The 56,316-nt window shown below is 66.0% G+C and carries 52 protein-coding genes (2 of these 52 cut by a window edge); 38 read left to right on the plus strand and 14 right to left on the minus strand.

The genetic code is table 11. From position 1 onward, the window contains the following. Both ABE459_RS01645 and ABE459_RS01650 read left to right on the plus strand, forming a co-directional pair. A protein-coding gene (locus ABE459_RS01645) for a VOC family protein (protein ID WP_258642151.1) crosses the window boundary here: on the plus strand, window positions 1-286 show its 3' portion. 161 nt of this gene lie to the left of the window's left edge; only the last 286 of its 447 coding nucleotides appear in the window; the start codon falls outside the window, past its left edge; its stop codon occupies window positions 284-286. A gap of 200 nt (window positions 287-486) precedes the next feature. Next, window positions 487-888: a hypothetical protein gene (locus ABE459_RS01650; RefSeq protein WP_125859008.1), complete on the plus strand. Its 402-nt coding sequence runs from the start codon at window positions 487-489 to the stop codon at window positions 886-888. Here ABE459_RS01650 and ABE459_RS01655 read toward each other — a convergent pair. Continuing rightward, window positions 885-1,502 (minus strand): LysE family transporter, encoded by a 618-nt coding sequence (locus ABE459_RS01655; protein ID WP_110994761.1) that lies wholly within the window; start codon window positions 1,500-1,502, stop codon window positions 885-887. The two genes, ABE459_RS01650 and ABE459_RS01655, sit on opposite strands and share 4 nt — an antisense overlap. A 95-nt stretch (window positions 1,503-1,597) precedes the next feature. Here ABE459_RS01655 and ABE459_RS01660 point away from each other — a divergent pair, with 95 nt between their 5' ends. From ABE459_RS01660 to ABE459_RS01780, 25 genes are all read left to right on the plus strand, one after another. After that, complete coding sequence (locus tag ABE459_RS01660) at window positions 1,598-1,846, plus strand: helix-hairpin-helix domain-containing protein (protein WP_125464469.1); 249 nt, start codon at window positions 1,598-1,600, stop codon at window positions 1,844-1,846. Window positions 1,847-1,927: 81 nt separating this feature from the next. Beyond that, window positions 1,928-2,149, plus strand: coding sequence for an MbtH family protein (locus tag ABE459_RS01665; RefSeq protein WP_110994763.1), 222 nt, complete (start codon window positions 1,928-1,930; stop codon window positions 2,147-2,149). Next, window positions 2,146-2,865, plus strand: a complete 720-nt coding sequence (locus ABE459_RS01670) for an alpha/beta fold hydrolase (RefSeq protein WP_125464467.1) — start codon at window positions 2,146-2,148, stop codon at window positions 2,863-2,865. Before ABE459_RS01665 ends, ABE459_RS01670 begins: the two co-directional genes overlap by 4 nt. A 79-nt stretch (window positions 2,866-2,944) precedes the next feature. After that, a complete protein-coding gene (locus ABE459_RS01675) occupies window positions 2,945-3,496 on the plus strand; it encodes a hydrolase (protein ID WP_323831720.1) in 552 nt (183 codons plus the stop codon). 79 nt (window positions 3,497-3,575) lie between these two features. Next, the gene (locus tag ABE459_RS01680) at window positions 3,576-4,241 is read left to right on the plus strand and encodes a hypothetical protein (protein ID WP_323831718.1); all 666 of its coding nucleotides are present in this window, start codon (window positions 3,576-3,578) and stop codon (window positions 4,239-4,241) included. 59 nt (window positions 4,242-4,300) lie between these two features. Then, a complete protein-coding gene (locus tag ABE459_RS01685; protein ID WP_323831716.1) occupies window positions 4,301-5,383 on the plus strand; it encodes a DUF1615 domain-containing protein in 1,083 nt (360 codons plus the stop codon). 146 nt (window positions 5,384-5,529) lie between these two features. Then, complete coding sequence (gene mnxG, locus ABE459_RS01690) at window positions 5,530-11,379, plus strand: manganese-oxidizing multicopper oxidase MnxG (RefSeq protein WP_323831714.1); 5,850 nt, start codon at window positions 5,530-5,532, stop codon at window positions 11,377-11,379. 879 nt (window positions 11,380-12,258) lie between these two features. Then, window positions 12,259-14,238, plus strand: coding sequence for a cytochrome D1 domain-containing protein (locus ABE459_RS01695; protein WP_125464459.1), 1,980 nt, complete (start codon window positions 12,259-12,261; stop codon window positions 14,236-14,238). Further along, a complete protein-coding gene (locus ABE459_RS01700) occupies window positions 14,235-14,888 on the plus strand; it encodes an SCO family protein (protein WP_323831712.1) in 654 nt (217 codons plus the stop codon). Before ABE459_RS01695 ends, ABE459_RS01700 begins: the two co-directional genes overlap by 4 nt. After that, a complete protein-coding gene (locus ABE459_RS01705) occupies window positions 14,885-15,553 on the plus strand; it encodes an SCO family protein (protein WP_323831710.1) in 669 nt (222 codons plus the stop codon). The genes ABE459_RS01700 and ABE459_RS01705 overlap by 4 nt, the downstream gene beginning before the upstream one ends. Window positions 15,554-15,711: 158 nt before the next feature. Continuing rightward, window positions 15,712-17,211 (plus strand): ABC transporter substrate-binding protein, encoded by a 1,500-nt coding sequence (locus tag ABE459_RS01710; RefSeq protein WP_323831708.1) that lies wholly within the window; start codon window positions 15,712-15,714, stop codon window positions 17,209-17,211. A 12-nt stretch (window positions 17,212-17,223) separates the two neighbouring features. Beyond that, entirely contained in the window at window positions 17,224-17,865 is a 642-nt protein-coding gene (locus ABE459_RS01715) for a SurA N-terminal domain-containing protein (protein WP_323831706.1), read from the plus strand. Window positions 17,866-18,103: 238 nt separating this feature from the next. Next, entirely contained in the window at window positions 18,104-18,637 is a 534-nt protein-coding gene (locus ABE459_RS01720) for a response regulator (protein ID WP_189654477.1), read from the plus strand. Window positions 18,638-18,796: 159 nt separating this feature from the next. After that, window positions 18,797-20,473 (plus strand): GspE/PulE family protein, encoded by a 1,677-nt coding sequence (locus ABE459_RS01725; protein ID WP_323831704.1) that lies wholly within the window; start codon window positions 18,797-18,799, stop codon window positions 20,471-20,473. Beyond that, window positions 20,454-21,236, plus strand: a complete 783-nt coding sequence (locus ABE459_RS01730; protein WP_125464452.1) for a hypothetical protein — start codon at window positions 20,454-20,456, stop codon at window positions 21,234-21,236. The genes ABE459_RS01725 and ABE459_RS01730 overlap by 20 nt, the downstream gene beginning before the upstream one ends. A 1-nt stretch (window position 21,237) precedes the next feature. Beyond that, window positions 21,238-21,780, plus strand: coding sequence for a PilN domain-containing protein (locus ABE459_RS01735; protein WP_323831701.1), 543 nt, complete (start codon window positions 21,238-21,240; stop codon window positions 21,778-21,780). Further along, on the plus strand, window positions 21,767-22,318 hold the full coding sequence (gene pilO, locus ABE459_RS01740; RefSeq protein WP_125464450.1) for a type 4a pilus biogenesis protein PilO: 552 nt from the start codon (window positions 21,767-21,769) through the stop codon (window positions 22,316-22,318). Before ABE459_RS01735 ends, pilO begins: the two co-directional genes overlap by 14 nt. Next, entirely contained in the window at window positions 22,318-22,824 is a 507-nt protein-coding gene (locus tag ABE459_RS01745) for a hypothetical protein (protein WP_323831698.1), read from the plus strand. The genes pilO and ABE459_RS01745 overlap by 1 nt, the downstream gene beginning before the upstream one ends. Continuing rightward, entirely contained in the window at window positions 22,821-24,683 is a 1,863-nt protein-coding gene (locus ABE459_RS01750) for a secretin N-terminal domain-containing protein (protein WP_125464448.1), read from the plus strand. The genes ABE459_RS01745 and ABE459_RS01750 overlap by 4 nt, the downstream gene beginning before the upstream one ends. Beyond that, window positions 24,680-25,153 carry a type II secretion system protein gene (locus ABE459_RS01755; protein WP_125464447.1) on the plus strand — a complete coding sequence of 158 codons (474 nt, stop codon included), beginning with the start codon at window positions 24,680-24,682 and terminating at the stop codon, window positions 25,151-25,153. The genes ABE459_RS01750 and ABE459_RS01755 overlap by 4 nt, the downstream gene beginning before the upstream one ends. Before the next feature lie 5 nt (window positions 25,154-25,158). Beyond that, window positions 25,159-25,533, plus strand: coding sequence for a type II secretion system protein (locus ABE459_RS01760; protein ID WP_110996319.1), 375 nt, complete (start codon window positions 25,159-25,161; stop codon window positions 25,531-25,533). After that, complete coding sequence (locus ABE459_RS01765) at window positions 25,508-26,029, plus strand: type II secretion system protein (RefSeq protein WP_125464446.1); 522 nt, start codon at window positions 25,508-25,510, stop codon at window positions 26,027-26,029. Before ABE459_RS01760 ends, ABE459_RS01765 begins: the two co-directional genes overlap by 26 nt. After that, window positions 26,026-26,421 carry a curli production assembly/transport protein CsgE gene (gene csgE / locus ABE459_RS01770; protein WP_125464445.1) on the plus strand — a complete coding sequence of 132 codons (396 nt, stop codon included), beginning with the start codon at window positions 26,026-26,028 and terminating at the stop codon, window positions 26,419-26,421. The genes ABE459_RS01765 and csgE overlap by 4 nt, the downstream gene beginning before the upstream one ends. Further along, entirely contained in the window at window positions 26,418-26,837 is a 420-nt protein-coding gene (locus ABE459_RS01775; protein WP_125464444.1) for a curli assembly protein CsgF, read from the plus strand. Before csgE ends, ABE459_RS01775 begins: the two co-directional genes overlap by 4 nt. A 35-nt stretch (window positions 26,838-26,872) precedes the next feature. After that, complete coding sequence (locus tag ABE459_RS01780; RefSeq protein WP_125464443.1) at window positions 26,873-27,718, plus strand: CsgG/HfaB family protein; 846 nt, start codon at window positions 26,873-26,875, stop codon at window positions 27,716-27,718. Window positions 27,719-28,781: 1,063 nt separating this feature from the next. On the opposite strand, the gene ABE459_RS01785 is transcribed toward ABE459_RS01780, so the two are convergent. Then, window positions 28,782-29,411, minus strand: coding sequence for a TetR/AcrR family transcriptional regulator (locus ABE459_RS01785; RefSeq protein ID WP_110992449.1), 630 nt, complete (start codon window positions 29,409-29,411; stop codon window positions 28,782-28,784). A 185-nt stretch (window positions 29,412-29,596) separates the two neighbouring features. On the opposite strand from ABE459_RS01785, the gene ABE459_RS01790 reads away from it, so the two are divergent. Next, window positions 29,597-30,694 (plus strand): efflux RND transporter periplasmic adaptor subunit, encoded by a 1,098-nt coding sequence (locus ABE459_RS01790; protein ID WP_258704964.1) that lies wholly within the window; start codon window positions 29,597-29,599, stop codon window positions 30,692-30,694. Between the two features lie 6 nt (window positions 30,695-30,700). Further along, entirely contained in the window at window positions 30,701-33,766 is a 3,066-nt protein-coding gene (locus ABE459_RS01795) for an efflux RND transporter permease subunit (RefSeq protein ID WP_323830241.1), read from the plus strand. A gap of 173 nt (window positions 33,767-33,939) precedes the next feature. On the opposite strand, the gene ABE459_RS01800 is transcribed toward ABE459_RS01795, so the two are convergent. From ABE459_RS01800 to plsB, 3 genes are all read right to left on the minus strand, one after another. Further along, window positions 33,940-34,626 (minus strand): DUF4197 domain-containing protein, encoded by a 687-nt coding sequence (locus tag ABE459_RS01800; RefSeq protein WP_323830240.1) that lies wholly within the window; start codon window positions 34,624-34,626, stop codon window positions 33,940-33,942. A gap of 34 nt (window positions 34,627-34,660) precedes the next feature. Further along, window positions 34,661-35,059, minus strand: a complete 399-nt coding sequence (locus ABE459_RS01805) for a YbaY family lipoprotein (RefSeq protein WP_323830239.1) — start codon at window positions 35,057-35,059, stop codon at window positions 34,661-34,663. A gap of 202 nt (window positions 35,060-35,261) precedes the next feature. Continuing rightward, window positions 35,262-37,751 carry a glycerol-3-phosphate 1-O-acyltransferase PlsB gene (gene plsB, locus ABE459_RS01810; protein ID WP_323830238.1) on the minus strand — a complete coding sequence of 830 codons (2,490 nt, stop codon included), beginning with the start codon at window positions 37,749-37,751 and terminating at the stop codon, window positions 35,262-35,264. Between the two features lie 230 nt (window positions 37,752-37,981). Here plsB and ABE459_RS01815 point away from each other — a divergent pair, with 230 nt between their 5' ends. Continuing rightward, a complete protein-coding gene (locus tag ABE459_RS01815; RefSeq protein WP_110992443.1) occupies window positions 37,982-38,191 on the plus strand; it encodes a cold-shock protein in 210 nt (69 codons plus the stop codon). 98 nt (window positions 38,192-38,289) lie between these two features. On the opposite strand, the gene ABE459_RS01820 is transcribed toward ABE459_RS01815, so the two are convergent. Genes ABE459_RS01820 through dapE form a run of 3 tightly spaced genes read right to left on the minus strand, consistent with a single transcriptional unit; the run spans window position 38,290 to window position 40,650 of the window. Continuing rightward, window positions 38,290-38,667 (minus strand): hypothetical protein, encoded by a 378-nt coding sequence (locus ABE459_RS01820; protein ID WP_125465232.1) that lies wholly within the window; start codon window positions 38,665-38,667, stop codon window positions 38,290-38,292. A gap of 19 nt (window positions 38,668-38,686) precedes the next feature. Further along, window positions 38,687-39,499: a putative RNA methyltransferase gene (locus tag ABE459_RS01825; RefSeq protein WP_125465231.1), complete on the minus strand. Its 813-nt coding sequence runs from the start codon at window positions 39,497-39,499 to the stop codon at window positions 38,687-38,689. Continuing rightward, window positions 39,499-40,650, minus strand: coding sequence for a succinyl-diaminopimelate desuccinylase (gene dapE / locus ABE459_RS01830; protein ID WP_323830237.1), 1,152 nt, complete (start codon window positions 40,648-40,650; stop codon window positions 39,499-39,501). The genes ABE459_RS01825 and dapE overlap by 1 nt, the downstream gene beginning before the upstream one ends. Before the next feature lie 229 nt (window positions 40,651-40,879). On the opposite strand from dapE, the gene ABE459_RS01835 reads away from it, so the two are divergent. The 6 genes from ABE459_RS01835 to ABE459_RS01860 all read left to right on the plus strand — a co-directional run bounded on the left by ABE459_RS01835 (window position 40,880) and on the right by ABE459_RS01860 (window position 47,295). After that, on the plus strand, window positions 40,880-41,533 hold the full coding sequence (locus tag ABE459_RS01835; RefSeq protein WP_323830236.1) for a DUF1120 domain-containing protein: 654 nt from the start codon (window positions 40,880-40,882) through the stop codon (window positions 41,531-41,533). A gap of 70 nt (window positions 41,534-41,603) precedes the next feature. Then, on the plus strand, window positions 41,604-42,251 hold the full coding sequence (locus ABE459_RS01840) for a DUF1120 domain-containing protein (protein ID WP_323830235.1): 648 nt from the start codon (window positions 41,604-41,606) through the stop codon (window positions 42,249-42,251). Window positions 42,252-42,362: 111 nt separating this feature from the next. Beyond that, window positions 42,363-43,091 (plus strand): fimbria/pilus chaperone family protein, encoded by a 729-nt coding sequence (locus tag ABE459_RS01845; RefSeq protein WP_258642904.1) that lies wholly within the window; start codon window positions 42,363-42,365, stop codon window positions 43,089-43,091. Between the two features lie 31 nt (window positions 43,092-43,122). Next, a complete protein-coding gene (locus ABE459_RS01850) occupies window positions 43,123-45,480 on the plus strand; it encodes a fimbria/pilus outer membrane usher protein (protein WP_323830234.1) in 2,358 nt (785 codons plus the stop codon). A gap of 11 nt (window positions 45,481-45,491) precedes the next feature. Beyond that, on the plus strand, window positions 45,492-46,622 hold the full coding sequence (locus ABE459_RS01855; RefSeq protein ID WP_323830233.1) for a DUF1120 domain-containing protein: 1,131 nt from the start codon (window positions 45,492-45,494) through the stop codon (window positions 46,620-46,622). A gap of 28 nt (window positions 46,623-46,650) precedes the next feature. After that, window positions 46,651-47,295: a DUF1120 domain-containing protein gene (locus tag ABE459_RS01860; RefSeq protein ID WP_323830232.1), complete on the plus strand. Its 645-nt coding sequence runs from the start codon at window positions 46,651-46,653 to the stop codon at window positions 47,293-47,295. Between the two features lie 42 nt (window positions 47,296-47,337). Here the strand turns inward: ABE459_RS01860 and ABE459_RS01865 are convergent, their stop codons facing one another. Beyond that, a complete protein-coding gene (locus tag ABE459_RS01865; protein WP_125465226.1) occupies window positions 47,338-49,935 on the minus strand; it encodes a glycosyltransferase in 2,598 nt (865 codons plus the stop codon). A gap of 254 nt (window positions 49,936-50,189) precedes the next feature. On the opposite strand from ABE459_RS01865, the gene tcdA reads away from it, so the two are divergent. After that, window positions 50,190-50,999 carry a tRNA cyclic N6-threonylcarbamoyladenosine(37) synthase TcdA gene (gene tcdA / locus ABE459_RS01870; RefSeq protein ID WP_323830231.1) on the plus strand — a complete coding sequence of 270 codons (810 nt, stop codon included), beginning with the start codon at window positions 50,190-50,192 and terminating at the stop codon, window positions 50,997-50,999. Window positions 51,000-51,109: 110 nt separating this feature from the next. Here the strand turns inward: tcdA and ABE459_RS01875 are convergent, their stop codons facing one another. The 4 genes from ABE459_RS01875 to ABE459_RS01890 form a co-directional block, all read right to left on the minus strand. After that, window positions 51,110-51,520 (minus strand): SufE family protein, encoded by a 411-nt coding sequence (locus ABE459_RS01875; RefSeq protein WP_323830230.1) that lies wholly within the window; start codon window positions 51,518-51,520, stop codon window positions 51,110-51,112. Continuing rightward, on the minus strand, window positions 51,517-52,722 hold the full coding sequence (locus ABE459_RS01880; protein WP_323830229.1) for a cysteine desulfurase: 1,206 nt from the start codon (window positions 52,720-52,722) through the stop codon (window positions 51,517-51,519). Before ABE459_RS01880 ends, ABE459_RS01875 begins: the two co-directional genes overlap by 4 nt. 78 nt (window positions 52,723-52,800) lie before the next feature. Further along, entirely contained in the window at window positions 52,801-53,835 is a 1,035-nt protein-coding gene (gene dapD / locus ABE459_RS01885; protein WP_125465222.1) for a 2,3,4,5-tetrahydropyridine-2,6-dicarboxylate N-succinyltransferase, read from the minus strand. A 31-nt stretch (window positions 53,836-53,866) separates the two neighbouring features. After that, a complete protein-coding gene (locus tag ABE459_RS01890) occupies window positions 53,867-54,214 on the minus strand; it encodes an ArsC family reductase (protein ID WP_125465221.1) in 348 nt (115 codons plus the stop codon). 283 nt (window positions 54,215-54,497) lie between these two features. Here ABE459_RS01890 and ABE459_RS01895 point away from each other — a divergent pair, with 283 nt between their 5' ends. Continuing rightward, window positions 54,498-56,144: a Na+/H+ antiporter gene (locus ABE459_RS01895; RefSeq protein WP_125465220.1), complete on the plus strand. Its 1,647-nt coding sequence runs from the start codon at window positions 54,498-54,500 to the stop codon at window positions 56,142-56,144. Between the two features lie 132 nt (window positions 56,145-56,276). Here the strand turns inward: ABE459_RS01895 and ABE459_RS01900 are convergent, their stop codons facing one another. Next, window positions 56,277-56,316: the final stretch of a peptidase M12 gene (locus ABE459_RS01900; RefSeq protein WP_346647905.1), read on the minus strand. Its footprint extends 719 nt past the window's final position; only the last 40 of its 759 coding nucleotides appear in the window; its start codon lies off the right edge, out of view; the stop codon is at window positions 56,277-56,279.

Genomic DNA, 56,316 nt, shown 5'->3' on the forward strand with positions numbered 1-56,316 from the left:
GCTCGATCCCGATGACAACTGGCTTACCGGCCCGATGGAAAAACCCCTGGGGCGGGGCATGCACCTGCAGATCGACGTGGTGGCGGTCGAGCCACTGATCGAACGTCTTGAGCAGCAACGCTGGCCGCTGTTCAGGCCCTGCGAGGAGGTGTGGTACCGGGTGGCAGAGGCTGAAGTGGGGCTGCTCCAGTTCCTGGTGCAGGACCCCGACGGCTACCTGATCAGGCTGGCACAGTGGCTGGGTGAAAGGCCCGTTCAAGTGACGTCGTGCTGTTCCCATGAGTGACTGGGGCCGCCTTGCGGCCCTTCGCGGGCAAGCCCGCTCCCACAGGATGTGCGCATTGCTTGAGTCACGCGCTGTACCTGTGGGAGCGGGCTTGCCCGCGAAGGGCTGCAACGCAGCCCCAGTTGACGCGATGCCAGTGCCTGGCTTGCCGAGGTTATGAGGCCTGCGGCCAACCTCATGAAAGGCGCTATCCTTGCCCCATGACCAACCAACCTCCACTACGCCACCCATGCCCCCCGGGCGCCTGTGACTGCGGCCGCGAGCAGCTGCTCGACGGCCCGGCCGAAGGGCGGCGCATCCTGCTGCTTACCCGCGAGGAAGAAAAGCGCCTGGTCGAACGCCTGGAAAACCTCAAGGACCTCGACGACCTCCACCATCTACAAGGGCGCCTGTACCAGAACCTCGGCATCCGCGTGCACATCGCCCCCGGCTACAACGAGGTACGCACCATGCGCGGCATCGTCATCGAGCTGGAGGCGCTGCCCGGCCTGTGCCGCAAGACCCGCCAGGCGATCCCCGCCGCCATCCGCCGTGGCTTGGAGCGCAATCCGCAGGTGGCGTATCGCCTGCTGGATGCCCATGACTTGTTAGGTGGTGCCTAGCGCATCGCCGCCAGCTTGATCCCGAACCCTACCAGGCAGGCCCCCGCCAACCGCTCCAGCAGGTTGCTGACCCGTGGGCTGGCACGCATGCGCTCGGCCAGGTGGTGGGTGAGCAGCACGGCCACCAGCCCGTAGAGCAGGGTCAGCGCTGCCACGGTCACTGCCATGAAGCCGAAGGTCAACATGCCCTGGTGTTTTACCGGGTCAATGAACAGTGGGAAGAACGCCATGTAGAACATGATCGCCTTGGGGTTGAGCAGGGTGATCATCATGGTCTGGCGCAGGTAGCGCCCGCCGGCCATGCCGCTGTCGCGCGGCGCCGCGCCGGGCTTGCTCAGTACCATGCGCAAACCGAGCCAGGCCAGGTAGGCGGCGCCGGCCCACTGCACCACGTGGAAGGCTGCCGGGTACGCGGCCAGCAGGGTGGCCACGCCGGCCACCGCCAGCCACATCAGCACCTGGTCACCGAGGATCACCCCGAAAGTGGCGGCCAGCCCGCCCTTGATGCCGCCCTTGCCGGTGGCGGTGATCAGGGCGAAGTTGCCGGGGCCGGGGATCGCCAGCAGGATCAGGAACGCAATCACGAAAGCGCCGTAGTCGGTCACGCCGAGCATGGGGGAGTTCTCCAAGTGCGGGGTTGGCGGGCAGAAGACGATATATGCCATCATCCGCGGCGCTTGCAAAGCCGCAACATCACAAGGAGGTGAGGATGGCGTTTTCAACCGATGAACGTGAGCAACTGCTGGCGGTCAAGGGCGTTGGCCCGACCGTGCTGCAGCGCCTGGAACAGCTCGGCTACAGCTCGCTGGCACAGCTGGCCCAGGCCGACGCCCGGCAGATTGTCGAAGCCGCCGCCAGCCTGGTCGGCTCCAGTTGCTGGAAGAACAGCCCCCAGGCCCGCAGCGCGATCCAGGCCGCCATTGCCCAGGCCAGGTCATCGACCGGCGTACCCGGCTAATTTTCCCCAGGCGCTTTTCGTTTCCTTGAGAGCCACGCTGCGCCCCGCGCATTCGGCCCTCATCATTCAAGGAGACAGGCAATGACTTCCGTTTTCGACCGCGACGACATCGTGTTCCAGGTAGTGATCAACCACGAAGAGCAATATTCCATCTGGCCCGACTACAAGGCCATCCCCAATGGCTGGCGCGCGGCCGGCAAAAGCGGCCTGAAGCAGGACTGCCTGGCCTGGATCGACGAAGTCTGGACCGACATGCGCCCGCTGAGCCTGCGCCAGCAGATGGCTGCAGCCGCCGCGCAGTGAGCACCGTGAACCTGCTGTGCCTGCCGTACTCCGGGGCCAGCGCCATGGTCTACAGCCGCTGGCGGCGCAAGCTGCCGGCCTGGCTGCAGGTGCGCCCGGTGGAGCTGCCGGGCCGCGGCGCGCGGCTGGGCGAGGCGCTGCACACCGACATGCAGGCCCTGGCCCGGCAACTGGCCAGCGAGCAACGCCTGGCGGCCAACGCCCCTTACGCCTTGCTCGGGCACAGCCTAGGGGCGCTGGTGGCCTTCGAGCTGGCCCACGAGCTGCAGGCATTGGGCTGCCCGCCACCCTTGGCGCTGTTCGCCTGCGGCACGGCGGCCCCGACCCGGCGCGAGGACTACGACGGCGCGAACTGGCGCGAGCCGAAGAGCGACGAAGCGCTGCTGGCCGAGCTGCGCAAGCTGGGCGGCACGCCCGAGGAAGTGCTGGCCAACCAGGAGCTGATGAGCCTGACACTGCCGGTGGTGCGCGCCGACTTCCTGCTGTGCGGCCGCTATGCCTACCGTCAGCGGGCGCCGTTGCACTGCCCGCTGCATGTGCTTGGCGGCGACACCGACCGCGCCAACGCCGAACAGCTGCAGGCCTGGCGCCGCGAGTCCCAGGGCGAGTTCAGCCTCGAGATGTTCCCCGGCGGGCACTTCTTCATCCACGAACATGAAGACCGTGTGCTGGGTGCGCTCACCGGCGCACTCGAACCGTTGCGGCTCACCGCCTGATTGACGTCACCCCTTGCCTGGGCGAGGCTTGTCGCCTGCGTGGCGTCACGGCCACGGTTTTCCAGGCAAGGGGCTGACAATGCTGATCGATTCAACACGCGCCACGCTGCTGGTGGTCGACATCCAGGAAAAACTCATCGGCGCCATGAGCGACCCCGCAGGCACCGAGGCCCGGGCGCGCTGGTTGTTGGCAGCCACCGCCGATCTGGAGCTGCCTACGGTGATTTCCGAGCAGTACCCAAAAGGCCTTGGCCACACCCTCGAATCCCTCAAGGCGGCTGCGCCAAGCGCCGTCATCGTCGAGAAGACCCACTTTTCCTGCGTCGCCGCCGACTGCCTGCCGGCCAGCCTGCTGGGCCGTGAGCAGGTGATCGTGTGCGGCATGGAAACCCACGTCTGCGTGCTGCAGACCGTGCTCGGCCTGCTCGCCCTGGGCAAGCAGGTGTTCGTGGTCGAGGACGCCTGCGACAGCCGTACCGCCGCCAGCAAGGCCGCAGGCCTGGCGCGCATGCGCGCCGCCGGGGCACAGATCGTCACCCGCGAGATGGTGCTGTTCGAACTGATGGGCAGCGCCAGCCACCCGCTGTTTCGCCATATCAGCAAGACCTACCTGGTGGGTGAACAACCGTGACAGGCAATTGGTGATGGCTTTAGGCCATTTGGTGGTCTAGAGTGCCCGCGGTTTCCACAATCGCCTACAGGATGTTGCAATGAAAACCCGCGCCTCGCTGTTCGTCTCCCTGGCCCTCTGTGGCCTGGCTTCCCAGGCCTCTGCCGCGCCCGCCAAACTGGCCGACGTGTTCAATGGGGAAATGCTCGGTACCAATCTGCGCTACTTCGAATCGGTCGCCGGCATCGCCCGCACCAGCAATGGCGACAGCCACAACTACAAGGTGCAAGGCTGTGACATCACCGCCAATGCCGCAGGCGGCACCATCAACGAATTGCGCCTGGAGTTGTCGCCCACCTGCAAGGCCGACCTGCACAGCTTCATCGGCGATTTCGCCCCGGCCGCCAACCAGGCCCTTACCTTCGGCGCATTCAACGAGTCCAGCGGCGGTGGCCTGGAGTTCTATGCCGACTGCCTGCAACTGTGCGGCAATGCCTACGACCCCTCGGTTTACGCCTTGTGGGAGGGGCCGCGAGCCGTTGGCTTCATGCAGGTGCTGGTCGAAGCCAAGCTGGTCGATGACGCGCCAATCGAGGCCTCCGGTAAATGGGCCGCAGCGATGACCCAGGCCAAGGGCGATGACTTCGTCGTGGACACCCGCTTCAACTGCGAGCGCACCTTCGACCCACAGGCCATGCAGGCGTTTGCCAAGGTGCAGGCCAGCGCGGTCACCCTCGGTACCGGGCTGACCAAGCCCGGTTGCTGATTGAAACCCATCACCTTCTGCCGCTAGGCTTGCCAGGAAAACGATGAGAGGCGAGCACGATGACAGGGCGGTTGTGGGTGATGGGGGTAACGCTGCTGGTATTGCTCCAGGGCTGCGCCGGGCGCCCGGAGCAGGCCGCTGAAAACGACCCGGCCAAGGTCCGTGCCCAGCTGCTGCGCCTGCTGCCGGCACAGCTCAAGGACCGTCAGGGCTGGGCCGAGGACATCCAGGTGGCGTTCCAGGCCCAGGCTATCGCGCCGAGCAAGGGCAACCTGTGCGCCGTGCTGGCGGTGACCGAGCAGGAGTCGACCTTCAACGCCGACCCACAGGTGCCCAACCTGGGCCGTATCGCCCGTGAGGAAATCGACCGCCGCGCCGCGCGCCTGCATATCCCCAAGCTACTGGTCGACGGTGCGCTGCAAACGCCCTCCAGCAACGGCAAGACCTACCAGCAGCGGCTGCTCGCCGTGCGCAGCGAAAAACAGCTCAGCGCCCTGTATGACGAAGTGATCGGCCGCCTGCCCCTCGGGCGGACCCTGCTCGACGGCCTCAACCCCGTGCATACCGGTGGGCCGATGCAGGTCAGCATCGACTTTGCCGAGCAGCATGCCAAAGGCTACCCCTACGCCTATCAAGGCACGATTCGCCAGGAAGTGTTCAGCAGGCGCGGTGGCATGTACTTCGGCATCGCCCACTTGCTGGGTTATCCCACCCACTACGAGCGCCCGCTGTACCGCTTCGCCGACTTCAACGCCGGCTGGTACGCCAGCCGCAACGCGGCGTTCCAGGCGGCGTTGGGCCGCGCCAGCGTGACCACCCTGGCACTGGACGGCGACCTGATCGCCCCCGGTGCGATCCTGCCCGGCAAGACCGAGCAGGCGGCGCGCAAGCTGGGGCCGAAACTCGGGCTGCGCAACCCGCAGATCCGTGCGCAGCTGGAGCAGGAGGGGAGCCTGGAGCTTGAAGAAACCGAGCTGTACCAGGGCGTGTTCCGGCTGGCCGAAGCCAAGGCAGGCAAGCCGTTGCCGCGTGCGGTGCTGCCGGGGATCGAGCTGAAAAGCCCGAAGATCACCCGCAAGCTGACCACGGCCTGGTTCGCTGGCCGAGTGGACGAGCGCTACCAGCGCTGCATGCAGCGCTGATGCCCCCGATTAAGGGCCTCAATTGGGGGATCTTCCCCGATTGCTAATCAGTGCTAACTATAAGCTATTGAAATAAAAAGATAATTTTAGTGGCATGAGCCTTGCTCACCTCCCCGCAGAGTCCTTGCGCCCCACGGAGGTGACCCATGACGACCCCTCGCAAAGGCCCCGCCCTGACCACCTTGATACTGGCCCTGCTGGGCTGGCAGGAAAGCGGCGAAGCGGCCGTGCAATGCCAACGCACCCTGACCGCCAACGTGGTGGCCCTCGACCAGCCGCTGATGTACAACCGCCTCGGCGCGCAGAATGCCAACGGCATGCTGTTCGCCCTGCGCCAGGATGTGGTGGACGAGCACCTGGTGCCGCTGAGCAAAGGCGGCGCGGCCGTCCCCGGCAAGGTCACCCTGCGCCCGGACAAACGCCCGCGGCCGATCGTGCTGCGGGTGGCCGCAGGTGACTGCCTGACGGTCAACCTGACCAACCTGCTGGCCTACCAGGCCAACCCCAACAAGCACGGCATCGAACCCGAAGAGCCCGAAGGCGAGGAGGGTGAAGAAGTCGAGTTGCCGGACGCTGAAGGCGGCGAGCACTTCATCGCCGACGAGCAGGTCAGCGACCGTCACGTCGGCTTCCAGGTCAACGGCATGCAGGCGGTCACCAGCATCGCCGACATCGCCGCCAACACCGGGCGCAACGGCAACTTCCTGGTCGCCCCCGGTGGCACCCGCAGCTACACCCTGTACGCCGAGCGCGAAGGCGCCTTCGCCGTCACCAGCCAGGGCGCCACCTTCGGCGGCCAGGGCGGTGCCGGCAACGTCGCCAACGGTCTGTTTGGCCAAGTGGCGGTAGTGCCCAAAGGCGGGCGCACCTACCGCAACACCCTCACCGAAGAAGAAATGCGCCTGGCTACCACTGGCCGCACCGCCACCGGCCAGCCGGTGATCAACTACGAAGCACGCTACCCGCAGCTGGAACCCTGGATCGCCGAAGGCAAGGCCGGCAAGCCGATCATCGCCATGGTCGACGGCAACGAGATCCTCAACAGCGAGACCGACGCCATCGTCATGGGCCCCAACCCCGACGGCAGCTTCCCCAAGAACACCTACCCGCTGGAAAGCGTCGGCAAGCGCAACCCGGCGCTGCCCAACCGCCTGGAAGCGTTCCGCGACTTCGCCGCGCAGTTCGCCGACGAAGTGGCCGGCACCCAGGCCTTCCCCGGCTACTGGGCAGACCCGGTGATGGGCCATGTGCTGGAGCCGACCCGCGACTCGTTCATGATCAACTACGGCTCCGGCGGCATGGGCGCCGAGGTGGTGGCCAACCGGCTCGGCGTAGGGCCGATGCACGACTGCCTGTCGTGCGCCTACGAGGAGTTCTTCCTCAGTGCCCATACGGTCGGCGATATCGGCACCCTGGTGGACATCCCGGCCAACGTCGGCCTGGAGCGCATCCGCCCGGGCGAAGTACCGCCGGCCAGCGCCACCGGGGTCAAGGCCACCATGGCCCTGTACCCGGCGGAGCCGGCCAACGTGCACCACAGCTACATCGGTGACTTCACCAAGTTCCGCAACACCCACAATGGCCACGAGCAGCACATCTTCCACCTGCACGGCCACCAGTGGCTGTTCAACCCCAACGACGACAACTCTGACTACATCGACGCCCAGGGCATCGGCCCGGGCGTGGGCTACACCTACGAAATCGCCAACGGCGGTTCGGGCAACCGCAACCGGGTCGCGGGCGATGCCATCTACCACTGCCACTTCTACCCGCACTTCGCCCAGGGCATGTGGGCCATGTGGCGGGTGCACGATGTGTTCGAGCCAGGCACCCGGCTCGAGGTCAGCGGCGAGGGCGAGAACGGCTTCCACAGCACCCCGTTCGCCCTGCGCAGCGGCAAGCCGGCCAATGGCGCGCGGGCCTTGCCCGACGGCGAGATCATCGCCGGCACGCCGATCCCGGCCATCGTGCCGCTGCCGGGCAAGGCCATGGCGCCGATGCCGGGCAAGGTCACCGTGGTGCCCAAGCTCGGCGAGACGCAGGTAGCCCAGCATGACGACGATGACCAGGAGGAGGGCGACGACGATCATTCGAATCAGCCAGCTACCCCCCGCGCCGTGGGCTCCCTGGCCCTGGTCGATCGCAGCGAAAGCAACCGCAATGCCGACGGCAGCCTGAAAAACCCCGGCTATCCGTTCTGGATCGGCGGCATGGAAAGCAGCGTCGGCCAGCGCCCGCCAACTCCGCCGCTGGACATGCTCGACCCGGCCCTGGCGCGCCAGCTCAAGGACAGCGGCAAGGCACTGTGGGCCAACCTCGACGCCAACCAGGTCGATGGCTGGGACGGTGGCCTCGGTCGCCATGCCCTGGACGGCGTGTCCGCCGGTGGCGAGGCGGTCACCACCACCACCCGGCTGGACTTCTCCAAGGTGCTGCACAAGGCCAAGCCGATCTACCTGCCCGAAGAGGGCACCGAGGTGGAACAGGCGGCCATGCAGTTCCATGCCAAGGCCGAACACCCAAGCTTCGCCCTGGTCCCCGGCGGCGCGCCGGTGGCCAAGGCGTTCCGCACCAACGGCGCCTTGCCCACCGCCGGCGCGCCGTTCTACGAGCCCTGCATGGATGACCGTGGCAAGCGCCTGACCCAGTCGTCCGGGGTGGGCGAGTTCAACAGCGGCGAGACCCTGACCGGCATGAGCTTCCGCGGCTCGTCCGCCTTTACCGCCGACCGCCCACGCATCTACAAGGCCGCCAACATCCAGTTCGACGCGGTGTACAACAAGGTCGGCTACCACTTCCCGCAGGCGCGCATCCTCGCCCTGTGGGAGGACGCCTGGCCGGTGATCACCAAGCAGCGCCCGCCGGAGCCGCTGGTGATGCGCATGAACACCTTCGACTGCACCCAGTACGTGCACACCAACCTGATCCCGTCGTTCTATGAAATGGACGACTACCAGGTGCGCACTCCCACGGACGTGATCGGCCAGCACATCCACCTGCCCAAGTGGGACCTGACCGCTGCCGACGGCTCGGCCAACGGCTGGAACTACGAGGACGGCATCCTCTCGCCCGGTAGCGTGGTCGAGCGCGTACAGGCCATCCGCAGCTTCAACAACTGCACCGAGGGCGATACCCGCGAAGGCACCGCCGCCTGCCCGAAAGCCAAGCAGCACCCGTTCTTCGGCCGCTTCGGCCGGGCCGACTGGCTGGGTGCGCGCACCGCCATGCAACGCTGGTTCGCCGACCCTCTGGTCAACGTGCATAACGTCGACCGTGGCCTGGGCACCATCTTCACCCACGACCACCTTGGCCCATCGACCCACCAGCAGCTTGGGCTGTACGCCACCGTGCTGGCGGAGCCTGCCGGGTCTACCTGGTACCACGCCGAAACCGGCGAGCAGCTGTACAACCCGGCGACCCGCCAGGACGGCGGGCCGACCTCGTGGCAGGCGGTGATCCAGACCGGCGACCACGACGGCGACGGCAAGAACGACAGCTACCGCGAGTTCTTCCTCGAATACAGCGACTTCCAGCACGCCTATGAAGCCGGTGTGTACGTGGGCGCCGGCCCCAACGGCATCCCCGACGGGCAGAGCTACCCGGCCACCGCCGACAGCTTCCGCTACGCCATCAACCCACCGGTGCGCCAGGCCGCCTCCAACCTGCTGGAGTCGGTGGTCGAGTCCCGTGGCGGGCTGAACCCCGGTTGCCCGAGCCGGCCATGCCCGCAGGCGATCTCGGTGGATGACCCCGGCATGTTCGTCGTCAACTACCGCAACGAGCCCCTGGCCCTGCGCGTGTTCGACCCGAACAAGGTCGGCCCGGACGGCAAGCGCGGCATGCAGGCCGACGGCCTCGGCGGCGACCTGGCCTACGCCCTGCAGTCACGCACCGACCGCGCCATCCCGGCGATGAACCTGGCGCCCTCGGCGATCACCCAGGCGGTCGGCCCCACCGGCGGCACCACGCAGTTCCCGCCGCACATCAACAAGGCCGGCAGCGAGCCGGGCGACCCGTTCACGCCGATGCTGCGCACCTACAGCGGCGACAACGTGCGCCTGCGCCTGCATGCCGGCGGCCATGAAGAGGAGCACAACGTCACCCTGCACGGCGTGAAGTGGCTGCAGAACGGCTCAGGCTTCGGCAACAGTTCCAACTCCGGGTGGAAGTCGTCGCAGATGATCGGCATCTCCGAGCAGATGGGCTTCATGGCGCCGGTGTCGATGATCTCCAGCTCCGCCGCCACCAACGGCGATTACCTGTACTCCATGGATGCCGCCCTGGAAGGCTACTGGAACGGTATCTGGGGCGTGATGCGCAACTACACCGCCCAGCGCGCCGACCTGTTCGCGCTGCCCAACAACCCGCAGCCGGTGGCCATGCGCAATACCGTCAACTTCGACGGCGTCTGCCCGAAAACCACGGCCAACGCCAATGGCGTGGGGACCCGGCCGACGGTCAAGCGCAGCTACGAGATCGTCGCGGCCCTGGCCAACGACATCCTCGAGAACCGTCACGGCGTGAGCATCAACGACCCGGCCGGCATCGGCCAGCATGTCGGCGGCGCGCTCAAGGCCAACGGCGGCACCCTGGTGTTCAACAGCCGCCGTGTCAGCATCCCGCTGGTCAGCGGGGTCGACCCTGAGGATGGCGAACCCTTCACCATCGGTGGCCACAGCGCGCCGCTGCACGACCCGACCGCGGTGCTGTACGTGCGCAAGGCCGACCTCGACCCAGGCACCGGCAAGCTCAAGGCCGGGGTGCCGGTGGAGCCGCTGGTGTTGCGGGCCAACGCCGGCGACTGCATCAGCATCACCCTGGAGAACCGCCTTCCGCTGGTGATGCCCGACCTGCCGAGCACCGCCGTGATGCAGAACGTGGTCAAGCGCGACCGCTTCGACGGTGAAGGCTCCACCGCCTTCAACAACAACCTGATGCGCCCCTCCAGCCACGTGGGCCTGCACGCCCAACTGCTGGCCTACGACATTACCAAGTCCGACGGCGCCAACGTCGGCGCCAACCCGGTGCAGACCGTACCGCCCCGGGCCGGCAACAGTGGTGCCTACCCGAGCCGGGTGTACCAGTACTACGCCGGGCACCTGGAGCGCGAAGGCAAACCCACCCTGCAACTGGGGCGCACGGTGGACAACATCAACACCACCGCCATCGAGTTTGGCGGCCTCAACCTGGCCCCGGCGGACTTCATCAAGCAGCCGCAGAAGGGCCTGGTCGGTGCCATGAGCATCCTGCCGCAGACCGCCACCTGGACCGAGGACGCGGCCAGCCGCGCCCAGGCCACGGTCAAGGTCAGCGGCCAGCCCGACTACCGCGACTTCGTCACGGTGTGGCAGCGCTCGCTGAACATGCGCTGGGCCGATGGCCGCCCGGTGGAGGGCATCGCCACCGAAGGCAACGGTGTGCCGGGGGATCCGAAGGACAACGGCAACATGGCCATGAACTACAAGACCGAGCCGCTGTGGTTGCGCTTCGGCCTGGCGCCGGACGCGCCGTTCGGTCATGCCGACGGCCTGGGCTTCGCCGACGTGCCCAACGCGCACATGGCCTACAGCAATGCCCTGGTTGGCGGCGACCCACAGACCCCGGTGCTGTACGCCAAGCCTGGGCAGCCGCTGCGCAAGCACGTGCTGATGCCCAGCGGTGGCAGCCGCGGTATTACCTACCAGCTCGATGGGCACCTGTGGCCGCTGCACAACTACCAGGCCGAGAAGAGCGATATCGACGGTTACCCCATGGGCTTGCCGGGTATTGGTTCGGTGCGCTTCGGCTACAACCCCATGGCGATGTATATCGGCGCGCAGGAGAGCGTGCTGCCGGCGGCGCACTTCAGCTTCATGCTGTCCAGCGCCGGGGGCGGGAATGCGGTGCCGGGGGATTACTTGTTCCGCGACTATGCGGCGTACGGGAACATGTCGGGGTTGTGGGGGATCTTGCGGGTGACCAATGAGCCGCCGCCGGCGACGGCACCGGCGCAGTAAAGGGGGAGAGGTGTTGGAGGGCCGCCGCGGGGGATCGCGGCGGCCTTTTTGTTTTTTGGGGGGCTGGGTGCATGGCGGGAGATTGGGTGAGGGCCACCAGGTGCCTGCCGGTGTTTTTGCAGCGCCTATGAGATCGAGCGCCGCCCGCGCGGCGCATCGCTGGCAAGCCAGCTCCCACAGTTTGTTTCGGGCCAGTTATTCCTGTGAAAGTACCGGCGCCTGCCTTGGTGCATGCCTTGAGTCAGGTGGGGCGGCGGCAACGCCCACTCTGAAACCGCGTCGTACCAACAAGGCGGACCAGGTGATGGCCCAGGAAAGACTGGCCCGAAACAAACTGTGGGAGCGGGTTTACCCGCGAAGCGCCGCGCGGGCGGCGCTCGATCTTGAGGACGCTGCACCTCTATCGCCATGCACCTGGTAGCCCTCATGCGATTTCAAGACAGGCCCTTGGGCGTCACACCGCCGGCCCTGAGTATTCAGGATTGGGTAATGGCCACCAGGTGCCTGCCGGTATTTTTGCAGCGCCTATGAGATCGAGCGCCGCCCGCGCGGCGCTTCGCGGGTAAACCCGCTCCCACAGTTTGTTTCGGGCCAATTACTCCTGTGAAAGTACCGGCGCCTGCCTTGGTGCATGCCACAAGATCGATGGGGGGGGCGGAACCCGGCCCCGGCTTCGGGGAATCGTCTTGGGGGAACCTCCCCAACCCTCTCGGGTTGTCATCCCAACTAACTGATAAATAACAATATTATTCCTGGCATAGCGCTTGCTACAGCCTCCGCAGACCCTTGTCTTCCCTGGAGGTGCAGCATGGTTATCCCGCTTTTTGTCATAGCCCCGTGCGTGCACGCCTGCCTCTTGGTCGACAAGGGTACCTGCCCATGAACCGCAAACTGCGCCCCGCCTACATGGGGCTTGTGCTGGGCTGGGCGCTGATCGGCCTGGGCGTCGCCTACGAAAAACTCTGGTGCGACCCGCGCGAGCTGCTGCAGGAGCCCGCCGACCCGCAAGCCCAGCATCGCCTCAGCCGCGACGGGGTGACGGTGGAGTTCGAGGCGCGGCCATTGGCCGGCGCCCAGTTGCGCGAAGGCGACTTCGCCAACATCCGCTTCAAGGTCAGCGACCAGGCCAGCGGCCAACCGCTGTCGGGGATGGCCCCGGGGGCCTGGCTGGACCCGGCGCAGTCGGCGCCGGTGGGCGACCGTGACAGCAGCTGCAAGGCGCGGGTGGCGCTGTTCCTGAAAAGCAGCATCGGCGCCCGGCCATTGCTGGACCTGAACAGCTATTTCCTGCTGGTGCTGAACAAGGACGCCAGCCTCACGGTGATCGACCCGACGGTTTCGGTCGGCGGGGTGACCAGCACCCTGGCGCGCATCGACCTGCCGGGCCGGCCCATGGACTGGGTCGCCACCCGCGACGACCGCCATGTGTTCGTGTCCATGCCCGAACGCAACCAGGTGGCCTTGATCGACACCGAAACCTTCCGCCGTGTGGCCACCCTCGATGCCGGGGAACAGCCCCTGCGCGTGGCCCTGCAGCCGGACCAGCGCCTGCTGTGGGTGGGCAACAACAGCAGCGACCCGGGCAAGGGCGGGGTGACGGTGATCGACGTGCCCAGCCGCACCATGCTCAAGACCTTCATCACCGGCTCCGGCCACCACGAGATCGCCTTCAGCGCCGACTCGCGCTACGCCTTCGTCAGCAACCGTGACGGCGGCACCCTGAGCGTGATCGATACCGCCGCCATGCGCCTGGTGCAAACCCTCAAGGTGGGCCCGCACCCGCTGTCGGTGGCCTACTCGGCGCTGTCCCAGGCGGTGTACGTGGTCGATGGCCAGGAGGGCACGGTGCGGGTGATCGACGCCCGCAGCCACCATGTGCGCCACACGGTCCAGGCCGAACCGGGTTTGGGGCCGATGCGTTTCAGCAGCGACGGCCGTTTTGGCGTAGTGCTCAACACCCTGGAGAACCAGGCGCTGGTGATCGACGCCAGCAACGACCAACTGATCCACCGCATCCCGGTGGCCGCCGAGCCCTACCAACTGACCTTCACCAAGGGCTATGCCTACGTGCGCGGCCTGGCCTCGCCGAAAGTCAGCATGATCAACCTGGCCAGCCTCGGCCAGGGCCGCACGCCGATCGTCCAGGGCTTCGAGGCCGGCCCCGCCGCGCCGCGCCAGGCCGGCGACCTGCCGCTGGCCCAGGGAGTAAGCGTGTCGCGCGACGACAATTCGGTGTTCGTGGTCAACCCGGTGGACAACACCACCTACTTCTATGCCGAAGGCATGAACGCGCCGATGTCGGGCTACAACAACCGCGGCCACCAGGCCCGCGCGGCCATCGTCATCGACCGCAGCCTGCGCGAGGTGGCGCCGGGGGTGTACGGCTCCACGGTCAAGCTGCCGGCGGCCGGCACCTTCGATGTGGCCTTCCTGCTCAACCAGCCGCAGATCATCCACTGCTTCAGCACCGACGTGGCGGCCTTGCCGGACGCCGGCTTGCGCAAGGTGGTGCACGCCGAGTTCCTCGGCACCGAACAGCCCTTGCTGCAGCACAGCCCGTTCGTGGCCCAGGTGCGCATCCTCGGCGAGGACGGCAAGCCACGCCCGGGCCTGCGCGACCTGAGCCTGCGCTACTTCCTTGCACCGTCGTCGCTGCCGCGCAGCCTGCCGCTGACCGAAGTGGGCGAAGGCGTCTACCAGGCCTCGCTGGAGCTGGCCGAAGCCGGCGCCTGGTACCTGCATGTGCAGTCGCCCAGCCTGGGGCGCAAGTTTGCCGAAGACAACTACACCAGCCTGCGCGTGCTGCCGGCCGCCACGGCGCCTACCGCTTCCCAAGGGGAACCCAGGAGTCTGCGATGAACCCTGTCGATGCCGGAAAACTGCTTGCCCTGAGCCTGCTGCTGGCCAGCGACCTGGCCCTGGCCCACGCCGGCCATGATCACGGCGGCGCGCCCCAGGCACCGCCCGCCGCCCACCAGGAAAAAGCCAGCGTGCGCTTTGCCGATGTCGCGCTGCTGGACCAGAACGGTATGCCGGTGCGCCTGGAAAAGGACCTGGTGGGTGACCACCTGGTGGTGATGGGTTTCATCTACACCAGTTGCACCACGGTGTGCCCGGTGGTCTCGTCGATCATGGGCAAGGTCCAGCAACAGCTGGGCGGGCGGGTGGGCGAGGAGATCCGCCTGGTGTCGATCAGCGTCGACCCCCAGCGCGACGACGCCAAACGCCTGGCCGACTACGCCAAGGCGTTCCAGCGCGGCCCGGGCTGGAGCTGGCTGACCGGGTCACCCTACGCCATCACCGAGACGCTCAAAGGGCTGGGCAGTTTCAGCGCCAACCTCAGCGAGCACCCGCCACTGATCCTGGTGGGTGACGGGCGCAGTGGGCACTGGACGCGTTTCTACGGTTTCACCGACCCCAACGTGCTGATCACCGAGGTCAACCGCCTGAGCGCACGGCGGGTACATGCCAAGAGCACGGCAATCGCCGGCAAAGAGGTGCAGCCATGAGCAGCCTGAGCACACGCCGCGCCAGCATGCGCGGCTTCGACTGGGTGGTGCTGGGGGCCTGCCTGTGGATCCTCGCTTCGGTGGCGTTCGCCCATGAGGGCCATGCGCCAGCGCCGGCGCCGCAGCCGCAGCCGGCACCGCAGGCCATGGAGAGCGGTGGCGGCACCCGTGATGCGCAGACCTGGTTCACCGACACCGTGCTCAAGGACCAGAACGGCCGCGAGCTGCGCTTCTACAGCGATGTGTTGAAGGACAAGGTGGTGATGCTCAACGTGATCTTCACCCACTGCAACGACGCCTGCCCGCTGATCACCCGCAAGCTACGGGAAGTGCGCGAGGCCATGGGGCCCGAGCTGGCGGGGCAGGTGACCTTCGTTTCGGTCAGCAGCGACCCGCTCAACGACACCCCGCAAGTGCTCAAGGCCTTTGCCGAGAAGCAGGGGGTGGACGGGTCGAACTGGCTGTTTCTCACCGGTGACAAGGCCAACGTCGACCTGGTACTGGGGCGTCTGGGACAGTTTTTGCCCAGCCCCGAGCAGCACTCCACGCAGCTGATCGCCGGTGACGTGGCCGGCAAGCGCTGGAGCAAGATCCGCCCCGACGCACCGCCCGCCGCCATCGCCCAGCGCATGCAACTGCTGGCCCAACCGCTGGCGGGGCGGTGACTACCATGTACTTGCCTAACCCTGTAGGAGCGGCCTTGTGTCGCGATCAGGCGCGAAGCGGCCGTAAATCAGGCGACGCCAATCTGCCTGATATACCCCATGGCCTGTCATTGCGGCCGCTGCGCGCCCGATCGCGACACAAGGCCGCTCCTACAGGGGTGTTGTGGCTTTTGCTGTGGCTGTTATGCACCCCAGCCCTGGCCCTGGACCTCAGCGAACACGAACAAGCCGGCAAACGCCTGTACCGCGAAGGCGTCTCCAGCAGCGACGCCCAGCTGCAGGCCCGAGTCGGCGCCAGCGACATCAGCGTGCCGGCCAGCGTGCTGCCCTGCGCCAGTTGCCACGGCAACGATGGCCGTGGCCGCGCCGAGGGCGGCGTGCGCCCGCCCAGCCTGGACTGGCAGCGCCTGGCCCTGGCGCAGGGCGAGCGCGAAACCAACAGCCGGCGCTACCCGGCCTACAGCGACGCCAGCCTGGCGCGGGTGATCCGCACCGGCATCGACCCGGCCGGCAATCGCCTGGACCCGGCCATGCCGCGCTTCGAGCTGAGCCTGGCCGACCAGCGCAACCTCACCGCGTACCTCAAGCGCCTGGCCGATGAACGCGACCCGGGCGTGGAGGAGGGCGTGCTGCGCCTGGGCACCCTGCTGCCGGAAAGCGGGCCCCTGGCCGAGGCCGGGCGGGTAGTGCGGGCGGTGCTGGAGGATGGCATCGCGCAGCTCAACCAGCAGGGCGGCCTGCATGGCCGGCGCCTGCAATTGATAACGGCCGACCCCGGCTTTGACCCACCCGGCACTGCCCGGGCGCTGGACACACTGCTGGTTCAAGAGCGGGTGTTCGCCCTGATCGCACCGCTGGCGCCCTGGCTCGACAGCCGCGCGCTGGCGCAGGCCGGCGTGCCGCTGATCGGCGCCACGCCACGCGATGGCGGCAGCGTGCAGGTATTCGACCCGTTGCCCGGCCTGCCCGAGCAGTTGCTCAGTGTGGCGTTGCATGCCCGCGAGGCCCTTGGCCTGGCGCCCGATGCGCTGCAGGTGGTGTATGCCGGCGACGATCAGGCCGCTGCCGCCGCGGCCCTGCATCAACGCCTGAGCCAGCTGGGCATGCAGACACCGCCGGTACAGGCCTTCGATGGCCAGGCGGTGACGGGCGAGGGCATCCTCTACCTTGGCCGCGCCCAGGGCTTCAGTGAATTGGCCGCCGCGCTGCAGGCCCAAGGCCGCCAACCCTATCTGCTGGCCGCCTCGGCCCAGGTCGCCGGCAGCCTGCCGGGCCTGCCGGAGCAATGGTCGCAACGGCTGTTGCTGGCCTATCCCTTCGTCCCCGGCGACTGGACCGCCGAGGGCCGAGCGGCCTTGGCGGGTGTGCAGCAACGCCAGGGCCTGGATGCGCGCCAGGCCGCGTTGCAGGTCAACACGCTGTGCGCCTGGCGGCTGCTGGTCGAAGCCCTCAGGCAGGTGGGCCGCGATGCCAGCCGCGAGCAACTGGTCAACGCCCTGGAGCAACTGCATGGCGTGAACACCGGCCTGACCCCGGCATTGGGCTTCGGCCCGGGGCGGCGCCAGGGCCTGGCCGGTGCCCATGTGGTGGCGGTAAGCCTGCCGGGCCCAGGCTTCAAAGAAGTGGCGGCTTACCGCGCCGTACCCGACACCCCTTGAACGGAGGTTGCCATGCGCGTGCTGATGATGTGGCTACTGTTGCTGCTGGCCTCGACCAGCCAGGCCGATGCGCCGGCGGCGCGGGTCAATGGCGTGGAGATCGGTGTGTTGCGCCTGGAGCGTTATTTCAGCGAATACCTGGTCGCCCAGGGCCGGGCGGTGACCAGCATCCGCAACCCCAACCTGTACCAGCGCCTGCGCGAGCAGGCGCTGGACGAGCTGATCGACAAGGAACTGCTGTGGCAGGAAGCGGGGCGCCTGGGTATCGTCATCGACGACCAGCAGGTCGACGCGCACATTGCCGGGCTGCAGGCGGCGTTCGGCAGCCCGGCGCTGTTCGAGCGGCGCCTGCAGGAGGCCGGCTTCGATCGCCCAGGCTTCGCTGACTACACTCGACATGAACTGGCCGCCCAGCTGGCGTTCGCCCAGCTGACCGCGGTCGAGGAACCCACAGCTGCCGAAGTCGCGGCCTTCCACCAGGCCAATCGGCACTTGCTGCAAGGAATGCAGAACCAAAGTGATAATACGTCTGTCTTACCCGAACAAGACCAACGCCTGGCCAGGGACGCGCTCGTCGCGCAATTGCAGGCCCAGGCGCGGCAATCGGTGCGCCAACGTTTGCGCGAATCCGCTACAGTGGAGCGCCCCGACTGAGGCCGTGACGGGCAATTCCCCACTAGTGGGGGAACCCCGCAAGGCAAAGTGCCATCAGCGTCCCCGGTTGTGGGGAAGCGCCTGCACGCACGCCCCAACCACGTAAAAGATATTCAGCAAAATCAATGCTTTATTAGATTCGCGCAACAGCCCTTCATGCCTGGCACGAAGCCTGCTCAAGCCTCTACAAGGCCGCACTTCGCAGACCGGGAAACCGGGCAGTTCATGGGAGTGGACCTTGGTGAACAGAGTATTGGTAGTCGATGACGAACAGACCCTTGCGCAGAACCTGCAGGCGTATTTGCAGGCGCAAGGCCTGGAGGTCCATCTCGCCCATGACGGTGCCAGTGGTATCGAACAGGCCGAGAAGCTGGCGCCGGATGTGATTGTGCTGGATTACCGCTTGCCCGACATGGAGGGGTTTCAGGTTCTGGAGACCGTGCGCAGCCACAGGCAATGCCACTTTGTGCTGATTACCGCCCACCCTACCGTCGAGGTACGTGAGCGGGCCGCCGAACTGGGTGTGAGCCATGTGCTGTTCAAGCCGTTCCCGCTGATGGAACTGGCCCGCGTGATCTTCGACCTGATGGGCATCGAGCGCCAGCGCAGGGCCACGGATTCTCCCGCCGAGGGGTTCGTCGAACGACGCCAGAACAGGAACGATGCGTTCCCCCTGCAGTTGTACGATGGCAGCTGGGTGCTGGCCGACCGCCGACGTAATGGCGCAAGGCCCCCTGAATCTGACGACGAGCAACTGCTGACCGGGGAATAGCGGCGCCCAAGGCCCACCCGCCTGCGGCGCCGCCCCTGAGCGGAGTTGCAGGCCATGTCCCAGGCATTCGATGTGTGCAGTACCGGCCCCATCGCCGGCAAGCCGGCTCCCACAGGGAGCGTGGCGGACATGGCCTCTGTGGGAGCTGGCTTGCCAGCGATGAGGCCGGAACAGGCAACGCACACCACTCCATACCCCCGCGATCTGCTGGCCCAGGCCCGCATCCAGTCCGGCGAAGAGCGCCTGCTGGCCTGCCTGGAACGCCTGGCCGGCGACACCCCCGCCACCTTCACCCAACGCCTGGCCACCACCCTGCATTACCCGCTGCTGGGCACCCAGGCGCTGTTTGCCTGCACCCCGGCCTTCCAGCGGGTCAGCCTGGCCCAGTGCCTGAAACGCGAATTCGCCCTGGTCGAACACCAGGGTGAGTTGATCGGTGTCTTCGCCGACCCCTTCGACAGTGCCCGCCTGGCCTGGATCGATGACTGCCTGCAGGGCGCGCCGCTGTACCTGGTGCACGCCGCCGACCTGGCCGCATTCCTCGCCCGCCACGAAGAGAGCTTCCACGCCGTCGACTCGCTCGAGCACGAGGTCGAGGTCGGCGGCGAGGCCGACACCCTGCAACGGCTGTCGCTGACCAGCATCAGCGAGGACCAGAGCCGGGTGGTCAAGCTGGTCAACTCGACCCTCTACGATGCCCTCAAGCAGCATGCCAGCGACATTCACCTGGGCATGACCGGCCAGGGCCTGACCATCAAGTACCGCATCGACGGCGTGCTCAACGGCGCCGGCAAGGCCAGTGGCAATGCCTTCGCCGAGCAGGTGATCTCGCGCATCAAGGTGATGGCCGAGCTGGACATCGGCGAGAAGCGCGTGCCCCAGGACGGCCGCTTCAAGGTGGCCATCGGCGAGCGCCAGATCGACTTCCGGGTGTCGATCATGCCGAGCATCTTCGGTGAGGACGCGGTGCTGCGGGTGCTCGACAAGCAGGACCTGTCCGACAAGGTCAGTGGCGTGCAACTGCAGGCCCTGGGCTTCGAGGAGCACACCCTGCGCGCCCTGCGCCGGCTGGCCGCCGAGCCCTACGGGATGATCCTGGTCACCGGCCCCACCGGCAGCGGCAAGACCACCACGCTGTACGCCATGCTCAGCGAGATCAACCATGGCGTGGACAAGATCATCACCATCGAGGACCCGGTCGAGTACCAGCTGCCAGGGGTGCTGCAGATCCCGGTCAACGAGAAGAAAGGCCTGACCTTCGCCCGCGGCCTGCGCTCGATCCTGCGCCACGACCCGGACAAGATCCTGGTGGGCGAGATCCGCGACCCGGACACCGCGCAGATCGCCGTGCAGTCGGCGCTCACCGGCCACCTGGTGTTCACCACCATCCACGCCAACAACGTGTTCGACGTGATCGGCCGCTTCAGCCAGATGCAGGTCGACCCCTACAGCTTCGTCTCGGCGCTCAACGCTGTGCTGGCCCAGCGCCTGGTGCGCCTGGCCTGCACCCACTGCGCGGTGCCTTGCGAGGCCGACGACGAATTGCTCGCCGCCTCCGGGCTGAGCCGTGAAGGCGTGGCCGGCTGGCAGTTCGTTCGCGCCCAGGGCTGCGGCCAGTGCCGCGGCAGTGGCTACCGCGGGCGCAGCGCCATCGCTGAACTGCTGCACCTGGACGACGACCTGCGCCAGCTGATCGTCGAACGCCGCCCGCTCTCGCAGATCAAGCAACTTGCCTGTCAGCGCGGCCTGCGCCTGCTTCGCGCTTCGGCCCTGGACCTGGTCCGCACTGGCCGCACCACCCTCGAGGAGATCAACCGTGTCACATTCGTCAGCTGATCGGTATTGCGCCGTGCTCGGCGCAGAAGGTGTCGGCCTGGGTTGCTGGCACGGTAATCAACAGCCTTGGCTGGGCAGCCGCGCCTTCAGCTGCGACGCCGCGCAGCCGGCCTGGGCCGCCGCGCTGCATGCGCTCGGCGAGCTGCTGGGCGAACATCAGGTGCGCAGTGCGCCGCTGCGGGTGCTGCTGTCGGCCCGCTTCAGCCGCTTCTGCCTGGTGCCCTGGAGCGCAGCCATCGGCAGCCCGCGCGAGCTGGACGCCTACGCCCGGGCGTGCTTCGAGAACCTCTACGGCCAGGTGCTGGATGACTGGCGCATCGTGCTGTCGCCGGAGCCTGCCGGTGCCGCGCGCATTGCCACGGCACTGCCCGAGGCGCTGCTGCAAGGCCTGCAGGACCTCGGCCGGGACTACCGCCTGAGCCTGCGCTCGGTGCAGCCGTACCTGATGGCCGCCTACAACCGCTGCTCGGCGCAACTGGCCCATGGCGACTTTCTGTTCGTCCTCGCCGAACCGCGCCGCAGCGTGCTGCTGCTGGCCGCCGACGGTGCCTGGCAGCAGGTGCTGGCGCAAGGCTGCGCCGACACCGACCAGGCCTTGCAGGCGCTGATCGAGCGCACCTGCGAGCTGTATGGCGCGCAACCCCCCCAGGTGTACCTGCATGCGCCGGGGCGCCAGGTGGCCTCGACCCTCGCCGCGGTGCAGCTGTGCACGGTGGCCGGCGAGGCCGACCCGCTGTGCGCCATGTGGCGGGCGGTGGCCTGACATGCGCCGCCTCGAACTGGAATTCCAACCCCGCCACAGTGGCCCGCTGGCCTGGTCGCTGCTGGCCCTGGCCAGCGCCGTGCTGGCGGTACTGGTACTGGCCCAGCAGCAACTGGTGGGTGAACAGGCCGAACTGGAGGCTCGCGTGCACCAGCTGGAGCTCAAGCTCGGCCGCCGCCCGGCCACTGCCGCAGCGCAGAGCAGCGCGGTGATCCGCGAGCAGGCCGAGCGCCTGGCGCAGATGCGCAGCGTTTCGCAGCAACTGCAACGGCCCTGGCAGCAGCTGTTCGCCATGCTCGAGGCCATGCCCCAGGAAGACGTGGCGCTGCTCAGCCTCACCCCCGACGCCCGCAAGGGCCAGGTGCGCATCAGCGCCGAGGCTCGCAACCTCGAAGCCATGCTGCAGTACCACCAGCGCCTGGAGCGCAGCGACGAGCTGAGCGACGTGTCGTTGCTCAACCACGAAGTGGTGGCGGGGCAGGCCGAGCACCCGGTGCGTTTCAACCTCACTGCCACTTGGGAGACCGGCCATGCGCGTCCCTAGCCTGATCCTTCACGAAGCGGTGCTGCGCCTGGGCCGGGTCGGCATGGCGGCGGTACTGGTGGCAGTGCTGGCATTGGCTGTGGCCCTGGCGGTTGTGCTGCCGCAATGGCAAATGGTGCGCGAACTGCGCGCCAGCGAGGCCGACGCCAGCGTGCAGGTCAAACGCCTGGAGCGCGGCGAGCTGAAAGTGCAGGCCAAGCCCGAACAACAGGTGCTCGACGACCTGCGTCAGCAACTGCCCGGCCAACCCCAGGCCAGTGAGCTGATCGAGCGCCTGTACCACCTGGCCAGCGCCGAACGCATCAGCCTGGCACGCGGTGAGTACGCCCTGGGCGTGGACCCGAAAACCCAGCTGGCGCGCTACCAGATCGTCCTGCCGGTGCGCGGCAGCTACCCGCAGATCCGTGGCTTCCTCAAAGCGCTGCTGGCCCAGCTGCCGACCGTGGTGCTGGAAGACCTGGAGCTGCAGCGCAAGCGTATCGGCGACCGTGAGCTCAACGGCCGGGTCCGCATGACCCTTTACCTGTCGAGGTCGTGATGAACATTCAGCGTGCGGTGATGTGGGCTGGGTTTCTGGGGCTTAGCGCCGCGCTGGCGTGGGCGCCGGGGCATTGGTTCGGCCAGGAAGACGAGGTGGCCCCATTCGCGGGTAAACCCGCTCCCACAGGATCGGCGGCGCCTGCGCAACCTGTGGGAGCGGCTTTAGCCGCGAAAGGGCCAGCACAGGCTTCCAGAGATCTGTTCCCGGCCCAGCAATGGACCGCCCCGCAAGCCCTGGCCACCGTCACCGAACAACCCGTGGTCGCCCCCCCTGTGGTGGTGGCCCCCAGCGCCCCGGAGCTGCCGTTCCAGTTCGTCGGCCGGCTGGGTGACCGCGACGACCTGCAGGTGTTCCTGCAGAACGGCGAGAAGCTCTACGTCGTGCGCCAAGGCGACGTGATCGAAGACACCTACCGCCTCGACCGGGTCTCGGCCACCGAGCTGAGCCTGGTCTACCTGCCACTGCACCAGTCACAGACCCTGTCTGTCGGGAGCGCACCATGAAGCCTTCGAAGTTGTGCAAGCCTGCTCCGTTCATGCTGCTGGCCCTGTGCGTGGCCATCGCTGGATGTGGCTCCAGTGCGGTGCGCAAGGACAGCGCCGAGCTGATGAAAGAGGGGCAGTACGAGGCCGGCATCGCCCGCCTGGAAGAGGCCCTGCGCGATGACCCGCGTGACACCGAGCTGAACATCGCCCTGGCCCATGGCCGCCAGGCGGCGGTCGAGGCGCTGCTGACCCAGGCCGACAGCGACCGCATCCGCCATGACTTCGCCAGCGCCCGCATGGGCTATGGCCGGGTGCTGACCATCGAGCCGAACAACCGCCGCGCCCAGGAAGGCATCCGCCAGCTGGAGCTGATCCGCACCCTCGACGAGCGCGTGGCCCTGGGCCAGGCCGCGCTGCGCCAGGGCGACCTGTTCGGCGCCGAGCGCTACATGCGCGAAGTGCTGCGCCTGGACCCGCAGAACCAGAAGGGCATGACCCTGCGCAGCGACATCGAGAACGTCCAGGCGCGCACCGCCACGCCTTACCCGCAACTGCGCAGCAAGCTGGAGCGCCCGGTCACTCTCGAGTTTCGCGACGCCAACCTGAAGACCATCTTCGAGGTGCTGGCCCAGGTGGCCGGGATCAACTTCATCTTCGACAAGGACCTGCCCCCAGGCATGAAGGCCACCATCTTCGTGCGCGACGTGCGCATCGAGGATGCCGTGGCCCTGCTGCTGGAGCAGAACCAGCTGCGCCAGAAGATCGTCAACGACAACACCTTGCTGCTGTACCCCGACTCGCCGCAGAAGACCAAGGATTACCAGGAACTGGTGATGCGCACCTTCTACCTCACCAGCATCGACGCCAACACCGCGCTGAACATGGTCAAGACCATGCTCAAGACCCGCGACGTGTTCGTCGATGAGCGCCTCAACACCCTGACCATGCGCGACACCTCGGATGCCATACGCATGGCCGAAAAACTGCTGCAGTCGCAGGATCAGTCCAACCCCGAGGTGGTGCTGGAAGTGGAGGTGATGGAAGTGGCCACCTCGCGCATCCTCGACCTTGGCCTGCAATGGCCCAACACCTTCGGCGTGCTGAGCAACGACGGCAAGCCGGTCAGCGTGCTCGACCAGCTCAAGGGCATCGACTCCAGCCGCATCAGCATCTCGCCGGCGCCGCAGGCCAAGATCAACGCCCAGGACAAGGACATCAACACCCTGGCCAGCCCGGTGATCCGGGTCAGCAACCGTGAGCAGGCACGTATCCACATCGGTCAGCGGGTGCCGATCATCAGCGCCACCTCGGTGCCGTCCACCCAGGGGCCGGTGATCACCGAGAGCGTCACCTACCTCGATGTGGGCCTTAAGCTTGAAGTGCAGCCCACCGTGCACCTGAACAACGAGGTGGCGATCAAGGTGGCCCTGGAGGTGAGCAACGCGACCCCACTGGAGGCTACCCGCCAGGGCACCATCCCGGTCCAGGTCGACACCCGCAACGCCCAGACCAGCCTGCGCCTGCACGACGGCGAAACCCAGGTGCTGGCTGGCCTGGTGCGCAACGACCACAACGCCAGCGGCAACAAGATTCCCGGCCTTGGCGACATCCCTGGCCTGGGCCGGCTGTTCGGCAGCAACAAGGACGACATGAGCAAGTCCGAACTGGTGCTGGCGATCACCCCGCGCATCGTGCGCAACCTGCCATACCAGAGCCCGTCGGACATGGAGTTCGGCACTGGCACCGAGTCCAGCCTGCAGGTGCGCCAGATGGCGCTGCCGGTACCGAGCGAGGCGCTGCCGACCGATACGGACGCCGAACCCGCCGCCCAGGGCCAGGTGGCCGTGGTCCCGGCCCGCGTGGTGCCACGGCCATGAAACGCCGCCAGCAGGGCTTCAGCCTGATCGAGGTGGTGCTGACCCTGGCGCTGCTCGGGCTGCTCGCCAGCATGGCCGCGCCATTGGCCGAGACCATGGTGCGCCGTGGCAAGGAGCAGCAACTGCGCGAGGCGCTGTACCAGATCCGCGACGCCATCGACGCCTACAAGCGTGCCTTCGACGCCGGCTACATCGAGAAGCGCCTGGATGGCAGCGGCTACCCGCCGAACCTGCAGGTGCTGGTGGAAGGCGTGCGCGATGTGCGCAGTGCCAAGGGCGCCAAGTTCTACTTCCTGCGGCGCATCCCGCACGACCCGCTGCTGGCGGCCAAGGCCGACGACGGCGGCGCTTGGGGCCTGCGCGCCTACGACAGCAGCGCGGACAACCCCCGGGAAGGCCAGGACGTCTTCGATGTGTACTCCAAGGCCCGTGGCAAAGGCCTCAACAACATCCCGTACGGGCAATGGTGACGCCGATGAAACCCAGCAAAGGCTTCACCCTGATCGAACTGCTGGTGGTGATGGCGATCATCGCCACCCTGATGACCATCGCCATGCCGCGCTATTTCAACAGCCTCGACGCCTCGCGCGAGGCCACCCTGCGCCAGAGCCTGGCGGTACTGCGCGAGGCCCTGGACCACTATTACGGCGACACCGGGCACTACCCCGACTCGCTCGACCAACTGGTGGAGCAGCGTTACCTGCGCAACACCCCGCTGGACCCGATCAGCGAACGCCGCGATAGCTGGCAGCTGGTGCCGCCGCCCGAAGGGGTGGCTGGCGGGGTGGCGGATATCAAGAGCGGGGCCACAGGGAGGGCGCGCGATGGCAGCCTCTATGCCGAATGGTGAAGCCGGCTTCACCTACCTGGGCGTGCTGTTGCTGATTGCCGTCAGCAGCATCGCCCTGGCCGCCACCGGCACCCTGTGGGCCACCAGTGCCCAACGCGAACGCGAGCGCCAGTTGCTGTGGGTGGGCGGGCAGTACGCCCAGGCGCTGCGCAGCTACTACCGTGCCTCGCCGGGGCTGGCCCAGTACCCGCAGGAACTGGCCGACCTGCTCGAAGACAATCGCTTTCCGGCACCGCAGCGGCATATCCGCAGGCTCTACCCCGACCCGGTCGGTGGGGGCGAGGACTGGGGTGTGATGCGCTCTGTCGACGGGCGCATCACCGGGGTGTACAGCCGCTCCCAGGCCATGCCCCTCAAACGCAGCGGTTTCGATGCGCTGTGGAGTGCCTTCGAGGGCCTGGAGCACTACAGCGACTGGCAGTTCGTCGCCGAGCAGGCCTTTGCCGAAAGCGCCGCTGGTGCCCGTCAGCATGCCGGCCAGGGAGACGCGCCATGAACCGTGCGCTGCTGATGGTCGGCCTGTGCCTGGCGCTGCTGCAGGCACCGGCCTGGGCCAACGAAGAGGACGAGATGAAGGGCTTCATCGTCGACAACACCATCTCGCACATCGGCCACGACTTTTACTACTACTTTGCCGACCGCCTGCGCGCCACCAGCCGCCTGGACTTCAACCTGGTGGTGCGCGAACGCCCGGATGCCCGCTGGGGCAGCCTGGTGACCGTGGAGTTCGAACGCGAAGTGGTGTACCGGCGCTTCCTGCCACCCAACACCACGCAACTCACCGAAGAGGCCAAAGAGGCCGCCGACCTGGTCAGGCAGCAGATTGTCCAGCGCAAATTGCAACGGCTGCTGCAGGACACCACCGATCTGGAGAGGGACGAGCTATGAGCAAGTACACATCGCAACGCGTCGCGGCCTGCCTGCTGGCCGCCGGCATCGGTTGCCAGGCGCTGGCCACGGAACTGGTGTACACCCCGGTCAACCCGGCCTTCGGTGGCAACCCGTTGAACGGCACCTGGCTGCTCAACAACGCCCAGGCCCAGAACGACTATGACGACCCGGACCTGAAGGAGCGCACCAACGCCTTCAACGGCACCTCGTCACTGGAGCGTTTCACCAACCAGCTGGAGTCGCGACTGCTTGGCCAGTTGCTGGACAACATCAGCAACGGCAACACCGGCAGCATGTCCACCAATGCCTTCCTGATCGACGTCATCGACAACGCCGGGGCCCTGAGCATCAGGGTCACCGACCGTGCCACTGGCGAAGTTTCGATCATCCAGGTGAGCGGCCTGAACCCCTGAGAGGGACGGGTCTTTATTGTGGGGAGAGCACAATCATGAAACGTCTGCTGAGCACGCTGCTGTTGATCACCGCTCTGTCTGGCCTGCAAGGCTGCGGCCTGCGCGAACCGATGCCGGCCGAACAGGATTCCGAAACCCCGACCCTGACCCCTCGGGCCTCGACCTACTACGACCTGGTCAACATGCCGCGCCCACGGGGGCGGTTGATGGCCGTGGTGTATGGCTTCCGTGACCAGACCGGGCAGTACAAGCCGACCCCGGCCAGCTCGTTCTCCACCAGCGTCACCCAGGGTGCCGCGAGCATGCTGATGGACGCGCTCAATGCCAGTGGCTGGTTCGTGGTGCTGGAGCGTGAGGGGCTGCAGAACCTGCTGACCGAGCGCAAGATCATTCGTGCCTCGCAGAAGAAGGCCGACGTGCCGGAGAACATCCAGGCGGAGCTGCCGCCGTTGCAGGCGGCGAACCTGATGCTCGAAGGCGGCATCATTGCCTATGACACCAACGTGCGCAGTGGGGGCGAGGGGGCGCGGTACCTGGGTATCGATATCTCGCGTGAGTACCGGGTGGACCAGGTGACCGTGAACCTGCGGGCGGTGGATGTGCGTTCGGGGCAGGTGCTGGCGAATGTGATGACCAGCAAGACCATCTACTCGGTCGGGCGTAGTGCCGGGGTGTTCAAGTTCATCGAGTTCAAGAAGTTGCTGGAGGCGGAGGTGGGGTACACCACCAATGAGCCGGCGCAGTTGTGCGTGCTGTCGGCGATCGAGGCGGCGGTGGGGCACTTGTTGGCGCAGGGGATCGAGCGGCGGTTGTGGCAGGTAGCGGAGGCGGGGGATTCGGCGGTGGTGGACAAGTATCTGAGTCAGTATCAGCAGCCTTGAGGGGAGTTTGGTTTTTGCCTGGGGTATGTCGCTGTTGTTGTCTATATGAATAGGTGTTGCTGGAATAGTTGCTGCTTATGGAGGAGCGCCAGAAGTTGGTGTGAGCTTCTGGCGTTTCTTGATTCTGGTGGTTTATGTGTACTTGCTTCTTGCTTCTTGCTTCTTGTTTCTTTTTTGTTTTGAAAGTTGTATGCGCATTCATTTGTGATGTCGACGCTTAGTCACCTTTCCGCCCTTACGGCGGGTTACTTTTTTTCTTGGAAAAAAGTAACCAAAAACCGCTCGCTCCCATCATCCGGCCCCTACGCTGCGCTTCGGGGTCCCTTCGCTCCGGCGTCCTCCGGGCCCGCGCGGCCTCCGACTTGCTGCGCAAGTCTACATCTCGCGCCTTCGGCTAACGCCGAAGGGTGCTGCGCACCAGGGCCCTCCAGACGCCTGCGCTCAGCCTCCTGAAGTCGCGAAGTTAGGGGCGGCGCCTGGGCTGGCGTTAGCTGTCGCTAGTTGGATTGGCTGGGAACTCTGGATTGCAATCGCTGGCAAGCCAGCTCCCACAGGTTAGTGGGAATTCTCTGACTTGCGCTGTACCTGTGGGAGCCGGCTTGCCGGCGATAGGGCCCGAACAAACAACACATAAACAACAGCCAAATATAGATAGCCGTATCACTGCTCTTGATCTGTTTTTGCTTTTGCTTCTAAGCGCGCGATAGTCCAGGCAACACAAATTGCGACTTCAGGAGGCCGAGTGGAGGTGACTGGAGGGCCCTGGTGCGCAGCACCCTTCGGCGTAGCCGAAGGCGCGAGATGTAGACTTGCGCAGCAAGTCGTAGGCCGCGCGGGCCCGTAAGGCACCGGAGCGAGGGGACCCCGGAGCGCAGCGCAGGGGCCGCATGATGGGAGCGGGCGGCTTTGGTTACTTTGGCCAAGACCAAAGTAACCCGCCGTAAGGGCGGAAAGGTGACTAAAAGTCGACATCGCCGCCGAATGCGCATACATCTATCAAAACCAACACACTCAGACCCGAACGCCGAACGCCGAACGCCGAACGCCGAACGCCGAACGCGATCTAGCTCCGATAAGCCCGAACAAACACCTCAACCGCCTCCCGCACATGCACCTCCGCCTCATCCCCCGTCAGCGCCGGCGCACACCCGATCAGCAACCGGTAATCCGGCGCCCCCTTCACCAGGCAGAAGAACTGCTCCGCCGCCCGTAACGGATTATCGATCCGCAGCAACCCCCGCTGGTCGATCCCGCGCAGCAGCGCCTCCATTCCCGCGACCACCCGCTTGGGCCCGGCCTCATAGAAGTAATGCCCGAACCCCGGATCCTGGCTGCTCAAGGCAATGATCAGGCGGCTGAGCTGGACCGACTCGTCCGCGCTGATCAGCGCCTGGAACCCACGGGCGATGTTCAGCAGCACATCCATCAGCGCCGCCCCTTCCGGGTACTCGAAGATCAAATCGGGCAATTGCGCCTGGCAGGTCGCCATGACCGCCGCGCCGAACAACGTCTGCTTGTCGGTGAAGTGGCTGTAGACCGTGAGTTTCGAAACACCTGCCGCCGCAGCGACCGCATCCATGCTGGTGTTGGCATAGCCAAGGCTGAGGAACAGCGACTTGGCGGCTTGGAGGATGGCCTCGCGCTTGGCCAGATCCTTGGGCCGGCCGGGGCCGATGGGTGCGTCAGTGGGCATGTGCAATCGTTACCTGCTGGGAAAGGTGACCATCTTACCGGGTCGCGCACGATCCGGCTGTAGCGTGCGTCGCACCGTTATTATGGTTTTTCTCTGGGTAGACCGCTTCCCGGCGCGGATGCGCTGACTTAATATACTCGCCAGTATAAATATTCGATGCGCCCCTCTGCCAAAGGTCCTTCATCATGTTGCGTCGTGTGTTATCCCTCGCCTTGCCCGCTGCCCTTGTGCTGCTGGCCGCCTGCGGCCAGGAGGCCGCGCCACCTGCTGCGCCGCGCCCGGCCCTGGTGGTCCAGCCCCAGCCCGCAGGCGCGTCGGCAGACAGTTACCCCGGTGAGGTGCGTGCGCGCTTCGAGCCTGAGCTGGCGTTTCGCATCGGCGGCAAGGTGAGCAAGCGCCTGGTGGAGGAGGGGCAGCGGGTCAAGGCCGAACAGGCGCTGGCCGAACTCGATCCGCAGGACGTGCGCCTGCAACTGGAGGCCAACCGTGCCCAGGTAGCCGCTGCCGAAGCCAACCTGGCGCTGGTGCGCACCGAGCGTGAACGCTACCAGAAACTGCTCGACCGCCAGATGGTCAGCCACTCCCAATTCGATAACGCCGAAAACCTCTACCGTGCCGGCCTCGCTCGCCTGAAACAAGCCAAGGCCGAATTCGAGGTGGCCGGTAACCAGGCCGAGTACGCCGTGCTGCGTGCGCCCCAGGCCGGGGTGATCGCCAAGCGCCAGGTCGAAGTCGGCCAGGTGGTGGGTGCCGGGCAAACCGTGTTCACCCTGGCCGCTGACGGCGAGCGTGAGGTGGTGATCGGCCTGCCCGAGCAACAGTTCGCCCGCTTCAGCGTCGGCCAGGCCGTCAGCGTGGAGCTGTGGTCGCACCCCAACGCTCGGTTCGAAGGGCGTATCCGTGAGCTGTCGCCAGCCGCCGACCCGCGTTCGCGCACCTTTGCCGCACGTATCGCCTTCACCTCCGGCAACGCCCCGGCCGAACTCGGCCAGAGCGCGCGGGTGTTCATCGCCCACGCTGAAAACGCGCCGTTGGCGGTGCCGCTCTCGGCGGTCAGCGCCGAAGCCGGGCAGGCCTATGTGTGGCGGGTCGGCAAGGACAACCGGCTGGAGCGCGCGGCGGTTCGCCTGGGGCCTTATGGCGCCGACAGCGTGCCGGTGCTCGAGGGCCTGCAGGCCAGCGACTGGGTGGTCGCCGCCGGCGGCCATGTGCTGCGCGAAGGGCAACAGGTGCGGCCTGTGGACCGCAGCAACCGAGACGTGAACCTGACGGCCAAGGAGTAAGTCCCGATGGGTTTCAACCTTTCCGCCTGGGCGCTGCGCAATCGCCAGATCGTACTGTTCCTGATGATCCTGCTGGCGGCTATTGGCGCCATGTCCTACACCAAGCTCGGGCAGAGCGAGGACCCGCCCTTCACCTTCAAGGCCATGGTCATCCGCACCTTGTGGCCGGGGGCGACTGCCGAAGAAGTGTCGCGCCAGGTCACCGAGCGCATCGAGAAGAAGCTGATGGAGACCGGCGAGTACGAGAAGATCGTCTCGTTCTCCCGGCCAGGTGAATCCCAGGTCACCTTCATGGCCCGCGATTCGCTGCATTCCAAGGACATCCCCGAGCTGTGGTACCAGATCCGCAAAAAGGTCGCGGACATCAAGCACACCCTGCCGCCCGAGGTCCAGGGGCCGTTCTTCAACGATGAGTTCGGCACCACCTTCGGCAACATCTACGCATTGACCGGTGAGGGCTTCGACTACGCGGTGCTCAAGGACTACGCCGACCGTATCCAGATCCAGCTGCAGCGGGTGAAGGATGTCGGCAAGGTCGAGCTGATCGGCCTGCAGGACGAGAAAATCTGGATCGAGCTGTCCAACGTCAAGCTGGCCACCCTGGGTGTGCCGCTGGCCGCGGTGCAGCAGGCACTGCGCGAGCAGAACGCGGTGAGTACCGCCGGCTTCTTCGAGACCCCCAGCGAGCGCCTGCAACTGCGGGTCAGTGGGCGTTTCGACAGTGTCGAGCAGATCCGCCAGTTCCCCATCCGCGTGGGCGACCGCACCTTCCGCATCGGTGACGTCGCCGAAGTGCAGCGTGGCTTCAACGACCCGCCCGCGCCACGCATGCGCTTCATGGGCGAGGACGCCATCGGCCTTGCCGTGTCGATGAAGGACGGCGGTGACATCCTGGTGCTGGGCAAGGCCCTGGAGGGCGAGTTCGCCCGCCTGGCCGAAGGATTGCCGGCAGGCATGCAGTTGCGCAAGGTGTCCGACCAGCCGGCGGCGGTGAAAGCCGGTGTCGGCGAGTTCGTCCAGGTGCTGGTCGAGGCGCTGGCCATCGTCCTGCTGGTGAGCTTCTTCTCCCTGGGCCTGCGCACCGGGCTGGTGGTGGCCCTGGCGATCCCGCTGGTGCTGGCCATGACCTTCGCCCTGATGCACTACTTCGGCATCGGCCTGCATAAGATTTCGCTGGGCGCGCTGGTGCTGGCGCTGGGCCTGCTGGTGGACGACGCGATCATTGCCGTGGAGATGATGGCGATCAAGATGGAGCAGGGCTACGACCGCCTCAAGGCGGCCAGTTACGCCTGGACCAGCACGGCCTTCCCGATGCTCACCGGCACCCTGATCACGGCAGCGGGCTTCCTGCCGATCGCCACGGCGGCGTCGAGCACCGGCGAGTACACCCGCTCGATCTTCCAGGTGGTGACCATCGCCCTGCTGACCTCGTGGGTGGCGGCGGTGGTGTTTGTGCCGTACCTGGGCGAACGCCTGCTGCCGGACCTGGCCAAGCTGCATGCGGCGCGCCATGGCAGCGACGGGCATGCGCCCGACCCCTACGCCACGCCGTTCTACCAGCGCGTGCGGCGGGTGGTGGAGTGGTGCGTGCGGCGGCGCAAGACAGTCATATTGCTGACCATCGCGGCATTCGTCGGCAGCATCCTGCTGTTCCGCTTCGTGCCCCAGCAGTTCTTCCCGGCCTCCGGCCGGCCAGAGCTGATGGTCGACCTGAAGCTGGCCGAAGGTGCTTCGCTGAACAACACCGCCGAGCGGGTCAAACAGCTGGAAGCGCTGCTCAAGCAGCAGGACGGCATCGACAACTATGTGGCCTATGTCGGCACCGGCTCGCCACGCTTCTATCTGCCCCTGGACCAGCAACTGCCGGCCGCGAGCTTCGCCCAGTTCGTGGTGCTGGCCAAATCGCTGGAAGACCGTGAGCGCCTGCGCAGCTGGCTGATCGCAACCCTCGATGAGCAATTCCCCGACCTGCGCTCGCGGGTCACCCGCCTGGAAAACGGCCCGCCCGTGGGCTACCCGGTGCAGTTCCGCATCACCGGCGAGCACATCGAGAAGGTCCGTGCCCTGGCCCGCGAGGTGGCGGCCAAGGTGCGCGAGAACCCCCATGTGGTCAACGTCCACCTGGACTGGGAGGAGCCGAGCAAGGCGGTGTACCTGGACATCGACCAGGACCGCGCCCGCGCCCTGGGGGTGAGCACCGCGCACTTGTCGAGTTTCCTGCAGAGTTCGCTGACCGGCAGCACCGTCAGCCAGTACCGTGAAGACAATGAACTGATCGAGATCCTCTTGCGCGGCACCCCTGAAGAACGCCGTGAGTTGGGCAACCTCGGCAGCCTGGCGCTGCCCACCGACAACGGTCCGAGTGTGGCGCTGTCGCAGGTGGCCACGCTGGAATATGGCTTCGAGGAAGGCATCATCTGGCACCGCAATCGCCTGCCGACGGTGACCGTGCGTGCCGACATCTACGACAAGGAACAGCCGGCCACGCTGGTGAAACAGATCCAGCCGACCCTGCAGCAGATCAAGGCGGAACTGCCGGACGGCTATCTGCTGGAAGTCGGCGGCACGGTGGAGGACTCCGAGCGTGGCCAGCGTTCGGTGAATGCCGGCATGCCGCTGTTCATCGTGGTGGTGTTGAGCCTGTTGATGATCCAGCTGCGCAGCTTCTCGCGGATGTTCATGGTGTTCCTCACCGCGCCTTTGGGGCTGATCGGCGTGACCTTGTTCCTGCTGGTGTTCCGCCAGCCGTTCGGTTTCGTCGCGATGCTCGGCACCATCGCCCTGGCGGGCATGATCATGCGCAACTCGGTGATCCTGGTGGACCAGATCGAGCAGGACATTGCTGCCGGGATGGAGCGCTGGCAGGCGATCATCGAGGCCACGGTGCGGCGCTTCCGGCCGATCGTGCTGACCGCGCTGGCGGCGGTGCTGGCGATGATTCCGTTGTCGCGCAGTGTGTTCTACGGGCCGATGGCGGTGGCGATCATGGGTGGTTTGATCGTGGCCACGGTACTGACGCTGCTGTTCCTGCCGGCGTTGTATGCGGCGTGGTTCAGGGTGAGGAAGGACTGAGTCACGCACCCTGTGGGAGCGGCTTTAGCCGCGAAGCAGACGACGCGGTGAATGGCACCGGCTATGCCGGTGTTCGCGGCTAAAGCCGCTCTCACAGGTGAGTGTGACCCCTGTAGGAGCGGCCTTGTGCCGCGAACGGGCTGCGCAGCAGCCCTGAGGATTTCAGATCAGAATCACAGCGCGCCGAACACCTTCTTGGCCAGGCTGGTAGCAGCCCCGGCCGGGTTCTGGCGAATGCTTTCTTCCTGTTTGCCGATCATTTCGAACAGACCGTCCAGCGCCTTCTCGGTCACGTAGTTCTCGATGTTGGCGTCATCCTTGATCAGCCCCAGGCCCTTGGCCTGCCCGGCGAAGCTGTTGTACTGCTGGGCCAGGCCGACCTTGTCGGTGGCCTGCTTGACGATCGGCAGGAACTTGGCGCGGATCTGCTCGCGGCTGCTCTTGTTCAGGTACTGGGTAGCCGAGTCCTGACCACCGCTGAGAATGCCCTTGGCATCGGTCACGGTCATCTTCTTCACCGCATCCACGAGGATCGCCTGGGCCTGTGGCACGGCCGCTTCGGCAGCCTTGTTCATGCCGGCTTCCAGGGCTTCCACCTGATCACCCTTGCCGAACATCTTCATGGCCTTGGCGGCCTTGCCGAGGTTGCCTGGCAGCTCGATGCGCACGTCGGGGTTGTTGCTGAAGCCGCCTGGGGTGCTCAGTTGCTTGACAGCGATCTGCGTGCCTTGGGTGAGGGCGTCCTTCAGGCCGCCACTGGCGTCACTTTGCGACAGGTCGCCCAGCGACAGGGCCATGGCACTGGCCGAAAGCAGCGCGCCGGCACACAGGGTGGTGAAGCGCAGGGAGGTGCGGATCATGGATATTTCCTTATGGGCAATGTGGGGCGGGGGCTCAGCGGACCGGGTCGACCTTGATCCGCACCGGCTGCTGGTCGCTGCCGTCGAGCATCACGCCGTGGTGTTCGGTGTTGATGAACAGCAGCTTGCCGTCCAGTTCGATGCGCGCACTCACCGCGTAGCGGTGGCCGGGCTTGAGCTGGGCCGGGTCGTAGGTCAGGTGGAAGGGCAGCGGCACGTTGCCTTTGACCGGGCCATTCTGGCTGGCCAGGGTGACTGCCGGTGCGTCCATTAGCGACACGTCCTGCAGGGCCACGTTCAGGGTGGCGGCGGGCGGCAGGGCGATGCGCTGCAGGTAGAAGACTTCGCCATCGAGGCTGGCGTGGTTCGACGGGGTGTTGCTGGAGCACGCTGCAAGCAGGGTGGCGCAGCACAGGGTGAAGAGCTTTTTCATGGTATCTCCGGTGTACATGGCGCTGGCTTGTGGCCAACACCGGGGACTTTAGCGGATTTTTGCCTGGCATGCGGCTTTCGGTATGGGGCCGCTGTGCGCCCCATCGCCGGCAAGCCGGCTCCCACAGGGGAGCGATGACTCCTGTGGGAGCCGGCTTGCCGGCGATGGGCTGCGAAGCGGCCCCGGGCGCACCAAGGCCAGTTCACTCGGAGGGCGCAGGCTCCGGTGTTTCATCGCGGTGCAGCGCCACCTGGCGAATCGACAAACGCAACTCCGCCGACAGCACACGCTTGGCCACGCCTTCGGCCAGTTCGGCCAGTTTGTCGTGGTAACCCAGCTTGCCGTTGCTGTCGGGGCGTAGCACCCCTTCGCGCACCAAGGTCTGGATAAAGTGGCGGAACAGGGTCTTGTCGAAGAACTCCGGAGCGTTGAGCCCATGCAGGATCGACAGGCGCTGGGCCATCATCACGCAAAGCTCCTCCAGTTCTTCGGCAGTCAGCGTGTGCTGCCCGCTGTTGAGCAGCAACGAGGTGGCCATGTAGAAGCGCTGCAGGGTCTGAGTGATGGTGCGCGCCAGCAGCGTCAGCAGCACGAACTGCCGCGAGCTGGGGGCCGGGCGCAGGTACACGCCGTTCTCGAAGCGCAGCAGGCCTTGCTCGACCAGCGCCGCCAGCCACTGGTCGATGACCTCGTCCAGTTGCTCGGGCGCCCAACGCAGGAACAGCTCGGCCTGCAGGTACGGGTACAGCGCCTTGACGTACTGCCCAACCAGCTCGCGGCTCATGCGCGAGCTGCTGAGGAAGAAGCTCGCCAGCAGCGCTGGCAGGGCGAAGATGTGCAGGACGTTGTTGCGGTAGTAGGTCATCAGCACCGCGTTGGCTTCGTCCAGATACAGGATGCGGCCCAGCGCGTCCTTCTGCTCGGCCAGCAGGTCCATGCCCAGCACATGCTTGATCAGCGCACTGCCGTCGCCCTCGGGCAAGGTGGTGTGGGGCGAGTAGGGCACCTGGCGCAGCAAGGCCAGGTACAGGTCGAGCACACGGGTCAGGGCGCGCTCATCGAGGGCCATGCGGCTGGTCGACAGCAGCGCCAGGGCTACAAGGTTGACCGGGTTGACCGCCGCCGCTTCGTTGAGGTGTCGGGCCAGGGTTTCGCCCAGGCGCGTGGTGGTGTCGTTGAGCCAGTCCGGGCGGAACTGCGGGGCCAGTGACTGCTCGCGCCAACCGGGCTGCTGCTGGTCGAGGAAACCGGCCAGGCGGATCGGTTCGCCGAAGTTGACGTACACCTGGCCAAAGCGCTGCCTGAGGGCACCGAAGACCTTGAAGATGTCGAAGATCGACTCTTTCTTTTTGCTCGCGCCACGCAGTTCACCCAGGTAGGTGCGGCCTTCCAGCACCCGCTCATAGCCGATGTACACCGGCACGAACACGATCGGCGTACGCGACGAGCGCAGAAAACTGCGCAGGGTGATCGCCAGCATGCCGGTGCGTGGCTGCAGCATGCGGCCGGTGCGCGAACGCCCGCCCTCGACGAAATACTCCACCGGGAAACCCTTGGTGAACAGGGTGTGCAGGTATTCGTTGAATACCGCGGTGTACAGCGGGTTGCCCTTGAAGGTGCGGCGCATGAAGAAGGCACCGCCGCGGCGCAGCAGGCCGCCGATCACCGGCATGTTGAGGTTGATGCCGGCGGCGATGTGCGGTGGTGTCAGGCCATTGCGGAACAGCAGGTAGGACAGCAGCAGGTAGTCGATGTGGCTGCGGTGGCAGGGCACGTAGATCACTTCGTGGCCCGGGGCGATGCCCTGCACCTGCTCGATGTGGTTGACCTTGATGCCGTCGTAGATCTTGTTCCAGAACCAGCTGAGCACCACTTCGAGGAAGCGGATCGCGGTGTAGGTGTAGTCCGAGGCGATTTCGTTGCCGTAGTGCAGTGCCTTGGCCTCTGCCTTGGCGTAGGGGATCTTCTCGCGCTCGGCTTCGTCGCTGATGGCCTGGCGCACCAGTGGGTCGTGCACCAGGCCTTTGACCAGGTTGCGACGGTGCGAGATGTCCGGGCCGATCACCGCGGTCTTGAGATTGCGAAAGTGCACGCGCATCAGCCGTTGGGCCATGCGTACGGTGCGCTCATGGCCTTTGTTGTGGCCCACCAGCTCGCGCAGGTGGATAGGCGCGGAGAACTGCACCCGGGTCTTGCGCCCCAGAATGAGGATGCTCAGCAGCCGGCGCAGGCGCCCGGTGACCGCCCAGCTATCGGCGAACAGCAGTTTCCAGGGGCTCGACTCGCTGGACGGGGTCTGGCCCCAGAACACGCTGACCGGGATGATCTGCGCGTCCTCCTCGGCATGCTGGCTGATCGCCGCGACCAGGCGCTCCAGGGTCGGTGGCGCGCCACGTTTGTCGTGGCGGCCGAGCCAGTCCGGGTCGGGGGTCAGATAGAAGAACCCGGCAGGCTCCTGCAGCGGGCCGACCGCCACTGGCAAGACCGGGCGTGGCAGCCCCGCTTTGGTGCATTCGTGGTCGATCACGGCCAGGTCGGTCAGCGAGGGCGAGGGCAGGGCGTAGAACACCGGGCGGCTGCGGTCGAGCTTGAGGGTCAGCGAAGACTGGTTGATGGTCTCGGAGCGCACCCATAGGTACAGCACGCGGCGCAGGGCGCCGAAGATCAGGCGGCGCAGGGGGGAACGGGTCATGGGGTAGGTGCCCTGGGTGAGATGTTTCGGTGTTTTTCAGGACGTTAGTCTGCCGTATCTGCGTAAGTTCAGCAAAAATCGGCAAAAATCAGGGCTGTAATGAATTTTTTTTGTTCCCTGTCATATACTCGGCCTGCCGCTTGCTTACTATTTGAGCAAGCTGTGACGGCAGGGGCGGTGAGCCCATGCCAGCAAGGCGATCTTCAAAATAAAAATCCGGAGTAGTGCAGATGTCGTCTCGTGAGACTGGGAATGTGAAGTGGTTCAACGATGCCAAAGGTTATGGCTTCATTCAGCGCGACGGTGGTGCGGATGTGTTCGTCCACTATCGGGCTATCCGCGGTGAGGGGCATCGCACCCTGGTCGAAGGGCAGCAGGTGGAGTACGCACTCGTGCAGGGCCAGAAAGGCCTGCAGGCTGAAGACGTCGTCGGTCTCTGACCGCCGCCGCAAGCGGTAAGCTTCAAGCTGCAAGCTGTCCGTGGAGCTTGCAGCCTGATGCGATCGAACTAGAAGCTTGCAACTCGTAGCTTGCAGCTTCAGTGTGTGCGCCAGGTGATTTCCTCTTCACCGTCGGCGCTGATGCGGATCCAGCGATCGGCATCTTCTTCCCCTTGTTCCTCTGTCCAGCTACCCGGTGCACAACGTACTTCGACGTTGAGCGCGGCGAATGCCGCGTGGGCGCAGGCGATGTCATCGGCCCATGGGGTCTGGTCGCTTTCCAGCAGCAGGCTGTTCCATTTCCCTACAGCCTTCGGTAACCAGGTGACCGGAATGTTACCGGCCATGCACTTGAAGGTCTGGCCTTTCTGCTTCCATTCGCTGCACGGGCCCAAGGCCTCGGCCAGCCAGGCGGCGATCTGCTTGTGATCGACGTCGGCGTCCTTCAGGTAAATCTCGATATCGGGTTGGCGCATAAGGGGCTCCGGGGTGTGCTCAGGCTTGGCGCACGAAATAGTCATAACGCATGGAAACCGTGACCTCGAACGGCTCGGGCTGGTCGATCACCCGGGCGCGTTTCTCGGCGCTGGCGCGCCAGCCGTGCGGGGTCATGGCCAGCAGGTCGGCGCGCGCCTGGGGTTCGGCCAGGCTCAGGCGGAACTCGAGTACTTCGCCATGGGCGTGGGCCATGCCCTCGGGGACCAGGGCCAGGTGCTTGTCATCGGCGTAGGGGCGCACTTCATCGTAGAGCACCTCGCGCAGTTCCATCAGGTGGCCGCTGGTCGGGCCGACCCGCATCAGGCCGCCGCCGGGGGCCAGCAGGCGCCGAGCCTCGTCCCAGTCGAGCGGGCTGAACACGCTGGCGATGAAGCCGCAGCTGGCGTCCTGCAGGGGCACGCGGGCCATGCTGGCGACCATCCAGGTGACTTGCGGGGCGCGCCGGCAGGCACGCTTGACTGCCTCGCGGGAGATGTCCAGGGCGTAACCCTCGGCCTGTGGCAGCGCCTCGGCCAGCAGGGCGGTGTAGTAACCCTCGCCGCAGCCGATGTCCAGCCAGGTGCCTGGCTGGCGCTCGGCGGCCAGTTGCGCCAGGCGGCGGGCCACCGGCGCATAGTGGCCGGCGTCGAGGAAGCCGCGGCGGGCTTCGACCATGGCCTGGTTGTCGCCGGGGTCGCGGCTGTTCTTGTGCTGCACCGGCAGCAGGTTCAGGTAGCCCTGGCGGGCACGGTCGAAACGGTGGCCGGCGGGGCAGGCCACGCCGTTGTCGAGCCGCGCCAGGGGCGCCTGGCAGAGTGGGCAGGCGAGCATCAGGCGAGCAACCGCACCAGGGTCTGGTAGTAGATCTCGGTCAGCAGGTCGAGGTCGCTGGCCAGGATGCGCTCGTCCACCTGGTGGATGGTGGCGTTGACCGGGCCGAGCTCGACCACCTGGGTGCCCATGGTGGCGATGAAGCGGCCATCGGAGGTGCCACCGCTGGTGGACGGCTGGGTTTCGCGGCCGGTGACCGTCTTGATGCTCGAGGCGACCGCGTCGAGCAGCTCGCCCGGCTCGGTGAGGAACGGCAGGCCCGACAGCGCCCAGTCGATCGACCACTCCAACTGATGTTTGTCGAGGATCGCCGCGACGCGCTGTTGCAGGCCTTCGACGGTCGACTCGGTGGAGAAACGGAAGTTGAACAGCGCGGTCAGCTCGCCCGGAACAACGTTGGTGGCACCGGTGCCCGAGTTGAGGTTGGAGATCTGGAAGCTGGTCGGCGGGAAGAACGCGTTGCCCTCGTCCCAGTGCTCGGCGGCCAGTTCCGCCAGGGCCGGTGCGGCCAGGTGGATCGGGTTGCGCGCCAGGTGCGGGTAGGCCACGTGGCCCTGCTTGCCGCGGATGGTCAGCTTGGCGCCGAGGGAGCCACGGCGGCCGTTCTTGACCACATCGCCGAGCAGGGTGGTGCTCGACGGTTCGCCGACGATGCACCAGTCCAGGCGCTCGTTGCGCGCCTTGAGCAGCTCGACCACGGCCTTAGTGCCGTGGTGCGCCGGGCCTTCTTCGTCGCTGGTGATCAGGAAGGCGACCTTGCCACGGTGGTTCGGGTAGTCCTGCACGAAGCGTTCGCTGGCCACCACCATCGAAGCCAGGCTGCCTTTCATGTCGGCGGCGCCACGGCCGCAGAGCATGCCGTCGGCATCGATCAGCGCCTCGAACGGCTCATGCTGCCATTGCTGCACCGGGCCGGTAGGCACTACGTCGGTGTGGCCGGCGAAGCACAGCACCGGGCCGTCCTGGGTGCCGTGGGTGGCCCAGAAATTGTCGACGTCCTCGAAGCGCATGGGCTCGAGCATGAAGCCAACGGCGCCCAGGCGGTTCATCATTTGCGCCTGGCAGTCGGCGTCGACCGGGGTGACCGATGGGCGGCGGATCAGGTCGCAGGCCAGTTGAAGGGTGGGCGAGAGCTCGGCGGGGGCCGTCATGGGGGAACTCCGAAGGCAAGGCAAGGCGGGCATTGAGGGGCGATAGTCTAAAGCAAAAAGCGTCGGATCTGTGGGACGGCTGGGAACCGGAGCTTGGGAAAAGATGACGCTCTGGCAGGAGATTTCTCAAAGTCGCTGGGAAATTGCCAGTGATGTGGCCAAGAGCCGGGTCCCTACCATGGGCCCTGCATCAAACATCTTCCCTTGACCCGCTTGATCGGACTACACAATGAACAAATACGCTCCTCTGCTTGCTCTGTGCGCAACCCTGCTCGGCAGTACTTCTGCCCTGGCGGCTTCCTCCACCGATGTCAGCGTTACCGGCATGATCACTCCGGCAGCCTGTACCCCTTCGCTGAGCGGTGCGGGCAGCTTCGATTTCGGCAAGATCTCCGCGCAGGACCTCAATCAGGACAAGATCACCAGCTTCAAGTCCGAGTTCCAGCGTCTGACCGTCGCCTGCAGTGCACCTACTCGCTTCGCGATTGATGGCGTTGATAACCGCTCCGGTACGGCACATGTTGCGAACAGTTCGTATTTTGGCCTGGGGTTGAACGGTACCGAGAAGATCGGCAGCTTCATGATGGGGCTGCAGGCCGCCGGCATCACGGCTGATGGCAATACCGACGTTCAGCGCATGGTCTCGGTCAACGGCGGTGCAAGCTGGATTCCCCGCAGCGACCAGGTCAGCTACCTGATCAACCGTGACATCGCTCGAGTGTTGCTGGGCTTTGGGCGGCAAGGCGCTACCGAGCCTGCACCTATCGGTACGCTGGCGGCTGACCTGCAGGTCACGATGAACATCGTCAAGGGCAGCGACCTCACCCTGACCGACGACATCAACATCGATGGCGCCGCCAGCATCGAGCTGACCTACCTGTGACCTCTGGGCAGACGAGGAGCGATCCTCGTCTGCCTCTGACCGTCTGCCGCAGCTCAGGGAAAGCGTCCACATGAAACCCACTTACTTGCTGCTGGTGCTCTGCGCTGCCATGGCACCGGCCTCGTTCGCCCAGTCCTCGGCAGTGATCAATGTCACCGGCCTGATCACCCCGGCTGCCTGCGTGCCTTCACTCAGCGGCGATGGCAGCTTCGAATACGGCAAGATCGGCTCGATCGAACTGCACCCGGTACACCGTACGCAGTTCGTGTCGGCTCGTCAGCGCTTGTCGATCACCTGCCTGGCACCTACCCGCTTCGCCTTACGCGGTATCGACGGGCGCGCAGGCTCGGCGCAGTGGCCTGTGCATGATCGGCACTTCGGCGTGGGCCTGCATGGCACGCAGAAAGTGGGTACCTACTTCGTGTTGTTCAAGTCCGAGGGGCTCACGCTAGATGGCAGCACCCAGGTCGCCAGGTTGAGAAGTGCCGACAACGGCGCCAGCTGGCAACTGGTGCCTACCGCGGACAGCCCGTTGCCCAACGATGGTGGCGCCGGTTTGATCGGCTTTGCCACGGTCGGGAGCCTGGAGCCGTCGGCGGCCCGCTCGCTGAACGCACTGATCGAAGTGGACATGCATCTGGCGCCAGGTGAGTCGCTGACACTGACCGACGAGGTGCCCATCGACGGTGCAGCCACCCTCGAGGTGGCCTACCTGTAAGGCCCTGGCAGTCCCTGAGCCGCAGCAAGACGGCAGGGCGAGGGCCCTTTTTTCACCCCCCCTATTTCACTCGGTTGCCCACGGGCGGCCGGGTCACGCCTGGAGTTAGCCGTGCCATTCATCCCGCGTTGTCTGTCCCACCCGCTGTTGGTCAGTCTGCTGGCCGTATCCGCGTCCTTGCCTGCCTGGGCGGACGGCATGATCCCCGAAACCTCTGTGGTCATCGTCAAGGAAGAAGACGGCGAAGCCTCCATCAAGGTGCGTAACAGCGACAACAGCACGGCGTTGCTGCACGTCACCTTGCAGGACCTGCCCGAAGACACAGAACCCTTGCTGTTTTTGTCGCAGCCGGTCTGGCGAGTGGATGCGGGCAAGGAGCAACTGGTGCGTTTCATCCTGCGCGGCGATAAGCCGTTGGTCACCCAGCGCCTGAAACGAGTGATCTTCGAAGGCATTGCGCAGTCGGCCGATGCCAAGGCGCAGGGCGTGGCCAAAGTCGGTGTCAGCCTGCGCCAGAACCTGCCGGTGATCATCCATCCCAAGGGGCTGGCGCTGAACCGCACGCCGTGGGTCGAGCTACAGTGGCGCCTGGTCGACGGCAAGCTCAGCGTGCACAACGGCTCGCCCTACGTGGTACGTCTGGCCCAGGAGCTGCGTTTGCTGCCCAGCGGCCAGGCGGCGCGCCTGGGGCGCAGCTACGTACTGCCAGGCGATACCCTGGACGTCGAAACCGACGGTGCCTTGCAAGGTGCGCCGGTGACGGTTCGCTCGTTCCCGGCGACGGTCTACGGTTTTGCGGTGGATGCCCATGAAGCCGCTGTGCAGGCCGGTGGTGCCTGAGATGGGGCGGCCAATTGCCTGGCTTGGGCTGATGGTTTTCCTGACGGGCGAAACGATGGCTGCCGAGCCTGTGGCGTTCGATGCCGAAGTGCTTCGGCTGCGCGGCATCGACCCGGCGCTGGCGGCCTATCTGGGGGAGACGGCGCGCTTCACCCCGGGCAGCCATCGGGTCAGCCTGAGCGTTAACGACAAGCCCCGGGGGCGGGTCGAGGCGCGCTTTGCCAGCGATGGCCAACTGTGCTTCGATCAACGTCTGCTGGATGCCGCTGGACTGCTGTCGCCCGCTGGCGAGGGCGTGGATCCTGACGCCTGTCAGGACTTTCTTGGCCTGTACCGCCAGGCGCAGGTCAACCTGGATCCACAGGCCGCGCGGGCCAGCTTGGTGGTGCCAACCCAGGCCCTGCGTCCGGTCGAGACGCGTCAGGACCTGTCGGCCTACCACACCGGCGGCATGGCCGGCATCTTCAACTACGAGCTGTCGGGCCTGCGCAACCGTTTCGAAGGGCGCGACAGTGACTATTGGTCGGCCAGCACCGAACTGGGCTTCAACGCCGGGGACTGGATTGTGCGCAGCCACCAGATCCATACCGCGGTCGATGGCATGCGCCGCAGCGAGTTTCTCGACGCCTACGCCCAGCGCACCTTCGCCGAACTGGGCACGGTGTTCCAGGCCGGGCAGATCAACCTGGTCAACCCGGTGCTGGCCGGTGCACGGGTCGATGGCCTGCAACTGAGCACCGAGCAGGCTCTGGACGGCCCCACGCGGCGAGCAGCCATCGAAGGCATCGCACAGAGCCAGGCACGGGTCGAGGTACGTCAGGCAGGCGCGCTGATCTACTCGACCGTGGTGCCCGCCGGCCCCTTCGCGTTGGGCGATCTGCCGCACCTGGACCGTCTCACCGACCTTGAAGTGACGGTGATCGAAGCCGATGGCATGCAGCGCAGCTTCACGGTGCCGGCGGCCATGGTGGCCTTGGACATACCTGCCCCGGGTTTCAACCTGGGCCTGGGGCGTGTGCGGGAAAACGCCGATGTCGCCGCCGACCCTTGGGTACTCAGCGCAGGCTGGACCCAGGGCCTGAGCCCGTTCACCACCCTGAGCAGCGGCGTGCTGATGGCCAGCGAATACGAGGCGGCAGGCCTGGGTGTGGGCCTGCAGCCTTGGTTGGGCTCGCAGGTGCAGTGGATGGTCCAGGCGGCCAGAGCACATGAGTCGGACTCGCGGGGGTTGCAGAGCCAGGTATCGTTTTCCCAGCAACTGACCCCGCAGTGGGCCATCAATGGTGCTTATACCCAGCAGACTCAAGGCTACCGTGACCTGCTGGACAGCTTTGCCCGTGACGACGATGCCTTCGTAGCGAGCCGCTTCAAGCACCAGTACAGCTTCGGCGTTTCCTGGGCCCAGCCCTGGGTCGGCAGCCTCAGCGGCGGTTTTTCCCGGGCTGCGCTGCATGACGGCAGCGAATCCAGCCGCGCCTATGCCTCCTGGGGGCGGCGTTTCGCAGAGGTGTCGTTGTCGGCCAGCATGGAATGGAACCTGGGGGGCAGCAGCAACCTGGGCAATGCCGCCTACGTCAGTGTGAGCATGCCGTTGGGGCGTGAACGACGCTTGCGCGCTTCGCTGCGCGAGAGCGGTGGCGACAGCCGTCTGGGGCTGTCGATGCAGGAACGGGTCAGTGACACCCTGAGCTACCGCCTGGGCGCCGAGCGTGACAGCCGCGACCGGCTGGTGGACCTGAATGCCGGCCTGTCGGCCTTGCCACGCTACACCCAGGTGGACGTCAACTACGCCGGCTACGGCAAGGGCAACCGCAGTATCGGCCTGGGCATGCGCGGCGGTGTGGCGATGCACGGCGAAGGCATCACTTTCTCGCCCTACGCGGTGCAGGACACCTTTGCCCTGGTGTCGGTGGGCCAGTTGTCCGGGGTGAAGCTCGATACGCCGGCCGGGCCGACGTGGACCGACGGCGATGGCCAGGCGTTGGTGGCGCAACTGACCCCCTATGGCAGCAGCACCGTGGAAGTGCAGCCACGTTCGTTGCCGCGCAACGTCGACCTGGACAACGCTGTCGAGTTGGTCCAGGCCGGGCGCGGCGCAGTGCCACGCATCGATTTTCGCGTGACCAGCACGCGCCGGGCACTGCTGCAGGCCCGCGATCAGGCCGGCGAGCCCTTGCCGGGCGGGGCGATGGTCACCGATGGCGAGGGGCAGTTCGTCACGCTGGTGCAGGAGGGCGGGCTGGTGTTTGTCCATGGCCTGCAGGAGGCCCGACGGCTTTGGGTCAACCCGGTCGATGGCCCTGCGTGCGAACTGCAGTTCAGCTTGGCGCAGCAAGCGGATCTGGACGCCTATTTCGAATCCACCACGGCCCTGTGCCGCATCCCTTGATGGAGCCCGCCATGCGCTCGTTTCGACGTTTCATTCCGGCATTGCTCGCCGCTGCCGGCCTGTTGCCGACGGTCGGCCAGGCCGATGATTGCCAGGTAAGCCTCAGCCAGCCCCAGGCGGATTTCGGCCGCTTCAACCGCACCACCCTCATCAAGCATGCGCAAGAGCTCGAATTGGGCACGCGCAGTGTTGGCTTGACGGTGACCTGCGCACAGGCTCAGGACTTGTCGCTGTTCTTCCGTGCTGCGCAGCACAACGGTACAAGATTCGCCCTCGGCGACCAGGGCAGTTTCGCCGTGCGTCTGGACCAGGCGCTGCTCGATGGCGCACCCGTGGAGCTGGGCCGGTTCAGCGCCCCCGGGCAGGCGCCGCAGGCCAGTGGCAGGGCGCTGGACTGGCTGCCGCAAACCTGGCTGGCGCCCCTGCGTGCCGGGCAGACCTTGCCAGGGCGGGTGTTCAGCGCCCGCCTGGAGGTAAAGGGCTGGGGCTTGCCGGCGATGCTGGGCCTGACCGATGCGCTGTCGCTGCGCGCTGCAGGCCAGGTTGAAGCCGCTGGCGGCAAGGGCCACCTGGATGTAATGGCGGCCATCGCACCCGTAGCCTGCACCCCGCAACTGGGCAATGGCGGGGTGGTGGACTTTGGCCGTATTCCTGCCCGGCAACTGCTGCAGGAGACCGGCAGCCGCTGGCAGCGCAGCGTATCGCTGAGCGTGCATTGCGATGCGCCAACCCGTTTTGCCTTGAGTGCCCGTGACAACCGGTCAGCCAGCGTGCGGCACTTCCCGGGGCTGGTCGACCCCACGCTGCTGTTCGGTGTGGGCCGGACCCGTGCGGGGCAGGCGCTGGGTGCCTATGCGGTGTCGTTCGACAGTGTGCTGGCTGACGGGGCTTCGGTATCGGCGCTGCAGGCCCCATTCGGCGCGCTGCAATGGCTTTCGCCCAGTGGCCCGGCCTACCTGGCACCTGATCGCCGCCTGCTCGGCTTCGCCCCAGGCAACGCCCGCCAGGCAGGCCCCACGGCGATGAGCCAACTCAACGCCAGCCTCGCGGTGGAGCTGTTCCTGCCGGCGGCCGGCGCCCTGACCCTGGACGAGGAGGCACCCATCGATGGTGCCGCGACCCTTGAAATCATCTACCTCTAGGCACCACGACTCATAGGAAGCGAACACCATGAAACCCCAAGCCCTGACGATACTGGCCCTGCTGATCGCACCCTGGGCTCATGCCCAATCGACCATCGAGCTGAACGTGCGCGGCAGTGTGACCCCCGCCTCTTGTACGCCAGCACTGACCAGCGGCGGGGTGGTTGATTTCGGCCGGATCTCGGTGCAGGACTTGAGCAAGACCCAGCGCACGATGCTCAAGCCCCGCCCCATCGGCCTGAGCATCAGCTGCGACGCGGCCACCCGCTTTGCCCTGCGCATGCGCGACAACCGCGACGGCAGCGCCCTGGTGAACAGTGGCATCTATTACGGCCTGGGGCTGGACAAGCGCGGCAACCGCATCGGCTTGTACGAGGTGCAGTTCGACCCCAGGCGCATCCAGGCCGATGCGCTGACCCAGGTGTATATCACCGACTCCACTACCGGCGGGCGCGGTTGGCATGCGGCCGACCTGCAGGTGGACCGGATCGGCAGCAACGACTTGCTGCTGGGGTTCAGCGACACCCTCGGCAGCACTGCCGGGCCGGTGCCGATCCGCGATCTCACCGCGACCTTGATGGTGCAGGTGGTGGTGGCGCCGACCGAATCGCTGGATACCAGCGACGATATCGCCTTTGACGGTGAGGGGACGATGGAGGTGGTGTACCTGTAAGCGCTGGCGCCGATACCGCGCAACGGTATCGGCGCCTCAGGCTCAGGCCTGGCCGGCGGTGGCCGGTTCGCTGGCCTCGGCGGGCTTGGGCAGCGAAGACAGGAAGGCCATGATCAGCGCCGCCAGATACGGCAGCGATTGCACCAGCAGCATGGCCACCCAGAAGCGCATGTCCGAGCTCGGCAGGCCCTGCACCAGGTAGATGCCGCCGGCTGCGCCCCACAGCAGGAGCATGATGAACAGTTCTTCCCGCGCTTCCGAGATGGCCACCAGCAGGCCATGGCTGTCGGCGTTCTTCGGCGTGCGGAAGAACGGCATGCTGCTGGTGAAGAAACCGTACAGCACCGCCTTGGCGATGGTGTGCGACAGCGCCAGGCCCGCCAGGGCGGCTGCGAAGGCATCCTTGAGGTTCACCCCCACCGCACGGCGGTAGAGGAACACGATCTTGCCGACCTTGAAGAAGAACAGCGCCAGCGGCGGGATGGCGAACATCATCAGCGGCGGGTCGACCCGGTGCGGCACGATGATCATCGCCGCCGACCACAACAGCGCGCCGACGGTGAAGAAAATGTTCATGCCATCGGCGATCCACGGCAGCCACCCGGCCAGGAAGTGATAGCGCTGGCCGCGGGTCAGCTCGCTGTCCTTGCCGCGCAGCAGGGCGCCGGCATGGTGCTTGATGATCTGGATGGCGCCGTAGGCCCAGCGGAAACGCTGCTTCTTGAAGTCGATGAAGGTATCGGGCATCAGGCCCTTGCCATAGCTGTTGTGGGCGTAGGCGGCCGACAGGCCCTTCTCGAACACCCGCAGGCCCAGTTCGGCATCCTCGCAGATGCACCATTCGGCCCAGCCCAGCTCTTCGAGCACCGAGCGCCGGGTCATGGTCATGGTGCCGTGCTGGATGATCGCGTCACGGTCGTTGCGGGTGACCATGCCGATGTGGAAGAAGCCCTTGTACTCGCTGTAGCACAGCTTCTTGAAGGCGCTTTCATGCTGGTCGCGGTAGTCCTGGGGCGACTGCACCACGGCGATCTTCGGGTCGGCGAAGTGCGGCACCATGTGCTTGAGCCAGTTGCGGTCGACGCAGTAGTCCGAGTCGATCACCGCGATCACCTCGGCGTCCTTGGCGGTATGCGGGATCAGGTAGTTGAGCGCGCCGCCCTTGAAGCCGGCCAGGGGCGCGACGTGGAAGAACTTGAAGCGCTCGCCCAGTTTTTCACAGTGGGCCTTGAGCGGCTCCCACACGGCCGGGTCCTTGGTGTTGTTGTCGATCACCAGCACTTCGTAGTCGGGGTAGTCCAGTGCGGCGAGGGCGTCGAGGGTCTGTTTGACCATCTCGGGCGGCTCGTTGTAGCACGGCACATGCACCGACACTTTCGGGCGATAGGCGCTGTCGGCGTGCACCGGCAGGAATTCGCGCCTGCGCTTGTGTGTCCACACGGCTTCGGCCAGTTCATGGGCCTCGGTCAGCAGCACGATGAACACACCCAGCGCACCCAGTGCCAGCAGCACGCCCACGGTCATGCTGAACCAGGTGCTGTACTGCTGGCTGTAGTCGTAGGCGATCCACACCAGCACCGATCCGCACAGGAAGGTAATGAACGTCAGGAAGGTACGGCCGCGCTGGCGCAGCGCCGAGCCGTCGATGAACAGCACCATCAGCGCGATCATGGCCAGCACCACCGAGGCCACGGCCAGAGCGCGCCACTGCGGGATCGCGACGATCGGGCCTTCGAAGTTGAACTTCTGCTGGCGCTCGGCGTTGAACACGCCCCAGTACGCACCCACCGAGCCTTCGTCGCTGGCTTTCCACGGCTGGTCGTAGGCTTCGATGACGAAGTAGTTGTAGCCGCGGCGGTTGAGGGTATTGACCAGGGTGCGCAGGTAGATGGCCTGGTCGGCCTGGGTGGCGTCGGCGCCGCCGCGCATGCGGCCATTGCTCGGCCAGCCGACCTCCGAGAGCAGCAGCGGCTTGCGCGGGAACTGCTTGCGCAGCTCACGGGCGCGGTCGAGGACGAACTGCACCGAGTCCTTCATCGGCACGAACTCCCAGTACGGCAGGATGTGCGCGGCGATCAGGTCGACATGCTTGGCAAGTTCGGGGTGTTCCTTCCAGATGTGCCACTGCTCGCTGGTGGTCACCGGCACTTTCACCGCCTTGCGCACGCGGTCGAGGTAGGCGATCAGTTCCTCGGGGGTGACCTCTTCGCGGAACAGCGCTTCGTTGCCCACCACCACCCGCACCACACTGCGCGAGGTATTGGCAATGCCGATGGCTTTTTCGATCTCGCGCTCGTTGCGCTCCAGGTCCTTGCTGATCCAGATGCCCAGGGTAACCCGCAGCCCCAGTTCCTCGGCCAGCCGCGGCACCTCGGCCTGGGTCCCTTCGACGGTATAGATGCGGATGTTGTCGGTCAGCTTGTTCAGCTGTTCCAGATCCTGGCGAATCTCGTCCTCGGTCGGGTACTGGCCCTTTTGCGGACTTTCACCGAGGCGGAACGGCGAATAGGAAAAGCCGGAGATCTGCTCCGGCCAGGCAGGGGCGGACACCGGGCGGTTGATGAGCGCCCAGAACCCGGTGAACAGCGCGGCGATGGCCAGGACCACCACCAGGTTGAGGCCGAATTTGCGTGATGACATAAGGGGTCGAGGTTCCGAAGCTGAGGGCGGGGCGGTGTCTCCGGTGCGTCGGTCCTACGCTTACCGAAGAAGGCAATCCGTTGGATTTTCAACAGAGGATGAAGTTCTGCGGCCGCCTGTTTGTCGTCCAGATCTTTTTGTCTGATAGGACATTAAAGCAGGCTTGGTAGGACACTTGCCAACGGCAGCCCTTAATCCAGGCGCTTGGCTTATACTGCGCGCCGATTTTCGAGGTATTGGCCTGGGGTACGAACATGAGCACAGAAGATCCACGCTTTGCCGGCGTCGCCCGGCTGTACGGCGATGACGGGCTGCAACGCCTGCGCCAGGCCCATGTGGCCATCGTCGGCATCGGCGGGGTGGGCTCGTGGGCGGCCGAGGCCCTGGCACGCAGCGGCGTGGGTGAGATCAGCCTGTTCGACCTCGACGATGTCTGCGTCAGCAACACCAACCGCCAGGCCCATGCCCTGGACGGCCAGGTGGGGCGGCCCAAGGTCGAGGTGATGGCCGAACGCCTGCGGGCGATCAACCCGGCCTGCACGGTGCATGCGGTGGCCGACTTCGTCACCCGCGAGACCATGGCCGAGTACATCACCGAACAGATGGATTGCGTGATCGACTGCATCGACAGCGTGATGGCCAAGGCCGCACTGATTGCCTGGTGCAAGCGGCGCAAGATCGCCATCATCACCACTGGTGGCGCGGGAGGGCAGATCGACCCGACGCGCATCCAGGTTGGCGACCTGAACAAGACCTTCAACGACCCGCTGGCTTCGCGGGTGCGCTCGACCTTGCGCCGGGACTACAACTTCTCGCGCAATACCAGCCGCAATTACCAGGTGCCCTGCGTGTTCTCCAGCGAACAGCTGCGCTACCCCAAGGGCGACGGTAGTGTGTGCCTGCAGAAGAGCTTCGTCGGTGAGGGCGTACGCTTGGATTGTTCGGGCGGTTTTGGCGCGGTGATGATGGTGACCGCGACGTTCGGCATGGTCGCGGCGAGCAAGGCGGTGGAGAAGCTCGTTGCTGGCGCGCGGCGGCCGGCGGAGCGGGTCAAGGATGAATAGGCGGCGTTTGCTTCTTCGCGGGTAAACCCGCTCCCACAGGTGCGTGCGTGCCGCAAAGCCGGCGCAAAACCTGTGGGAGCGGGTTTACCCGCGAAGAAGGCGCCACCGATTCACCGGTTGGAGGCGAGCTCAGCCATTCGCTGCAACACCGCATGCAGCCCGTTGCTGCGCGATGGCGATAGTTGGCGCTCCAGCCCCAGTTGGCTGAACCAGCCGCCCAGATCCACTTTGGCCAATTCATCACTGGCCAGTCCCTGCACCCTGACCAGCAACAGCGCCAGCAAACCGCGCAATAGCCGCGCATCGCTGCTGGCCTTGAACCGCCACTGGCCGTTTTCTTGCGCGGCCACCAGCCATACCAGGCTCTCGCACCCATGCACCCGGTTGGCCTCGGTTTTCTCACTGTCGTCCAGTGCTTGCAGCCGATCCCCCCACTGCATCAGCAGCCTTGCCCGCTGCTCCCAGCCGCGCGCCTGCTCGAAACTCTCCAGCGCCTGGCTGGCTTCTGGCGACAGGCTCATCGCAGCAGCTCCAGGCCTTGGTCCAGCGCGTCGAAGAAGCGCTGCAGGTCATCGCTGTCGTTGTACAGCCCCAGTGATACGCGGATCGCTCCCTCCAGCCCCATGCCCTTGAGCAACGGCATGGCGCAATGATGCCCGGCCCGCACGGCAATGCCCTGTTCGGTCAGCAGATGGGCGATGTCGGCGTTGTGCACACCTTCGATGATGAAGCTGGCCAGCGCTGCCTGTGGTGAACCCAGCAGGCGAATACCTTCGCGATCCCCCAGGCCCCGCAGCAGTTGCTGGTGCAGACCGGCTTCATGGCGGGCGACGGCCTCGCCATCGAGGCTGGCCAGGTAATCCAGGGTCGCCCCCAGGGCGATCACACTGGCGATGGGCGGCGTACCGGCCTCGAAGCCCAGCGGCGCGGGGCGGAAACTGGCGCTCTGGTACTCGGCCAGTTGCACCATTTCGCCACCGAACTGCCAGTGGCGCAGCAGCGCCAGGGCCTGGTGGCGGCCATACAGCACGCCGACACCGTCGGGGCCGTACAGTTTGTGGCTGGAGAACACGTAGAAGTCGCAGCCCAGTTGCTGCACATCGTGGCGGCCATGCACCACGCCTTGGGCGCCGTCGACCACGGTCAGCGCGCCCTGGGCCTGGGCGTGCGCCAGCAGCGGTGCCAGGGGTTGCCAGGTGCCGAGCACGTTGGACAGTTGGCTGATGGCGAGCAGGCGAGTCCGTGGGCCGATCAACTGCAGGGCCTGGTCCAGATCGACATGGCCGTGTTCATTCACCGGCAACACCACCAGGCGCAGTTGACGACGTTGCGCCAGCTGCTGCCACGGCAGCAGGTTGGCGTGGTGCTCCAGGGCGCTGACGGCAATCTCGTCGCCAGCCTCGAAGCGGTGCTCCAGGCCATAGGCCAGCAGGTTCAGCGCTGAAGTGGCGCCATGGGTGAAGACGATATGCCGTGAGTCGGCGGCATTGAGCCAGGCGCAGGCTTTGTCACGGCTGGCTTCGAAGGCTTGGGTGGCGAGGGCGCCCGGCAGGTGCTGGGCACGGTGCACGTTGGCCGCGCCATGGCCGTAATAGTGACTCAGGGCGTCGAGCAGGGCCTGCGGCTTCTGCGTGGTGGCGGCGCTGTCCAGGTAGGTCTGGTGCTGGCGTTGCAGGGCGGCGATGGCGGGGAAGTCGGCACGCCAGGGGGAGGGCTGGAACATGTTCGCGGGGCCTGGAATGAAAAATCGGGGCGGGCCTTGCGGCCAGCCCCGATCTTATCACTTCGAACTCGCTGGTTCTCAGTTGTGGGCGTGCAGCGCCTCGTTCAGCTCGATGGCCGACTTGTGGGTTTTGCACTCCACTGCGCCGTTGAGCGAATTGCGGCGGAACAGCAGGTCGGTCTGGCCGGCCAGGTCACGGGCCTTGACCACCTTGACCAGCTGGTTGTTCTCGTCCAGCAGGTTCACCTTGGTACCGGCGGTGATGTACAAGCCGGCTTCCACGGTGTTGCGATCACCCAGCGGGATGCCGATACCGGCGTTGGCGCCGATCAGGCAGCCTTCGCCGACCTTGATGACGATGTTGCCGCCACCGGACAGGGTGCCCATGGTCGAGCAGCCGCCGCCCAGGTCCGAGCCCTTGCCGACGAATACGCCAGCGGAGACGCGGCCTTCGATCATGCCTGGGCCTTCGGTGCCGGCGTTAAAGTTGACGAAGCCTTCGTGCATGATGGTGGTGGCTTCGCCGATGTAGGCGCCCAGGCGCACACGGGCGGCATCGGCGATGCGCACGCCGGCCGGCACGACGTAGTCGGTCATCTTCGGGAACTTGTCCACCGAGAACACTTCCAGCAGTTCGCCCTTCAGGCGCGCTTCCAGTTGCAGCTCGGCCAGCTCGGCCAGATCGACCGCGCCCTGGTTGGTCCAGGCCACGTTCGGCAGCAGCGGGAAGATGCCGGCCAGCGAGACACCGTGTGGTTTGACCAGGCGGTGCGACAGCAGGTGCAGCTTGAGGTACGCCTCTGGGGTGGACGCCAGGGCACCGTCTTCGGCCAGCACGGTGGCGACCAGCGGCTTGTGGCTCTCGGCCAGGCGGGTCAGCAAGGCGGCCTGGGCGGCATCGACGCCTTTCAGGGCCTCGGCCAGTTGCGCGGCCTGGGCATTGCTGAAGGCGATGGCCTGGTTGCCACCTTCATAGCCAAGGATCGGCGCGATGGCGGCGACCAGCTCGGCGGATGGGTTGAGCAAAGGCTGCGCGTAGAAGACTTCCAGCCAGGCGCCCTGGCGGTTCTGGGTGCCGACGCCGAAGGCCAGGCTGAACAGGGTATTGGACATGTGATTACCTCGTGCGAAATAGGGTAGGGGCTCAGGCCAGGGCAGCGGCGTACAGGTCGGGCTTGAAGCCGACCAGGGTACGCGCGCCAAGGTCCAGCACCGGGCGTTTGATCATCGACGGCTGGGCCAGCATCAGCTCGACGGCCTTGGCCTGGTCGAGGTCTGCCTTGCTGGCGTCGTCCAGCTTGCGGAAGGTGGTGCCGGCACGGTTGAGGATGACTTCCCAGCCGTGCTCGTCGCACCAGCGATTCAGGCTGTCACGGTCGATGCCTTGGGTTTTGTAATCGTGGAATTCGTAGGCGATGGCCTTGTCTTCGAGCCAGGTACGCGCCTTTTTCATGGTGTCGCAGGCTTTGATGCCGTAGAGAGTGTAAGCCATTGAATGCCTGGGGCTGCCGGGCCTGGCCGGGCGTCCCCGATGCTCCTTGAAGACTGGGTGGGGGCGATTATGCGATATCAAGGGTGCTGGCGCCACGGCTGCGGGCCAGAAGGCACGGCTTGAGGTGTGTCATTCGCGTATGGGTAGCATTGTGTTACATATTCTTGGCCTGGCTGCGACTATCGTGGAGCGGTCCAGCATAGCCGGTCGCCGCTAACATATTGTTTCAAATGCGATGTTTCGCCCCCGCTGTCGTTGTTTCGATTACACAGGAAGCTTGCCGATGCAGTCAGCCTATACCGTCCTAATCCTGCTGATGCTGGTGAGCCTGTCGAAACTGGTGGGGCGCGTGGTGCCGCTGCCGTTGCCGTTGGTGCAGATCGGCGCAGGTGCCTTGCTGGCCTGGCCCACCCTGGGCCTGCACGTGGCGCTGGACCCGGAACTGTTCCTGTTCCTGTTCTTGCCGCCGCTGCTGTTCGCCGATGGCTGGCGCATGCCCAAGCGCGAACTGTGGCGCATCCGCGGGCCGGTGGTGGCGCTGGCGGTGGGGCTGGTGTTGTTCACCGTGGTCGGTGCCGGTTACTTCATCCACTGGTTGCTGCCGAGTATCCCGTTGGCCGTTGCCTTCGCCCTGGCGGCGGTGTTGTCGCCCACCGATGCCGTGGCCGTCTCGGCCATCGCCCAGGACCGCTTGCCGACGCCGCTGATGCACATGCTCCAGGGCGAGGCGCTGATGAACGACGCCTCGGGTCTGGTGACTTTCAAGTTTGCCCTGGTCGCGGCCATCACCGGGGTGTTCTCCCTGACCGAAGCCAGCCTTACCTTCGTCCTTGTCGCCCTTGGCGGCCTGGCGGTGGGGGTGGTTCTGAGCTGGCTGGTGGGGCGTCTGCGCATGTGGATGATCACCCGCGGCTGGGACGACCCGGCCACCCACGTGGTGTTCATGTTGCTGTTGCCGTTCGCCGCCTATGTGCTGGCCGAGCGCCTTGGGGTGTCGGGCATTCTTTCGGCGGTGGCCGCCGGCATGATGCAGAGCTGGCTCGACCTGCTGCCACGCCAGACCAGCACGCGCCTGCTCAACCGCAGTGTCTGGTCGTTGCTCGAATTCGCCTTCAATGGCCTGATCTTCCTGCTGCTGGGCCTGCAATTGCCGGACATCATCAAGGCGGTGGTCAGCCACGAGCCGACCGTCTGGCCGGCGTTGGCCTGGCGCTGTCTGGATGTGCTGGCGATTTTCGCCGCGCTTGTGTTGCTGCGCTTCGTCTGGGTGCAGAGCATCTGGCGTGCCATCGGCGTGGTGCGGCGCTGGCGCGGCAAGCCGGCGCTGGTGCTGATGCCGACCGCGCGGTCGTGCTGGCTGTTGACCTTGGGTGGGGTACGCGGGGCGGTGACCCTGGCCGGCGTGATGTCGATTCCTTTGCTGATCGGCGCCGGCCAGGCCTTCCCTGAGCGTGACCTGCTGATCTTCATTGCCGCCGGGGTGATCCTGCTGTCGCTGGTCAGTGCCGTGATTGCCTTGCCCATCCTGCTGCGCGGCGTTACTCGGAGCCCGGATGAGCGGCTGCATCAAGAGGTGCAGGAAGCCTGGAGACGCACCGCCGAGGCGGCGATCCATGCCCTGGAGGCCGAAGAAGTGATCGACGCCAGCGCCCCCCAGGATGCGACGCAGGCGACCCTGGCCACCGAACTCAAGGCACGGCTGATGGCCGAATATCGGGATGAACTCGACAGTTACAACGACAGCGCCGAGGCCCGTGCCCTGGCCGAGCAGATGGATCTGCTGGAGCGTCGTTTACGGTTGCGTGCGCTGCGGGCGCAGCGGCTGGAGTTGTACAACCTGCATCGCCAGCACCTGGTGGGGGATGAAGTGGTGCGCCAGGTGCTCGGCGAGCTTGATCTGAGCGAGGCCAATCTTGGCCAGGTCAGGTAACGCAATGCTTTGCGTGACGCTTCTGGCGCGGATCGAAGCGCAGGCGAACCGGGCCAATGCCGGGTGCGCCAGGCGCCTCGGGTAGCCTGCCTGGCAGGCGGGCAACCTGGGCGTCAGTCAGGTGCAATACGCTCATGTGCGGCGGCAGCCGTTCTGACCTGGCGCTGGGTAG

Source organism: Pseudomonas sp. TWI923, assembly GCF_039673365.1.
In the GTDB taxonomy this organism is placed as follows: domain Bacteria; phylum Pseudomonadota; class Gammaproteobacteria; order Pseudomonadales; family Pseudomonadaceae; genus Aquipseudomonas; species Aquipseudomonas sichuanensis.

Bases quoted from the DNA above. Each gene is read 5' to 3' on its own strand.
- ABE459_RS01650 (WP_125859008.1), top strand. From the start codon at position 487: ATGACCAACCAACCTCCACTACGCCACCCATGCCCCCCGGGCGCCTGT.
- ABE459_RS01655 (WP_110994761.1), bottom strand. From the start codon at position 1,502: ATGCTCGGCGTGACCGACTACGGCGCTTTCGTGATTGCGTTCCTGATC.
- ABE459_RS01660 (WP_125464469.1), top strand. From the start codon at position 1,598: ATGGCGTTTTCAACCGATGAACGTGAGCAACTGCTGGCGGTCAAGGGC.
- ABE459_RS01665 (WP_110994763.1), top strand. From the start codon at position 1,928: ATGACTTCCGTTTTCGACCGCGACGACATCGTGTTCCAGGTAGTGATC.
- ABE459_RS01675 (WP_323831720.1), top strand. From the start codon at position 2,945: ATGCTGATCGATTCAACACGCGCCACGCTGCTGGTGGTCGACATCCAG.
- ABE459_RS01680 (WP_323831718.1), top strand. From the start codon at position 3,576: ATGAAAACCCGCGCCTCGCTGTTCGTCTCCCTGGCCCTCTGTGGCCTG.
- ABE459_RS01685 (WP_323831716.1), top strand. From the start codon at position 4,301: ATGACAGGGCGGTTGTGGGTGATGGGGGTAACGCTGCTGGTATTGCTC.
- mnxG (WP_323831714.1), top strand. From the start codon at position 5,530: ATGACGACCCCTCGCAAAGGCCCCGCCCTGACCACCTTGATACTGGCC.
- ABE459_RS01695 (WP_125464459.1), top strand. From the start codon at position 12,259: ATGAACCGCAAACTGCGCCCCGCCTACATGGGGCTTGTGCTGGGCTGG.
- ABE459_RS01700 (WP_323831712.1), top strand. From the start codon at position 14,235: ATGAACCCTGTCGATGCCGGAAAACTGCTTGCCCTGAGCCTGCTGCTG.
- ABE459_RS01705 (WP_323831710.1), top strand. From the start codon at position 14,885: ATGAGCAGCCTGAGCACACGCCGCGCCAGCATGCGCGGCTTCGACTGG.
- ABE459_RS01715 (WP_323831706.1), top strand. From the start codon at position 17,224: ATGCGCGTGCTGATGATGTGGCTACTGTTGCTGCTGGCCTCGACCAGC.
- ABE459_RS01725 (WP_323831704.1), top strand. From the start codon at position 18,797: ATGAGGCCGGAACAGGCAACGCACACCACTCCATACCCCCGCGATCTG.
- ABE459_RS01735 (WP_323831701.1), top strand. From the start codon at position 21,238: ATGCGCCGCCTCGAACTGGAATTCCAACCCCGCCACAGTGGCCCGCTG.
- pilO (WP_125464450.1), top strand. From the start codon at position 21,767: ATGCGCGTCCCTAGCCTGATCCTTCACGAAGCGGTGCTGCGCCTGGGC.
- ABE459_RS01745 (WP_323831698.1), top strand. From the start codon at position 22,318: ATGAACATTCAGCGTGCGGTGATGTGGGCTGGGTTTCTGGGGCTTAGC.
- ABE459_RS01750 (WP_125464448.1), top strand. From the start codon at position 22,821: ATGAAGCCTTCGAAGTTGTGCAAGCCTGCTCCGTTCATGCTGCTGGCC.
- ABE459_RS01755 (WP_125464447.1), top strand. From the start codon at position 24,680: ATGAAACGCCGCCAGCAGGGCTTCAGCCTGATCGAGGTGGTGCTGACC.
- ABE459_RS01760 (WP_110996319.1), top strand. From the start codon at position 25,159: ATGAAACCCAGCAAAGGCTTCACCCTGATCGAACTGCTGGTGGTGATG.
- ABE459_RS01765 (WP_125464446.1), top strand. From the start codon at position 25,508: ATGGCAGCCTCTATGCCGAATGGTGAAGCCGGCTTCACCTACCTGGGC.
- csgE (WP_125464445.1), top strand. From the start codon at position 26,026: ATGAACCGTGCGCTGCTGATGGTCGGCCTGTGCCTGGCGCTGCTGCAG.
- ABE459_RS01775 (WP_125464444.1), top strand. From the start codon at position 26,418: ATGAGCAAGTACACATCGCAACGCGTCGCGGCCTGCCTGCTGGCCGCC.
- ABE459_RS01780 (WP_125464443.1), top strand. From the start codon at position 26,873: ATGAAACGTCTGCTGAGCACGCTGCTGTTGATCACCGCTCTGTCTGGC.
- ABE459_RS01785 (WP_110992449.1), bottom strand. From the start codon at position 29,411: ATGCCCACTGACGCACCCATCGGCCCCGGCCGGCCCAAGGATCTGGCC.
- ABE459_RS01790 (WP_258704964.1), top strand. From the start codon at position 29,597: ATGTTGCGTCGTGTGTTATCCCTCGCCTTGCCCGCTGCCCTTGTGCTG.
- ABE459_RS01795 (WP_323830241.1), top strand. From the start codon at position 30,701: ATGGGTTTCAACCTTTCCGCCTGGGCGCTGCGCAATCGCCAGATCGTA.
- ABE459_RS01800 (WP_323830240.1), bottom strand. From the start codon at position 34,626: ATGATCCGCACCTCCCTGCGCTTCACCACCCTGTGTGCCGGCGCGCTG.
- ABE459_RS01805 (WP_323830239.1), bottom strand. From the start codon at position 35,059: ATGAAAAAGCTCTTCACCCTGTGCTGCGCCACCCTGCTTGCAGCGTGC.
- plsB (WP_323830238.1), bottom strand. From the start codon at position 37,751: ATGACCCGTTCCCCCCTGCGCCGCCTGATCTTCGGCGCCCTGCGCCGC.
- ABE459_RS01815 (WP_110992443.1), top strand. From the start codon at position 37,982: ATGTCGTCTCGTGAGACTGGGAATGTGAAGTGGTTCAACGATGCCAAA.
- ABE459_RS01820 (WP_125465232.1), bottom strand. From the start codon at position 38,667: ATGCGCCAACCCGATATCGAGATTTACCTGAAGGACGCCGACGTCGAT.
- ABE459_RS01825 (WP_125465231.1), bottom strand. From the start codon at position 39,499: ATGCTCGCCTGCCCACTCTGCCAGGCGCCCCTGGCGCGGCTCGACAAC.
- dapE (WP_323830237.1), bottom strand. From the start codon at position 40,650: ATGACGGCCCCCGCCGAGCTCTCGCCCACCCTTCAACTGGCCTGCGAC.
- ABE459_RS01835 (WP_323830236.1), top strand. From the start codon at position 40,880: ATGAACAAATACGCTCCTCTGCTTGCTCTGTGCGCAACCCTGCTCGGC.
- ABE459_RS01840 (WP_323830235.1), top strand. From the start codon at position 41,604: ATGAAACCCACTTACTTGCTGCTGGTGCTCTGCGCTGCCATGGCACCG.
- ABE459_RS01850 (WP_323830234.1), top strand. From the start codon at position 43,123: ATGGTTTTCCTGACGGGCGAAACGATGGCTGCCGAGCCTGTGGCGTTC.
- ABE459_RS01855 (WP_323830233.1), top strand. From the start codon at position 45,492: ATGCGCTCGTTTCGACGTTTCATTCCGGCATTGCTCGCCGCTGCCGGC.
- ABE459_RS01860 (WP_323830232.1), top strand. From the start codon at position 46,651: ATGAAACCCCAAGCCCTGACGATACTGGCCCTGCTGATCGCACCCTGG.
- ABE459_RS01865 (WP_125465226.1), bottom strand. From the start codon at position 49,935: ATGTCATCACGCAAATTCGGCCTCAACCTGGTGGTGGTCCTGGCCATC.
- tcdA (WP_323830231.1), top strand. From the start codon at position 50,190: ATGAGCACAGAAGATCCACGCTTTGCCGGCGTCGCCCGGCTGTACGGC.
- ABE459_RS01875 (WP_323830230.1), bottom strand. From the start codon at position 51,520: ATGAGCCTGTCGCCAGAAGCCAGCCAGGCGCTGGAGAGTTTCGAGCAG.
- ABE459_RS01880 (WP_323830229.1), bottom strand. From the start codon at position 52,722: ATGTTCCAGCCCTCCCCCTGGCGTGCCGACTTCCCCGCCATCGCCGCC.
- dapD (WP_125465222.1), bottom strand. From the start codon at position 53,835: ATGTCCAATACCCTGTTCAGCCTGGCCTTCGGCGTCGGCACCCAGAAC.
- ABE459_RS01890 (WP_125465221.1), bottom strand. From the start codon at position 54,214: ATGGCTTACACTCTCTACGGCATCAAAGCCTGCGACACCATGAAAAAG.
- ABE459_RS01895 (WP_125465220.1), top strand. From the start codon at position 54,498: ATGCAGTCAGCCTATACCGTCCTAATCCTGCTGATGCTGGTGAGCCTG.